We start from the raw sequence: 56770 nt of genomic DNA, 5'->3' as shown, positions 1-56770 counted from the left end.
ATCTCTTCAACATCCGTCTCACGTACATCAAGCGACAAGGCAGTAGCGGGCAGATCACTGTCATCGCTACCCGTCATGCTACGGATGGCATTTTTAGCCTGCTTAAGTTTAAAGAAGAGTTTGCGCTGAGCCTGGGTTGTACCGATTTTAAGCAGACTCCATGAAGAGACGATATAGCTTTGAATCTGCGCCCTGATCCACCAGACCGCATAGGTAATCAACCGAAATCCGCGATAGGGGTTAAATTTTCGTACCGCCAGCATCAGGCCGATGTTGCCTTCCTGAATCAGGTCAAGCATTTTCATACCATAATTACGGTACTCGGCAGCGACCTTCACAACAAAGCGCAGGTTTGATGTGATCAAAGCCTGTGCAGCACTCAGATCATTTTCTTCAAACAGCCGGACTGCAAGGCGATGTTCTTCCTGTTCATCCAGCAGCGGGAATGACCGTATTTCAGACAAATACCGGGAGAAGCTATCTGTTGTAATTGGAATGGTGGTATGCATTGTCAGATTACCTCGCTTCCATATTTTAGCACTCACACCTAACGACTGCTAAAACTATAACAACCCATCTGACAAAAAGCAACCCCCCTGAACAACTTATCCCTTCAGCCTCCGCCAGCCAGATTCGGCAAGCTCCCGCATCCCCTGCAAGGTACGCTGGTATAAACGCCGCACCGGCAAACGGTTCAGCGTAATGCCGGTTGTCTGACGTTCAAGCGACAACTCATCTCCGGCCGACAGACCGGTCAGGTGAGCAGCAGAGCTACCATCAAGACCGAACAGAAAGCGATAGGTTGTTCCATGGAACCGGCAGGCGACAACAACCAGCATCACCTCAGGCAGCCCAGTTTTGTGGTGGTATCGAGTAGTTGAGCAGACAAACTGCCCGGTACAGCTTCCCGTCTCACCCAACAGTGCATCAATGGTCACCTGCTTGGGCTTTGGACGTCCTAATGACGGTAGCCCCCAGGGGCGGTACGGTTCATGGGGGCGCTGATGATAATGTTCACTGCGCTCCAACAGAATCACCACGTTATTATTAATGGGGCCACCAATGGAGTGGGAAAGACCGGCCTCAAAGCCGGCTTCCTGGATCAGTCGATGGTTTTCAACCACCTGGATCATGCCGGTCGCCCCCAGAGGATGGCCACGCCCCTTCAGCCCTCCTGTTAGGTTAGTGGGGAAAAGCCCCTCTGGACCGGTCAGCTGATCATCAAGCAAGGCATCGAAAAGCCGGTTACGGCTCACTATTCCCAGATCAACCAGGTTAATCGGGCCAAAGCCGTTAAAGGGATCATGCATATTGACATGCAGTACGCCTTCCAACGTCCTGACATCCCGCAGACCAGCCATACCATAGGCATATCCGGCAGCCGTTACCGTAGCAGGAAAGGAATGAAAATAATGGCGGTCTGCAATGGTAGGAATATCTGTTGCGCTGCCAAGTCCTGCCACCAGCACATCCTGCGGACGGGAGGTAAGGATCACAGCTGCCATACCGTCAGACATGGGGCAGTAGTCATGATAACGCAGCGGAGACCAGTAACGGTAGTTCTCTCCAGAATCCACCTGCCTGAAGTACTCCTCAACCGGTAATGGCTGGCGCAAATGAGCATCCGGATTCTGGCTCAAAAAGCGATGGCTGCGCTGGGAGAGAAGAGCTGAATAGGCCGACCATTCCAGATCAGACAGCCCGAGCCGCAGCTGAAGTGAACGAGCCACCAGCGCACCACAGGCCGGCATGGTTAAGCCGTATTCAGCCTCGTTACGATCAATCACACCGGCAATAATACGGGTTGCCTCCAGAGTTGAGGCGTCACTCATTTTCTGGATACCGATGGCCAACACGTGATCATGGCGACCTGAGGCAACCTCAAGATAGGCATTTTCAAAGGCTGAGGCGCCGGAAGAGGAAGCCGTATCGATCAGCACCGATTTGACACCGGAGATCCCCAGAATACCGGCGATTTTTGCAGCAGTATTATCTACCCCGGAAAACGCCGCAGGGTTCTGACTACCGACCACAACAGCATCAATATGCCGACGCCGCACCGGGCTTCCCGTAAAAACCTGCCCGCACTGTTCAGCCATCTCAAGAAACGTCAGTTCTTCACGGTCTTTACCGGTATAGCGTCCAACCGGCCCCATCCATGAAGCGGCCAGATACACAGGACGCGCTCTAAAATCCACTCCCATGACACAACCTCCTCTCCACCACGTACAAAAGGCGCTCCGAAGAACGCCTTTTGTGTAAGTCTTAATCAGCTACAAATGGAATTTACTTTCGCAGGACTTTAATGACCGCCGAGAAGTCCTCTTCACCGTAACCCGCCTCAACCCCTTTTTCATACATCTTGCTGGCCGCCTCGGCAGCAGGCAGATGCAATCCAACCAAACGAGCGGCATTCAGCACCAGATGCATACCATCATTCACATATTTCATTGCCAGACTGCGGGCGAATTCATTGCGGGACATGGCACGCCCCTTCAGGTGGAAGATCGGTGAGGCAACCCCACGGGTATCCAGCACCTCCAGGATCTTGTCGGCACTGAAGCCCATCTTTTCCCCAAACACCAGGCCTTCGGCAAGCACCTGAACCAAGGTACCCTGCACCATGTTCACAATAAACTTCATCTTGGTGGCATCACCAACTTCGCCGACCGTAATAGTATTAAGGCCAAAAATACTGAATGGCTCACGACACTTGCCAATGATTGCCGGATCTCCACCAACGATAATGGTCAGCAGACCGTTTGCAGCATGGTCTTTGTTACCCCATACCGGGGCATCAAGATAGAAGCAACGCTTTTTCGATGTTTCTTCAGCCATTTTAAGCGTTGTTTCAAGGGAGGTGGTTCCCATATCAGCAAAAATAGTCCCCGGCTCAATACCGGCCATAATGCCGGTTTCACCACAAAACAACGGACCTTGTTCATCCCCTTCAGACACAATAGAGATAACCAGTTCACGACCACGGGCAGCTTCTGCTGCTGTTGCCGCGCCTGTTGCTCCAATAGCAACCAACTCATTTATTTTTTCACTATCCGTATCAAAGACAGTAAGCTCATACCCCCCCTTGACCAAGTTGGCTGCCATATGCCGTCCTACGGTCCCTAAACCGATAAAACCGATCTTATGTAGCATCTTACATTCCTCCTATTTATAAAATAAAATAATGTTATCAAAAAGCAGCTTTGCATTTATTACACCGAAAGTGGTACTGTGGCAACCATGATTTTCACCTACAACTGCGGTTTAAAATATTGCCCCCCTAGCGACTGCGTTGCACCCCAACCTGATCACAACAATCAGTCAGCCTACATCGGCTACAGGCTGGCGAGACGGGGTAACACAAATTCTGGCCATAGCAGACCAAAAGATCATTAATTTTTATCCAATATTCATCTGGCAATTTTCCACGTAGGAGTTGCTCGGTCTGGTCTGGCGTTTTAGCAGCAACATACCCCCACCGATTGGTTATGCGATGTACATGGATATCAACACAGATCCCTTGCCGACCGTGCCCAAGCGTCATAACGAGATTTGCCGTTTTACGCCCTACCCCCTTAAAGCGGAGCAGTTCCTCAATGCTATCCGGCACAATCCCGTTATACTCGGCCAGCAGCTTCTTGCAGATCTCATAGATCTGTTCGGCTTTTGTACGATAAAAACCTGCAGGGTAGATCAGATCGGCAATTTCAGAGGTTTTCAGACGAACCATTTCCTGAGGAGAACCTGCCCGATCAAACAATCGGGCTGATGCCGCAGCAGTAACAGCATCCTTGGTACGCAATGAAATGATACAGGAGACCAGAACATGGAAGGCTGAACGATGCTGTTCCGAGATAACCGTCACTGAAGGAGTTTCCCACTGTTGACATTCTTGCTCAAGAACAGCCATAACATGGTGTATTTGACTATCGTGCATAGTAGCTATAGTAACCGATGCATCTGCAGCTGACAACCTGTAGCTCAGTTTGTTACGCAACTGTTTCCTGTTGATTGAAAGGATTTCCCCATGATTGACCTTCATATGCATTCCAGCTGCTCCGATGGCATCCTGCCACCCGCACAACTCATTACTGCAGCTCAACTCGCCGGACTCAGCACCATTGCCCTGTGCGACCATGATACCGTTTCTGGGGTTGAGGCCGCCATCCTGGCCGGGGAAAAGCTGGGGATAGAAGTCATTCCAGGTGTTGAGCTTTCTGTCTGTTTTAAAGGATATACCGATGTTCATCTGCTGGGCTACTGGATAGACATTCATGCCGTCAAACTGACCGAACGGCTGGATACGTTTGCCTTTCGCAGAAGCAACAGAAATCGTGAAATTATCATGGCAGTTAATCAGGTGCTGCAGCAGGAACAAAAAGAACCATTGACCATAGAAGAAGTTGAGGCACTTGCAGATGGTGTTATGGGACGCCCGCATATCGCTCGTGCCCTTTTGCAACGTGGCTATGTGACTGGTATGGAGGATGCCTTTAGCCGTTATCTGGTGCCGTGCGATGTTCCCAAGACTTACTGGCCCATGGAGGATGCCCTGACAACGATTCAGCGCGTTGGCGGTGTAGCAGTATTAGCCCACCCCACCAGCATCACCCGCGACCAACGCATACTGACAGAACTGGTTACCGAACTGAAGGAACTTGGATTGGACGGTCTTGAGGTTTACAACACCCTGGCAGCGGAACATGAAATTATGTTTCTTCAAACTCTTGCCAACCGTTTAAACCTGCTGCCTACCGGAGGATCTGATTTCCACGGCATTGAAGAACATGATCTGATAGGAAAAGGGCGGGGAGGCACCCGCTTTTCCGATGCCCTACTCCCGCCCCTGCGCAAACGAGCTACTGAACGATCAACAATAGCTGCCTGATCAGCATTTTTCCTTATACTCTCGGTAGTTAACAACATGCAGGTTATCATTAACACCAGTAACGCCAGTAATGCCTGCAGCCACCTTCAGAGCAGCTTTTTTCTCCTGCCCCGAGCCGATATAGCCGGATAACGTTACCTGTCCATCCTCCACTTCAATCCGGAAAGGACGATACTCCAGTTCTTCAGAACGTAACAGGGCAGTTTCAATCTTTTTAACCAGGATGGTATTTTCTATTTCTGCTGTAGACCAGGAGTCCGCCTCTTTCAGCTGCGGATCCTTCACGGCTGCCACAATGATATCAATGATGGCGCTGGGAGAGAGCCGGGAGGTGTTAAAGGTCAGATCATAGCCAAGAGGGTCATTCCAGTCACGATCAAAATAGAAGTGAATAAATCCACCCCGTTGATGATCACTGCGCCGGATTAACTCCTGTGCAAGGTCCGGGTCGATCCACTCCCGCTCGGCAAAACGTTCTACCCGCTCCTCAAAATCAGCGACAAAACGCAAGCGAAGAACATTGCCACACCCTTGCACGAGGTCCTGCCCACCACGACCATACAGGATAACATTACCTTTCTTGGCCAGATCCAGCAGAATCAGTTCAATCGAGTTTAATGAAGCAGCTCGCGCTCGATCTTCAACCGTATTATATGACGGCGGTTTCTCATCCACAGCCTGCAGCATTTCAAGAGGAAGCCCGTATTCTGCCGCACAGCTGGCAAGTTTGGGCCCATCAACCAGGGTGTACTTCAATTTTTTTGCCAGTTCCTTGGCTACACCATAGGCACCGGTTCCCATTTCACGGGAAATTGTAATGATCGGCATCTGAACGTACTCCTCCAGTTCAAACTTAGTGTATACAACTAAAACCTAACACGTTCCGCTTGTCTGCACAAGTCGGCAATGCTAGGGTAACTGCTCTGACACAGGGGGTAACCATGCCGGACAGCCTGGACTTCATACTACGACTTACCGTTTTTTGTATCATCCACTCACTGCTTGCGGCACCACGCATCAAGAGCCGCATACAGCTATTTATCGGACGTCCCCTGCCTGGATATCGACTTATCTACAATCTGCTTTCAATGCTGCTCTTCGGCTGGGTCATGTTGGCCTGGCAATCAACCAGTGTCCTCTACGTCCCCCCGGGCATCTGGAGTCTTGTACTCCACGGACTACAGTTTATCATTCTATGGATAAGCCTCGTCTGCCTTCGCCAAACCGGCCTGGCAGACTTCCTGGGTACAAACCTGGCTCTTGAGGATGAGCGGCCTAACCTGATTACCACCGGCTGTTACGCTGTTGTCAGACATCCGCTGTATCTGCTTGGTAGCCTGTTTCTACTGCTAAACCCGGTTATCACAACCCGCTGGATTGCCTTGACCCTGTTTAGTATCCCGTATTTTATCTTTGGCGCACTGCTTGAAGAACGCCGCATGATCCGCCTGTTTGGCGAAACCTATCGGCAGTATCAGCGGGACGTTCCCTTTCTGATCCCCCGCTTAAACCGCCAGATCAGTGCAGACTAACCCGCTTCCCCCCTTCAACTCCAGACAGGAGATCAACCAGCGTGCAGGTTACAATCCCGCTGATTACCCTGACGCGAGCGTGCGAAAAGCGTTATGGCAGTTCTTCTTTAAGTTGCACAGAAAAACAGAGATTGCATCGCTTAACGGTTTCTCCACTCTGAATAACTAAAGGAATCGTGACAGAGGTACTACGGGTCAGAGAAACCTTCAGCTCTGGCAAGGTAACTGATTTAACAGATTCTCCATCATTTTCCGGCCTGCCATCCTCAAGCGGCTCATCAGATAAAGCAGCCTGTAAGACCGGATCGGTGACTGTTGCATCTGCAGGTTCATACTCATCCCGAAGCTCTTGCAACACCTCTTGGGAAAGCAGTGCCAAAGACTGCAATATCCCTTCACCGGTACCTGCAGAGCATGTCACAGTTCGGCTTGCATCGAAACAGGCTACAAACTCAGCTGCAGTATCCTGATTATCAACAGAATCAGATGGAAGCCAGACCCTGGGCAGCCTGTGCAGTTCTCTGCCGTAACTGGTTAACATTGACCTTAAAACCCGAAGGCTGTCTGTCGCCTCATCACCACCGGATGCCCCGCCATTTGTCACAAGGGCAATCCCGTCAACCCCCTTCAAGGTCATCTTCCAGGTCCCGGGATTGGTAACCGGTCCGGTCATGGTATAGAGGTGAAAACGGATACGATAGCCGTCCAGGCTGGATGTTTCAAAGGGGATATAGTCAAAAAAAAGCAAAGAATCCTGCCCAGCCGGCATGGTCTTGAGTGGGCCGCAGAGGCTTGGCTTAATTCTCTGATGGATAAAGCGAAACAGCTCTCCCTTGCCGCAGCCGGGGGGACCAAAATAAACAATTTTTGCATTGATTTCACGCTTAGCGTGATTAATGACCGCCATGAAGAAAGAACCTTAGTATGATGTTTAGTGCTTTTTGTTCATTATCATCCGCTTGGCCTGCGTCGAAACCACGGATGAGATATTTCGGCTTTTGGCATAGCTGGCAACATCTTTTTCATTCATGGTTCCCAGATAACGCAGCGCATTAGCCAGAGGGGTCTTCGGATTTTCAATCAACGCCTTACGGATCTGGTAATTTTTCACCCATTCCTTATTGGCACAGATCAGGCGCATAATTTCATCATTCTGCACCCCTGACTTCAGGAGCGTTAACACTTCTGGCTCGGACATTCGCGGATTTTTTATAACACCGGCACTCACCAGTTTATTGGCATCCTTGATCAGGATTTTACGCCACTCTTTATCACCGGTCAGCGCCATCTTGATTTTTTCGCTAATACCCATCTCCATAGCCAGCTGATATTTGCTCAGGTATTCTTCATCCTCATCAGTAGCCTCAACCTCATAATCGGATTCTGATGTTTCAGCCTCTGGGTCTAATTCCTCAGCACCAAGATCGGATGTACCCTCTTCAGCTACCTGAGCAGGCAGATCAGCAGCCTTTTTAAGATCTGTATCAACAGAAGAATGTGTCAACAACAGGTCTCGGGTTACCTGTGCCAGTTCCACAGTAGCAAGCAAGACAGCCCTGACAGCCGGATCAGAACCGCAGCTGCCTGCGATAAAATGCAGTACAGCAGGATGGAACCCGCCACCCTCCAACGCGCTAACCACCAGATTTTGATCCAGTGCAGCCAACGTGCCTGCAGCCAGGCTACGCACTTCCGGCTGGCTATCCTTGCTCAAACAAAAAAGTAACAGCAACTGCTCACGGGGGGAGAGGTCTACAGCGCCCCCTGCCCCCCGCAGCCGTTCTTCCAACGGTGTACCAGGCCGAACAAAGGCTGCCACCGATGCAGGTATGCTCAGCTTAACTGTTTCTGCCACCCAAAAACTCCGCTACTCAAGTACCGGTGCAGCTATACCGGCAGCCTTCAGTTTTTTCACGGCATCATCAGCAGCCTTGCGGTCTGTGAAGGTGCCGGCAGTCAGCTTGCGGGAGGCAAGCGGTACCTGGGCCTTCTTAATCGACACCTTTATACCGGCAGCAGACAGGCGTTGCTGTTCAGCCTGAGCGCCACTCTGCACAGCATAGGAACCGGCATACACCTCATGTTTGGTACCGCGCTGGGTTGAAAAACCGCTGCCTGCAGCTCGCTGCAACTTTTCCACTGCCTGCTGGGCCTCTTCCTTATTGGTGTATTCAGCATAAAACAAGCGATTCATAGCAACCGGACGTTTAGGGCCACTGGTCATCAGCGGTGTAAAACCGGCCTTTTTCACCTTTGACAGGTCTTCTGCCAGGACTTCTTCCACAACATACAGTCCAGCCACAACCGTCCAGGGGCCATTCTTTTTGGGGGCTGCAACGGCTTTACGGACTGGTTCGACCTGTTTGGCTTGAGCTGGCTTTGCCTCTGCCACACCCTTTTCAGGTTGCTTGGCCGGTGCAGCTGGTTTTGCCAATTCCGGCTTCTTTACTGCCGGAGCTGCCGCCGCCTTTACCGGCCCAGGTTTCACAGCTGGCTTGACAGGAGCTGGTTTCTTCTCCTCCGGTTTTGCTGTAGGAACAGCAGCAACTTTGGCATCAGCTGGTTTTTGCACCGGTTTTACTGCTGCTGCAACTGGAGCTGCCGGAGCTGCTGGAGGAGGTGTTACCTGGGCCTTTTGTTCAGCAGGTTTTGCAGCGTCAACCGGGGCCGCATCACGAGCTGGCAACGGCTGTTTAACCACCTGTGGCGGCGGCTGGGGAGCCGGTGGCTGTTCCTGGGGTCTGATCAGGCCGGTAAAGAAATAGAGATACCCAAACCCACCCAGCAGTAACAATAACAGCACTACCATACCGGTCTGACGACCTTTTTCCTGGGGCTGAGCCTGTGCCCCGCCTTCAGTCGTCTCGTTATTAAACTTTGAATCCATACTCTACACCTCCGTAAATGCTGGATCTGTGGGACTGCAAGCCAAGAGCGGAAACCACCGCCATTCGACCTCTACCCCCTCTTAATCAGCTAATCTTTCTTTACTGCCTGCGCTTCAGCGATAACCTTTTGTGCCATATGGGTCGGCACCTCTTCGTAGTGTGAAAATTCAGTACTGAACAGGCCACGGTCACTGGTCATTGATTTCAGGTCATTGGAGTAGGCCAACACCTCTGACATCGGGACCACCGCTTTGATGGTCTGGGAGTTTGCCTTGGGTTCCACCCCGACCACCTTGCCACGCCGGGAGTTAAGGTCACCAATCACATCCCCCATATTTTCATCCGGCACCGTTACGGCAAGGTTAACAATCGGCTCAAGTAGTACCGGCTTGCACTGTTCCATTGCCTTTTTAAAGGCCAGTGAACCGGCAACCTTAAAGGCCATCTCGGAAGAATCAACCGTATGGAATGAACCATCGTACAACGCGACCTTGAAGTCAACCACCGGGTAGCCTGCCAGGAACCCTTCAATTGCAGCTTCCTGAATCCCTTTATCAACCGCCGGAATATACTGACGGGGCACCACGCCACCCACAACCTTATCTTCAAAAATATAGCCTTCACCACGTCCGGTGGGCCCCATCTCGATCCAGCAATCACCGTACTGGCCACGACCGCCGGACTGTTTTTTATACTTGCCCTGCACCTTGGCAGTTCCACGAATGGTTTCAAAGTACGGCACCTTGGGAGTCTTCAGTACCACATCCACGTTAAACTTACGCTTCATTTTTTCAACAATCACATCCAGATGCACCTGCCCCAGGCCGGAAATAATAAACTCCTTGGTCTGGGGATCGCGGTGCGACTCCAGTGTTGGCTCTTCCTCAATCAAACGATGCAGGGCGTTGTGGATCTTATCTTCATCTGCCTTGGTCTTTGGCTCAATGGCGTATGAAATCACCGGCAGCAGCTGCTTGGCCGGTTCGTAGATAACCTGATTGGTTGGATCACAAAGCGTATCACCGGTGACGGTTTCCTTGAGCTTGGCAACAGCTACAATATCGCCGGCAAAGGCCTGCTTAAGCGGCTTCTGCTTCTTGCCTTCCAGCTCATAGATCTGACCGATCCGTTCCTCCACCCCTTTACTGGCATTATAGATGGTGGAGTCAGAGTTAAGGGTGCCGGAGTAGATTCTGAAAATAGTAATTTTTCCGGTATAGGGGTCTGAAGTGGTCTTGAACACCAGTGCGGAGAACGGCTCCTTTTCATCCGGCCCACGTTCCACCAGATCATTGTTTTTAGGGTTGATACCAACCGCCTTGGTCCGATCCAGCGGAGACGGCAGGAAGTCACAAACAGCACCCAACAGTTGGCGTACTCCCACGTTCAGGGTGGCAGAGCCGCACAGCACCGGAGTAAAGGTATTACGCATGGTACCGACCCGCAAACCATCCAGAATTTCCTCTTCGGTAAGTTCACCGGTTTCCAGGTATTTTTCCGTCAAGGCATCGTAGGCCTCAGCCACGATCTCAATCATATGCTCCCGCAGACGCTGGGCTTCATCAAGATAGTCTGCCGGAATATCAATTTCCTGACAGCCGCCGGAGCCGTCCTTGGCATACTTGCAGGCCTTCATCCTGATCAGGTCAACCACGCCTTCAAATGACTCTTCGGCACCGATCGGCATCTGAATTGCCACACCACGGGCCTTGAGACTCTTCTCCATATCGTCGATGGCCCGCAGGAAGTTGGCCCGCTCCTTGTCCATTTTGTTCACAAAGGCGATGCGGGGGATCTCAAACTCATTCGCCCACTCCCAGACTTCTTCAGTCTGGACTTTAACCCCTGAAATCGCGGAGAGAATCACCACGGCACAATCCAGCGCACGCATACAGGCACGGGTATCACCAATAAAATCGCCGTAACCGGGGGTATCAACAAAATGAATCGAATGTCCATTCCACTCACAGTGGTCAAAGGCTGATGAGATAGAAATCTTACGCTTAATCTCTTCAGGCTCAAAGTCCATGGTTGAGGTACCGTCATCAACCCTGCCCAGACGATCAATCATGCCGGTATTGAACAGGATCGCCTCAGCCAACGATGTCTTGCCGGCCCCACCGTGTGCCACAATTCCCAGATTACGAATCTTTTCCGTTGGATACGTCCCCATGCGCTGCCTCCTTGTCTACGTTGATAGGTGCATGACAACTTTCAGGAATTACCGGTTCCGCTCGTACAAAATCCTCAATCCCTCCAGAGTAAGAAATTCATCGACCTCGTCGATAGTCTTTGATTCAGGCGCAATCAGGGCTGCCAGGCCACCGGTGGCCAGCACCCGAGGCTGATCACGACTCTCTTGCTTGATCCGCTCCACAATACCATCCACCAGCCCCACATACCCGTAAAAAATGCCAGATTGCATCGAGTTAACGGTATTTTTGGCTATGGCCTGGGGGGGGCGACAGATATCGACCCGGGGCAGCTTGCTGGCACGCTGAAACAGGGCCTCAAGCGAAATAGCCAGCCCCGGCGCAATGGCGCCACCACAATAGTCACCCTTGGCATTCACATAATCAAAAGTAGTGGCAGTACCAAAGTCAACAATGATCAGAGGGCAGCGGTGCTTTTCATAGCCGGCAACGGCATTCACAATCCGGTCTGCCCCCACTTCACGGGGATTGTCATACTGGATCTGCATACCGGTCTTGATACCGGGACCAACCACATAGGGAGGCAACCCAAAGAAGTCACGGCAGAGTGATTCAAGTACACCGGTTAAAGGGGGAACCACAGAGGAGATGATAATCGCCTTGACCTGTGTAAAAACCAATGATGCCAAGGAGAAAAGACTATCCAGCATCACCCCGTATTCATCCGAGGTACGGGATTTATCGGTTGCAATACGCCAGTGGCGCACCAGCGCTTCACCATCGTAGATACCAAGCACAATATTACTGTTGCCAACATCGATTACGAGCAGCAAACGGTTCTCCTTCCCGGCACTAACTTAGATGACAGTAACATCACCACTCAGTATCCGCTCAACCCGTCCATCAGAGAGCTTCATCAACAAAGCGCCATCATGGTCAACCCCCATAAAAGGCCCTTGTAGTGAGTTAGGGCCGACATCAACCTGCACCTCACGCCCAAAGGCATTACAGTAACGTGCCCATTCTTCCCGTACCGGGCCAAAGCCTTCCTGCTGAAAACGAAGGTATTCACGATCAAGCTCACGTAACAGGTGGACCGCAAACAGTTGGCGAGATACCGGTGCGCCAGACTCAAGCAGCAGAGAAGTAGCTGGTGTACGTAAATCCGCAGGAAACTGATCAGCCCGCATATTCAGGTTGACCCCGATGCCTAAAATTACAAAGCCGACCCGATCCGTCTCTGCATTCATCTCATTCAACAACCCGGCGACCTTACGACCGTTCATGAGCAGGTCATTGGGCCATTTGATGGCTGGCTGCAGGCCGGTGGTTATCTGAATGGCACGGGCAACGGCTACAGCAGAAAGAAAGGTCAATTGCGGTGCTTCATAGGGGGGAAGCTCGGGGCGCAATATCACAGAACAGTAGAGATTTACTCCGGTTGGTGACTCCCAGCGCCGCCCCAGACGTCCCTTGCCAGCCAACTGACGTTCAGCCAACAACACCGTACCCTCTTCTGCCCCCTGCTCAGCCAATAAAAAAGCATCCGTATTGGTAGATCCGGTTTCCCCGCAACAGACAATCCGTCGCCCTATCAGACACCCGTTTCCAAGGGAAGTGCGTAACACAGCTTCATCCAGCAGATCAGGCTCTGTGGCCAGACAGTACCCCTGAGACGGAACCGCATCAATCCGGTACCCGGCTGCACGAAGACTTGAAATCTGCTTCCAGATGGCGGTGCGTGAAACACCAAGTTCGCGGCTCAGCAACTCTCCGGAAACCATACCTTCGGCGTCTCTCAAAAGCTTTAGCAGATCCGCTGCTGCCGTACGCCGGGGCATAGACATTAATCCAGCAACATGGAGATATCCATTGCCCGTGGTGAATGGGTCAAGGCTCCGACAGAAATGATATCAACACCGGTCTCGGCAATGGCTCGAACCGTAGCAAGGTTAACGCCGCCTGATGCCTCCACCAGCGCCTTACCACTGATCAACCCGACACACTGGCGCATGGTGTCGCAATCCATATTGTCCAGCATAATAATGTCCGCACCAGCTGTCAGGGCTTCCTGCACCTGTTCAACCGTCTCCGTCTCAATCTCAATCTTAAGGGTGTGGGGAATATAGGCACGTGCCCGGCGAATCGCCTCGGTAATCCCACCGGCTGCTGCGATATGGTTTTCTTTGATCAGGATGCCATCATAGAGACCGGTGCGATGGTTGATACCGCCACCAACCCGCACGGCATATTTTTCAAGCACCCGTAAACCGGGGGTTGTCTTACGGGTATCAACAATACGAGCTTTAGTCCCTTTAACAGCCTGCACATAGCAAGAGGTAAGCGTCGCAATACCGGACATCCGCTGCAGAAGATTCAAGGCAACCCGCTCCCCCTGCAATAGTTGAGCAGCATCACCAGACATACGGGCCATAACAGCCCCTTTTTCCAGAACCTGACCATCATGGCAGCAAGCTTCAAAGACAATGGCAGGATCAAGCAGGCTAAAGACCCGTGCAGCCACGCTAATGCCGGCAACCGTCAAGGCCTCTTTGGCCACCAGCCTGGCGGTAGCAGCGCGAGGTTCCGGTACCACTGCCTGGGTGGTCAGATCACCGGTATGGATATCCTCCCGCAGGGCGTTTTGAATGATATCATCAAGAGTCAGCATCACACCTCATCCCGTCGCGTAAAATGTAAGTTTGTATAGCATACCTCTCCCACCCCCGCAACCGCATTCAAGCTGGTTTTTAATGAGTGATCGGGGTGTATAGTAACTGTATACAATTATCAATTGACAATCGACACTGTGGCCCTTAAAGTAAGGCGCTTTAAATTTAATCAGCTTCAAGGGGGATTTCGATGAACGGGCGCATTATCACCTTCTTTGCAGCGGTTATTGTCATGCTAATGACAGTTCCCGTGCAGGCCAAGGACATCAGGTTCAGTTTCAAGAACGCCTCAGCCGTTGTCTTCAGCCACGACACACACCTTGCAAAGAACAAAGACTGCAAGACCTGCCACAGCGCAATTTTCAATCTTTCCAAGAAGCGTTCCTATTCCATGGCTGAAATGGAAAAGGGCCTTTCCTGCGGTGCCTGCCACAACGGCAAAAAGGCCTTCAGTGTTGCCACTGAAAAAGATTGCAGCAAGTGTCACCGCGGCACCCCCAGCGCTATTACCTATCGCATCCCCGCTGGTAACGCCATGTTCAGCCACGACTCCCACGTTAACGGTAAGGGGCTTGGCTGTAAGAGCTGCCACAAAGGTGGTCCAATCCGCCGGGGTGTCAGCATGGCCGAAATGGAAAAAGGCAAATCCTGTGGTGCCTGTCACAATGGGAAAACAGCCTTTACTGCCGCAGCAAACTGCGGTTCCTGCCACCGTGGCCTGGCTACCAAGACCCTTAAGTACAAGTCAAAGCCGGTTAACGACGCCGTATTCAGCCATGACTTCCACGTTCAGGCCTACAAGTGCGGCGACTGCCACACCAAGAAGTATGACTATCGCCAGGGATCCCGCAAGGCCACCATGGCCGATATGGCAAAAGGCAAGTCATGCGGTAGCTGTCACGATGGCAAGACCGCCTTTGCCTCAACCGGTGATTGTAACAAGTGTCACGTTGGCTACAAGCCAGCTAACCTGACCTTTAAAAACAGCCGTGGCACCGTGGTTGGTTACTTCAGCCATGATTTCCACACTGCAGCCTACAAATGCTCTGATTGCCACACCAAGACCTTCCCCTATGGTGGCGGTAAGCGGATGACCATGGCCGATATGGGCAAAGGGAAATCCTGTGGCGCCTGCCATGATGGCAAGACCGCCTTCGCGGTTTCTGGAAGCTGCGCCAAGTGCCATAAGAAGTCCTAAGCTTCGTCAAGACAAGCTGTAAAGCAAAAGGCGCTGCCCGTTATGGGTAGCGCCTTTTGTGTAACTATCAACTTTGCTTAGTCAAACTGTCGCCAAGCCAGTAACCTGCTACTCACTTATCCCCGACCGCCTGTCCACCACAAAACTACTGCCATGGTTAGCTTTAGCCAGTTTCTTCAGCTCAGCCGCGACCTCAGCTACCCTGGCAGCGTGGCTGATACTGGGAGAGTCCATCGGCACAATGGCAATGGAAATCCCTAAAATTGGCATCTGATCTTTTTCACCCTTGCGGTTTAAGGCATGATAATAACCCCGCTGTTTGGTATCTTCATCAAACAGGGTTTGCACGATTTGATCAAAATGACTGATAACCGTGGAGCAGACCTGCTCTGACCGCTCACGCGGGACGATAAAAACAAAATCATCACCCCCCACATGCCCACAAAAACCACCGCCTGACTCGCGCACGGCATTGGACATGATTCTGGCCAACATCCTGATCACTTCGTCCCCGTGGGAAAAGCCAAATACATCATTGTACGGTTTAAAGTGATTAATATCGACGTAGCAGACTGCCAAAGGCAACCCCAATGAATCCTCAATAGCCCGGTGGATTGAGGTATTACCCGGCAGCCGGGTCAAGGGGTTATTGTCGAAGATACGCTTGATACGTGAAAGAGAAAGAGTGATTCTACTGACCAGTTCCGTAAAATTCAATGGAGTTACCACAAAATCATCAAGGGGAAAGTCATCCCAGGATTCCTGCTCCGTACCTGGCGGGAAAAGGCCGATAATCGGGATGGGGCTAAAGAAACTGTCGCTACGAACCATGCAGAGCATGTCGTGGCACCCGACGCAGGGGGAGGAAAAATCAACAATGATCAGATCAGGTGGGTCAGAGTAAAAGGCCCCCAAGGCAGCAGCGGTCTTTTCCACCACCATGACCTGATAGCCTTTACTCTGCAAACGCAACTGGAGTAGCGAAGAAAGTTTTTCCTGGCTTGATATGAGGGCGATCCTAGGCAACTGCGGCACTGGCCAGCTCAAGACTGAAATTCTTTACTTCCACCAGCTTATCCTCCAGTTCCACCACGATTTCCTGCAGTAAAGACTCATCCAGCTTTAACAGATCCCAGGCAAGCTGCTGAATCGGCGGTACATAGGAGTCGCCACTATCACCAAAACCACTGGCCTTGATCAGCACATCAGCCAGGTGGACCACCGAAGTTTTGATCCGATGATCCTCGGAACCAGCAACATTATGATGGTAGGCAATCGGCTCAGAGAGTTTATCCGGTAGAAACCAGCTTTTAGAAAGCCACCCGCCTACCTCTGCATGATCGGTATCCAGCACTGCCCTTTCAGCATCGCTGATGTAAAGCTCATCCAGCTTGATTCTGCTACGGATTTCAGGCATCTGCTCAGCGCATTTAAGGCCGATAATTACCTTGCCGATATCATGTAGCAAACCAGCAGTGGTAATCTCCTCCACCTCAGGCAAAGCCAGCTTGCGTGCGATAATTCCAGCTGCAGTGGCGGTGCCGAGGGAGTGCTCCCACAAACCGACACTATTCTTCTCCATAATCTCAAAAATTGACGATGACAGAGCCAGGGACTTGACCACATTAACACCCAGCAAAATCATGGCATTTGATATGGTGGAGACCCGATAGAATCCATAGGAAGGTGAGTTGGCCAGCCGCAAGATCCGGGCTGAGAGCACCTGGTCGGCAGAGACAATCCGCGCCATCTCCTGAACCGACGATTTGTCATCATTGGAAAGGGAATTGAGCTTATTAATGACACCAGGCAGCGTTGGTAGCGTCTTGGTGTCCATGATGATCTTCTTAAGATCACTCCTCCGTTCGTCCACCGTCATCTCCCATTGCCGCAGTAAAATGAGTACGATACACCTCAAGCAGGGTAGTATTGTAACGATTATCCATGGTCTTTGAGAACCGCTTTTCCAGATCAGCAAGCTGCTCCGTCAGGCCACGATCACCTTCCTGCCAGACCGGATGTCCCTCCACATACAGTGACTGCACCCCCATCTGTTGCAGGCGGCTGATAAGTGAATCTGACAGCTCAGTCCCCTTGCCGCAAATTGGCATACCGGTTGGACTGTCATTTTTAAAGATGTCCCGGGCCAGCACCATTTCGGCTGCTGCCAGGTTAAGCGGTATCTTCTGCATAATCGTTACCAGACTCCCTTTACGATCTGTACAGTAAAGTAGGCACAATACTAGGAAATGTGCAGATGAATGTCAAACGCCATATTAGTAACAAGCTCTATTTTTGTGGCCTGCCCCGCCCCAAAAGCACCACTCCGGTCATCGTATTCATTATAACCTTACGTCCGACATGTCCTCCCAGGTCAGAGGCCGCCACCGTTATCCGCCACTCCTCAAGTTGCGTCATGGCTAATTCAATATTCCGGGCGCCTATCGGGCAAGCAGCACTACTGGTGGCCAGCAGGTTGGCACCACCAAAAACCTTTGCCACCAAATGTTGCTTACGGGCACCAATGGCAAGCACATGTTCCAATAAACGCTCCATGGCTATGTTGCCATATTTGGGTGTTGCCAATCCCTCACCGTTCCAGAGTGGCAGCATAAAGTGATTCATACCCCCGCCGCCATGCACCTGATCCCATAAACAAACAGCCACACAGGAACCCAATACGGTGGTAATTTCACATTCATCGGCATCAACATGGGTTGCACCGGGAAACAGGAAATGTTTACGTATGTTCGTTCCAGCAGGTTCGGCCATCTTATTTCTCGTCCATCTGGTCAAACAGGAACAGATTCCCCCCTTCAGCAAAGGTAATCCCGTCAGCTTCGTAAGAGGCTTTTGGAAGCATGACCGTAAAGAGTGACCCAACACCAGGAGTACTACTAACCTGTATCTCTCCCTGTAACAGATCTATCAGCGACCTAACCACACTTAACCCTAATCCATGCCCCAGGTGGGCCCGGGTGGGACCACTATCCAACTGTACAAAACGGTCAAAGATACGTTTTAAATCCGCCTCAGCAATACCGATCCCCTGATCCTGTACCTGTATCATCAGACCACCTTTAACCTGATCAAGTACGACAAACACTTCGCTGCCAGGCCTGCTGAATTCAATGGCATTGGCCACCAAATTTGCAACAACAACCTGAAGCTTCTGGGCATCAGTAGGAAAGTAGAGCGGATTCTCCGACACAGCTCCGGCCAGTGACAAACGAACTGAAACCTGCTTATCAGCGGCATGTGCACTGAAGTTTTCCAGCACCCCCCGCACAACAGAGGTGACGTCAACATGTTCTATGCTTGGCATCGCCTCGCCAGCCTCAAGTTCTGCAGCGACAAATATATTACGCAACTGAAAGTCCAGATGAAATGCCTCTGAAAAAATCATGGTAACCAGTTCACTCACGTCCGGTTTTTTCACAATACTGGCCAACTGAGAAGCCAAGCCGATGATGGCATTAAGGGGATTGTTGATTTCATTACGAATATTGGAGAGAAAATTACTTTTCAGCGCCTCTGACTCTTCCAGTTTACGGTTCATCTCAACAAGTTTACGATTAACCACTGACAGGTCATTCAGAGACTTACGACTTTGATCCAGCCTGAATTTCAGCTCCTCAACCAACTGCTCATCAGTTAAGTTCTGCATGATTTCTCCCTATTCGCAAAGTCAAGCATCGCACTCTCGACTATAGCACCCTTTCAACCGATAACAACTACAGCAGAAACAGTATACCCGTCATCGCTGCAGGTAACGTACGACCAGACGACGTTCGATCACAAAGCGGACCCCGAGCGGAATCAACACCGCCAGAAAGATCAGACCACAACCATACCATTCACGGGGCGCCAACCGTTCTCCCAACACAACAAAGCCGGCCAGCAGACTCCAGACCGGATCAAGCGTATAGATCAGACCGGCCTGGGTTGGGGTGACATAACGCTGATACCTGTTTTGCAAAGTAAAACAAACCACCGTAGGGAAAATGGCACAGTAGATGATTGTGCCAAGGGAGGTAAGCCCCAGAGAGAATGAAGGAGTCGGGACCAGCAAAACGGTAACTGCGCCCATTAATGCCACAACACAAAATTGCACCAGCGAAACCAGCCAGACATCTTCATCCTTCAACACCTTTGAAACAGTAATGATATGGATTGCGATAAAAAAGGCGCAGAGGGTAGAAATCATATCTCCACGATTGAACCCCTCACCGCCACCGCTTGCCAGCAGAGCGATTCCCAGTGAGGCAAGTCCGATTCCGGCGATATTGATCCGCCCGATCCGGTCCTTCCAGACCGTACGGGCAATCAGCGGAATAAACAGTACAAACAGATTATTGATCACGCCAGCACGGGAGATGCTGGTCCCCTGCACCCCCACCACAAAGGTCAGGTTGGTCACGCCCAAGGCCAGTCCAACAATAGTTCCCCGCCTAACCGTCTGCCGGTCCAGTCGCGCAAGTCGCGGCAGGCAGAGCAGGCCCATCAAAACCGCTGCCAACGAAAAACGCAGCAGCACAAAAAAGGGAGGCGGAACCTCCCTGACACCAATCTTGGTAAAGAGAAAACTACCTCCCCAGAAAAATGTGGTTAAGATCAGATAAAACAGCACCTTACCTGATGATGGAGAGCTTACCGCAGATACGCCATTACTCACTCAAACCACCTGTCGCCTGCTTTTGTTCAAGCCGCCACTGTTCAGTAATATCATTCATGCTCACGATCATACCGGTAAACTTTTTACTAATATCCTGCATCCAGCGCAAAGAAACCCGGTAACGGTGTTCTCCACCATCAACGGTAAGTGTGGCAAAAAAGTTTCTCTCATGCTCATCTGCAGCAAGAAATTCCCCTACTTCATGTCCAAACCAGGGGAACGGCGCATCAGCAGCCCTGCCCGAATAGTAGTAACTTCCAGCTCTGCCTTTGCTGAGCAACAGCTTTGAAGCGGCCTGATTCATTTGATTTACCCGCAAACGGTCATTTAACAGAAAAACCGGAATGGGCAGACTTTCAAAGATGGTCAAAAACTGATTCTTTTCATTGGTAATCCTGCGATTTGCCTCCTGCAACTCATGGGCAGCCGTATTCGTGAAGTTACTACGACTCCATTCGGCACAGAAAGCGATCTCAATACGATCAAATACCCGTTCAATAAAACGGATGTACTTCCTGATGATCGTTGACTCGAGCTCCTGATCTGCCAGCAAATCCAGATAACTCTGACGGTAATACTTCATAAGCCCTAGAAACATCTCCAGGGTAATGCCTCGTGTACGGTGTTTCTGAGCCTCCAACACACCAAAAGCAGCAACGGGATCATGCACAAAATCATCGTCCGGCCCCAGCTCCCAAGGTTCAGCTGACAACTCTAATGCTGCACAGATTGAATCGGTAAGCCCCACAATAGATACTCGCCACGCCTCCTCAAGCGTTGAAGTATAGCGGGTATAGTCACGCTCAATGGCATAATCACGAACCCGACGCATTAGCCATCCTTCATGGTCCCTTAACAGCAACGCTAATGGATGCATTGTACGTCTCCTCTAAGCAGACAGCTTTCTGTAAGAATAGCAGGGAACAAGTCGTTGGCAAGCGAGATCAGACCTCAATCATCAGATTAGGAATGTCTTGGACTGACAAGCACAGCTGGCGTTACCCCATTGACATTAAAGAATTTCTCCACAGCTTTCCAAAAACCGGGCACGCCAAGCAGATCATTATGATCTGCAGAAAGGGGAACCAACTGCCCATGAACAGCTGCGGCCGCAACCTTTTGGCCATGGGGAAAAGGCATAACCGAATCATGTTGTCCATGGAGCACAAGCGTTGGTCCACTATATTTCTTAACCAATTCTGCATTATCAAACGTGTCATGCAGCAAAAAGGAAGGAAGCAGTCGTTTATGGGCAAAGGGCCGCAATGAAGCCGGAGGTGCTGCCACGACCAGGGCACGCACCGGTCGCTGGACTGCCAGGGCAATCGCCGGACCAGAGCCCAGCGAAACACCAAAGGACACGACCCGCTTTGGATCAACCTCTGGACGCTGAACCACCATATCAAAGGCAGCCAGCGCAGTCTCAGCCAAACTGCGCTGATACGGTCGGCCTGAGGATCGGCCATAACCGGGATATTCCACCAGCAGAATCCCACAGCCAAGTTGATGGAGTTGATCAAGCTCAGGACTCAAATCATCTACCAGCTCACCGTTGCCATGAAAAAAAATGACCACGGGTTGACGCCCGGCAGCCTTTGCTGCAACAAAGCGCCCCTCCACTTTTCCAAAACTGGTGATAACCCAGAATGGTTCAGCACCTGCAGCAACACCAGAAGGAATAGTTGGTGGCACCAGATTGCGCCCTGGATAAATCAGATACCGCTGAAATGTTGCCAGCAACAGGGCATAGATAGCGTAGGCAACTATAATGAGCACAGCTAAACGAGCAAAGGTAGGCATAGCGATTAACCCAACCGGTAATGCTTGCGTACAGGCTTCTCAACCTCCCACTGGCAGCTCATACCAGCAGGAAAGACAACCAGATCGCCTGCAGACAACTCAACCGGGGCACCGTCTTCCGGGGTCACCACCACCTTCCCCTCAAGCAGATAGCAGGCCTCACGCTGCTCATAGCTCCAGGGAAAATCAGACACCTCGCAGTTCCAAATCGGCCAGTCAAAGACCCCCAGTGCTTCAAGTCGTTCTTTGGACGGATTTTGTTCAACCATAATAGGCAACATCACCTGCCTCCTTCTTCATTGCGGTTATGTTCAGGCCAGTGCAAGGCCAGCCAGATCGTGTTCTGCCCAGGAAGCGTCCACTCCACTCGATGACGGCAATGGGCTGGCAATAGCATCCACTGGCCAGGCAACAGTCGATGCGGCTCCAGTTCGCCTTCAATCATCAACAATGCCTCTCCCTTCACCAGCAGCACCCATTCATGCCAGGCTTGATCATACCACTCACCCGCTGCAGTGGCCTGTCCCTGTGTAATAATCCTCTCAACCCGTACCCCGCCACTAGCAGAGAGTGTCTCAAACAATTCGCCTCCTGATGCATCAGGAATACCGGCCAACAGATCGCCAACGTTCACCATACTCCACATCCTTTGCCTATCAAGACAGTAAACAGATGACTTGTCATTGAATTATTCAGGAATAACGCTACAATGTTTTAGTATAGTGTTTTTCACTCAGAGCATCAAAGGAGTTTCACCGTATGGCTACAGACCGTGATCTTATCGACAGCCTTGAAGCGCTTGAGTCAGATCGATTTCAACAACTTATGGCCGATAATCGTTTTAAGGACAATCCCCTTTTGCCTGAGTTCCAGCAACTGCATGAGTTGTATCGCACCCTGGCCCAACGCTCGGAACGAATGATCAAAGAGAAAGCGTATCTGCAGACCCAGCTGGCAAACATGAACCGCTCTCTGGATCTTGCAACTCGAATTGACCCGATGACCGGACTTGCCAACCGTCGAGCGATCATGGAAATGATCGAACAGGAATTCAGCAGAGCAAGCAGGCACCAGCGTTTTGCCTCAATCATCATGGCTGACCTTGATTACTTTAAAAAAGTTAACGACACCCATGGATTCAACACGGGTGATGATGTACTGGTGGAAGTTTCCAGGGTACTGCGCGGCTGTCTGCGCAATGAAGATATCTGTTCCCGCTGGGGAGGTGAAGAATTCCTGGTGCTGTTGCCTGAGACCCAGCTTGATGGCGCCCTGGCCGTTGCCAACAAGATCCGTGAATCAGTAGCCATGACTGAATTCAAGGTCAATCGTCCCGGCATTCAGCTTACCATCAGCCTGGGGGTATGTGAGTACAAGCCAGAGCAAAATATTTTCGAGGCGATCTCACGGGCAGACCAAGCCTTGTTCCAGGCAAAACTGGGGGGCAGAAATCGGGCCATTGTTGCTGCCTGATTACAAGCTGCAGACATGATCAACGTTCTGAAGCCCTGCTCTACTCTCTGAGCAGGGCTTCAGTTATTTCAGCTGACTATTCCTGAGATTCGCTTACGCATCCCTCACCCAGACCGATACAGAGCCCCCCTTGCAACGAAATTCACCCCAGCCATGCTCATTGGTGGTTACGACCTCAGTTTGATGACCGGTGATATCATGGTAGACTGTGTCTGGCTGCCCCACCTCCATCCATTTGAAGCCATCACCACCGTTACTCATCAATACCGCCATGCCGCCGGGGTGTTCATCATCTCCCAGCCTGGTCCAACCGATCACCGCAGGATGGTCAAAATAATCGTACTGTGGCCCGTAGGCATACCTTTTACGGGCATCCAGAAAACAATCCAGTAAAAAGCGATGGGACGGCATCACACAATGATACCGGTTGCCATCCTTGCCTTTGTCATCATATTCTGCACCATAATAGTCAGCATAAAACAGACAAGGATATCCTTCGCTGCGCAATAGGATCAAAGCATAGGCCAGTGGCTTGAACCAAGGTTCCACCACCGATTCCAAGGCCTGAAGCGGCTGGGAGTCATGATTTTCAACAAAGGTGACAGCATGGGTCGGGCGGGCCTGCATCACACTGCCATCAAGGATCCGGCGCAGGTCATACTCGCCACCGGCCAGACCTGCCCGGTGAAAGTTGTAATGCAACGGCACATCAAATACCGCCATCCTTCCGCCCACATCATCGATATACCAAAGCAGGGTTGAGAGGCTGTTAACCCAGTATTCTCCCACCACAAACAGATCTTTACCGGCATGTTTTTCCAGTGCATCAAGCCATTCCGGAAAGAACCAGGCGGCAATATGCTTGATCGCGTCCAGCCTGAAACCATCCACGCCGGTGTTGTCCAGATACCAGCGGCCCCAACGAGCCAGTTCCTCACGTACTTCAGGATGCTGACAGTCCAGGTCACACCCCATCAGATAGGCAAAATTGCCAAACTCCTGCGAGACCTCATCATCAAAGCTCTTGCCTTCCAGCAGATAGACCGTGTCCCACTCACCGGGATTTGAATGATCATAATCAACGGCATCAAAATGCTGCCAGTGCCATTGGAATGATGAATGTACGCCAGCCCGTCCGGGAAAACTGAACCCGGTATAGGCCAGTATCTCCCGCAAGTCGCCTTTGGGATGCAGTCGATCACCCCGCCGATAGGGGGTAGCCCGACAGGACTCGGCCTGATCAGCCCCCATACGATGATTCAGTACCGTATCTGCATAGACTTGGACACCTGCCTTACGGAGTTGTTGCACAGCCTGCAGATACTGTTCTTTGGTGCCGTATTTGGTAGGTACCGACCCTTTCTGGTCAAACTCACCCAGGTCGTACATATCATACACACCATAGCCGACATCAGCAGCGCCACCGATCCCCTTGTAGGCTGGCGGCAGCCAGAGGGCGGTAATCCCTGCTTGTGCCAACTCTTCTGATGTATCCGCCAATTGCGTCCAGAGGCTACCGTCAGCAGGAATGTACCAGTGGAAATACTGCATCATGACACCGTTCAGATCTGACATAGGATTCTCCCAACTGCTGAGGTTATGCAACGAACATCCTCCTGTTGCTATACCACAGATCCCGGCACCTGCAATCAGCCCTACCAAAACAGTACGGGGATGCCCATTTGGTGAGCATCCCCGTTTGCTTACAACGCTGATTTCTGTACCTATTCCCTGCCCGGAGGTGGCGGTGCATAGCCACCATTATCCCACAGCCGGTTGTTATTTCTGGGGTACGGGTGACCACAGCTGACAATCCGCATTTTACAGAGTGTTCTGCGCCATTCGTACTTGATGTACATATTTTCCACAGAGCGGCGCTCAGGTTCAAAGGCTACGATCTGGGATGGTGAGTACTCGCTTCTGCCATAACCGGTACCGGCAGACCGGTCCATCGCCTCAGATTTTGCTGACGGAGCTGCAGCAGATCTTTTACGCTCAGATGCTGCTGAAGGAGCCGGTGCTTCTGCTGCCGGTGCAGGTGCTGAGCCGGAAAGCTGGTTGCGATACTGTACTGGTGGTTCATAACGCTGCACTTCAGGATAGACCGCCACCGCAATTACCCCCATGGCACTCTGGTCACCAAAGGATGCGGCATAGGAATCCGGCACCTCGGTAAAGTAAAAACGGTTAATCCGGTCCTGTCCGCTACGCCAGCCAGCATATTCATAACGCTCATACGGTTCAAGGATGTACATACGCTCACTGTTTTTGAGCCATGACTTCTGGCCTGAGACAATATTGCGGCCATCAACCGCAATCACCACCCCTACCCGACGGTTCAATTTATTGCGGACCACAATCTTATAATGATCCCCCTTGATCGCCTCGGCATACACCTTTTTTGATGGATAGCGTGCAGAGACCGGATAAAACGGCAGTTCTGAACCTGATTCTGACAGGACCCTGACTTCGACACTGTCGCCGATGCTGCCAGCCCATACCTGAGCTGCGCTGATCATGATGCCCAAAATAACTGTTACGATAGTTTTCATGACTTCCTCCCGTTGTGGGTGATTGGCTTTTGGATTAAGCCTTTGCACTGTTAGACAGGAGGAGTGGGGGAAAAGTTCCCCAAAAAATCATTTATTTTTTAAACCTACCAGATTATCAACAATTCCGTCACTTTATCACCTGCATTATCCACGACAGGGCGTTCTGTTATCCGCCCCAACCGTGCAAGCTGATCCACCAGATCTGGCAGACGGTCCGCCTGCATCCGTACCTTGGCACTGCCAGTACGGCTCTCCAGAATCGTCCCACCCAGACGCTTCACAATAATTTCAAGAGCATCTGAAACCGTGGCGCGGTCCTCAACCACCAGACGTAGACGCTGGGTTTGCATGCCTGTTACACCAAGACCACTGTTGCTGCTTTCTGCCTTACGTTTAGTAGCCATGACATGATCTGCCATGGGTGACGGACTACCGGCACGTTGTTCACGACCGGCAGCTGAAGGGGCAGGTACGGACTCGGAAGCTGACTTGGACCGTTCCATTTGCTCGATATGTTCTGGCACTTTCTGTGATGGCGGTGCAAAGGCCGGAGCAGCTTGTGCCCTCTGAGCCTCCGGCCTTAGCGGAGCAGCAGATGGTGGGGATTCCGCCTTTGGGGCTACCGTTACGGAAGGAGGAGTAACCGGAACAGTTACACGGGGGGCCTGGGCATCAGACACCCTGTCAGCCTCTCTGGCAGGGGCAGCAGCAGGTGCCTCGGCTGCCGGTGGAACCGAAGGCCGCTGTTGAGAACGATTCACATCCTGCATGACATACCAGGTCGTGGCACAGATCATCACCAGAGCCAAGGCTTCAAGAGGCAGCTTGATCTGCAGCGGCCGGAACAGACGGGCAAACCAGCTCCTGCGGGATTCCTGCTCTTCCTTAACTCGTGCCATAATGCGGGTTGCCAGCCAGGGAGGTGGCTCCAGCTCAGGCGTACTGCGCACCGCAGCCACCACTGCATGAAATTGTGACAGTTCGCTGCGGCAGGCCGGGCATTCAGCCAGATGCTGTTCAAGCAGTGTCTGGTCTGTTTTTGACAGATCGCCTCCAGCCATGGCTGGAAGCATACTGCGTATCTCTTGATGACTCTTCATGGTTGTGCCATACCTTTGGTTACACAGTCCCTGACCGACTCACGGGCCCGAAACAGACGGGACTTCACGGTTCCCTCCCGCAATCCCAGCGCCTGCCCCACTTCGTCATAGGGCATCTCCCGCATATCACGTAACACCAGCACTTCTCGAAACCCCTGATCCAGAGCCTTGATACAACGTTCCAGTAGCTCTCTCAACTGAGAGCGTTCCAATTGTTCCATAGCAGACGGCTGATCAGAAGCGACCTGCAGCGGCCTCCCCTGCCCCGTTTCATCAGAAGAGTCAAGCGACTCCTCACGGCCCTGCTTCTGCCGGTTCTGCTGCCAACGGGTCCGGGCCTGATTAACGGCAATGCTGGTTAACCAGGTGGAAAGTTTGGCTTCTCCACGGAACTCTTTGATCTTACGCCAGGCAGCCAGAAAGGTTTCCTGAACAATATCTGCTGCATCAGCCTCATTACTGCTGATCCTGAAAGCGACATTATACAGGCCACGCTGATAGCGCAGCACCAGCTGTTCAAAGGCAGCGGTATCACCTTTGCGGCAGGCAGCCAGTAGGCCTAACTCATCGGCAGTGTCCAGCACAGATGCACTCACAGGATATGACATCTCCCCTTGTAAAAAAGTTCCCTACAAAAAAGCCCCGCAACATTCTGTTACGGGGCTTTAGTTCACATGCTTGGGAAAACAGCCTGTTACTTCAGCACAAAGGCAACCCGCGCATCAGCCATAAAGCCGTTATTCTGGTTGGCGCTGAAGATCTGCAGGGCAACATCACCTGAAACCTGCAGGTCAGAAGGGCTGACCGTACCGGAGGCTGCCACCACCAGAGGATTATTGACGCCGCGCTTGCGCAGGGCAGCACGGGCCTTGTCAACACTGTTGGTGTACTCGCCGCAGCCTTGCTCAACCAGCACCTTCTGGCTGATCTTGGCCGGGTCATACAGCACCTCACCCTTGGGGTTAAAGATCCGGTTAATAAGGGCCGGACGGAAGGTGTAGGCGGTGGCATCAATGATCAGACCATCATAGGGCCGGGCAACCGGAGGCGGTGTAAACTGTTCAGTAGGAGGTACATAGGCAGGCTGCTCAATCTGCTGCTTGATCTTTGGCTCGGTCAGGATCTTCTCATACATCATGGCGCCAAAGCTGCGTGGGCCGTTCATCCCCACCTTCAAAATAACCAGAGCGGTCTCTTCTTCTGCGTTCCAATCCTTAACCACCGGCTGGAAGCCTTTGATAAAGGCATTGACTGATGACTTGATCACATCTGACTCAAGTTCTGCATCCCGCACGGTGGTTTGACCGGTAATGGAGACACCTTTCAGCAGCTCTGCCAAGGCACGCTGGGCAGATACCTCTGCAGCCCGGAGGGCAGTCAACCGCTTTTGACCACCGGTGGTCCCTTTTTTGGGAACGCCTTCCCCTACCACCAGAATGGCATCCTGCTTGAACGCCTGTTCAACGGTAACGGTTACGGTAACCTTTTCTTTTTTGATGTACTCACGGGCGATCTTGTAATGCCTCAGATCCACCTCATCTGCCTGGGCCAGTCCTGCACATCCCATCAGGGCTACTGCTGCCAGTATGATACTTTTTTTCATTGAACCTTCCTCCTTGTCTCAGATTAGTGCCATGTAAAGGCGGTAAACTTAATAGATGTTGATTTTTTGTTGCAACATACGAATGGCAAGGATCGCCTCAGCTCCATCCACCGGTTCATTGAAGCGGAACTCACCAGACAGCTCACCTTCCATAATCCCGCGACTGGTCATGTTCATGACGGCATTATAGTAAGGAGAGGTGGTCTTGACATCCGGGAAAGGAGACCGTTCCTGACCGAAGTAGGCAGTGGCAATCTTTTCGTCACCGGTCAGCTTGATCAGGACATCTTCCAGAATAAACGCCATTTCCCCCCGCTGTACCTTGTCTTCAGGTTTAAAGAGATAGGCCTTGGTGGTCTGGTCAAATTTAGGCTCAAGACCGCGCACTTTCCACTTCATAATAACATCAACCTCTTCCCGGAATTGATGCGAAAGCAGATCGGCAGGCACAAACTCTGCTTTCATGGCAGCCAGCTGCGATTTAACAGGAATCCGGCCAGCAAACAGCTTATCAATCATCATCTCATCAACCAGCAGGGCTGCCAGATCACCCCGTGACACTGTGTCTTTTACCGCAATCTTTTTGCCCACATCGCCTACCGTGATGCCGCCCATGGCACGTACAATTTTGGAAGTCTTCTTCCAGGCCTTGTCAGCTGGTTCATTCCACTTGCCCATTTTGCGGCTGTCCAGAGTTTCACGGAACTTGTCCTCAGCCTTGCGAAACTGATAGCCTTCAAGATAGGCCAGTCCCATGAAGTAAGCAGCAGCCTCTTTGCCCTGATAGTAGTCAAGACGTCGTTCATCAACCCTCTCCAGCGACTGGGCAGCACGGTAGGCGGATTCTGCACGATCCAACCAGTCTTTCCCTTTTATTGCAGGGGCAACCCGTAAAACAGCCAGCTGGTATTCAAAACGGTCATTATCGGTTTCAACCAGTTTTTTTGCTTTCTCCAGATACTCTTCTGCGCGAGCTATTTCAATGCCGCGATACCCGGCATCAGCCATTCCTTTTGCTTTTAAGGCAGCAACAATCGCCTTACCACCGTAGGCAGCTGAAAAATTCTCTTCACAGTAGAGCGCACGATCAAATTTATCCTGAGCCAGATCAATCTTGCCAGACTCAAGCGCCTCCATGCCACGCAGGTAATGATGAGCAGGATTATCCTCCGGTGCAGTGCAGCGGGCGACCTGCTTGGCACATCCTCCTGCCAGTACAGCCACAATCAGCAACAAAAACAACCAGATCCGATTCATAGACAACCTCCGAGTTGACCAATAATTTTCAGCTACGGACGAAACACCGTGTTTATCAGAATACCATCATTTAGCTGAAAGTAAACTCCCCATCCAAAAAATCGATTATCCAATCTTTTTACCGGCAGCAAGCAATGCTCCGCCGACCAGGCCGGCATCATCCCCCAACGCTGCCTGACAGACGAGCACCTGCTCCGCTATCTGAGAAAAAGCTCGTTGCTGAATCGTTTTACGCAACATTGGCGCAAACAGATCAAAGCCACCTGAAACCCCACCACCAATAATAACACCTTCAATATTCAAGACATTTAGCAGCCCGGCTAGCGCTGTTCCCAACCAGTAACCGATTGCATCAAAGGCAGCACATGCAACCGGTTCTCCAGCCTGGGCCAACAGAGCCAGCTCTTTAGGTGTGCGTCCGCCACCGTACCGGGAAAGGGCAGCTGCCGAGACATACTGTTCCAGACAACCCCGATTACCACAGGGACAGGGAAGCCCTTCCGGCTCAACGGTCAGGTGGCCAAATTCCGCTGCAAAACCACCAGCACCGGTCCACAGTTTCCCATCAAGGACCAGTCCGCTACCCAGGCCGGTGCCTATGGTTATCACAGCCACAGATTGCATCCCCTGGCCGGCACCTGCCCAGACCTCGCCCAGCGCAATCAGGTTTGCATCGTTTGCAGAAACCACCGGTATCTGAAAACGGTTTGAAAACAGTCTGGACAGATTCATCCCCTCAAGCGGACGCAAATTAACTGACGAATGAATGGTGCCATCATTCCCGATCAGGCCAGGTATGCCAAGCCCCACACCCTGCACCTGCAGACCGTAAGCAGCCGCATCTTCCGTAAGCTTGACAACTTCTTCTGTCAGACGTTCCAGAAAAGAGTCAGCTCCGTTTGAGATAGCACTCTTCAGACGAAAACGGGAAAGGATCTCGCCATTTGCTCGTACCAGCGCCCCCCGAAGGTTTGTTCCGCCGATATCAATTCCAATATAGCCAGGCACATGGTTTAGCACGGACATCTCCTGATCACTGTTAATAACCAAAGACAGATTGATTGTCTACAATACGGTACTCCATCCGGCATCTTCAACCCTTACCATGCATAAATAGAATATTTTTTTATTCGAGATTGATAGCTCTTGACAGCCCCAGACAAGGGGCATATATGTCTTTAGTCATAATAAACACAAACTAGTGTAATCAGGACCAAATCAACCATTTTTTTACTGTAACTAAATTTACGTGGAGGAACGTCGACCATGGCAAAGATCAAGGATGCTCTTGAGTATCATTCAATGGGTCGTAAAGGCAAAATTGAGGTTATCTCAACAAAACCGTGCCAAACCGCAGCAGACCTGTCGCTGGCCTATTCACCCGGTGTGGCAGAGCCCTGCCTGGCTATTGAGAAGAACCCGGATGATGCCTACAAGTACACAGCCAAAGGAAATCTGGTGGCCGTTGTCTCAAACGGCACGGCGGTGTTGGGCCTGGGCAACCTGGGCGCCCTTGCCGGCAAACCGGTTATGGAAGGCAAAGGAGTTCTTTTCAAGCGTTTTGCCGATATTGATGTCTTTGACATCGAACTTGATACTGAAAATCCTGACGAGATCATCAAGGCCTGCCAACTGTTGGAACCGACTTTTGGTGGCATCAACCTGGAAGATATCAAGGCACCTGAGTGTTTTTACATCGAGGAAGAATTAAAAAAGACCATGAAGATTCCGGTCTTTCACGATGACCAGCATGGTACTGCCATCATCTCATCAGCCGCTCTGATCAACGCCCTTGAACTGGTTGGCAAGAAGATTGAGGATATCAGAATCGTGGTCAACGGTGCCGGCGCCTCAGCCAACTCCTGTGCCAAGCTGGCGATTGCCCTGGGGGTCAAACCCAACAACATGATCATGTGCGACACCAAGGGGGTCATCTACAAAGGCCGCACCATCGGCATGAACCCTTACAAAGAACTCTTTGCCGCTGACACCTCTTTCCGTACCCTTGAAGAAGCCGCCAAAGGCGCTGACGTGCTGTTTGGCCTTTCCGCCAAAGGTGCCTTTACTGCTGATATGGTACGCAGCATGGCCCCCAACCCGATCATCTTTGCCATGGCCAACCCTGACCCGGAGATCACCCCTGATGAGGCCCGGGCTGCCAGAGGCGATGTGATTATTGCCACCGGGCGCTCAGACTATCCCAACCAGGTCAACAACGTGCTGGGTTTCCCCTTCATCTTCCGCGGCGCTCTGGATGTACGGGCCAGCTGTATCAATGAAGATATGAAACTGGCAGCGGTTAAAGCTTTAGCGAGCCTGGCCCGTGAAGAAGTTCCTGATTCAGTCAGTAAGGCCTATGGCAATGTCAAATTCTCGTTCGGCAGGGAGTATATCATCCCTAAACCGTTTGACCCAAGGGTGCTGCTGCACGTTGCTCCGGCAATTGCCCAGGCAGCCATGGACAGCGGCGTTGCCCGTCAGCCGATCGAGGATATGGAAAAATATATTGAACACCTCGAGTCAACCCAGGGCAAATCAAAAGAGATCATGCGTTACATCATCAATAAGGCCAAGACTGACCCGAAACGGGTGGCCTTCCCTGAGGGTGACAACGAAAAAATGCTGCGGGCAGCCCAAATCCTGGTGGATGAAGGGATTGCCAAGCCGATCCTGATCGGTAACAGCATCAAAATCCGTGATAAAATAGATGAGCTGGGACTTAACCTGGACGACGTGCAAATTGTGGATACTGAAAATTCAAAATATACAGAGCCGTATGCACAAGAGCTGTACCGCCTGCGCCAGCGCAAGGGGATCACGGAAAGCGAAGCACGTCGGATCATGCGCCGCAAATCCCGCAACCATTTCGGTGCTATGATGGTCAGGATGGGTGATGCAGATGCCATGCTGTCCGGTATTGATGCCCACTACCCGGAGACCATTCGTCCGGCGCTGGAAGTCGTTGGAAAGCAGCCAAACCTGACTTCAGTCCATGGCATGTACATGATGGTCTTCAAAAAGGGTGTCTACTTCATGGCCGACACCACTGTTGAAATTGACCCGACAGCTGAGGAACTGGCCGAGACCGCTATATTAGCTGCCCAGAACGTGAAAGTGTTCGACATTGACCCACGGGTTGCCATGCTTTCCTTCTCTAACTTCGGCTCAGTACGTCATCCACTTTCTGACAAGGTGCGCCGTGCAGTGCAGATTGTGAAGGAGCGGGAGCCGGACCTGATCATTGATGGTGAGATGCAGGCCGATACGGCAGTGGTACAGGAACTGCTGGATCACTTCTCGTTTTCAAAACTGCAGCAAACGGCCAATGTGTTGATTTTTCCTGATCTTAACTCTGGCAACATCGCCTATAAACTGTTGGCCCGTCTTGGCGGTGCCGAGGCGATCGGACCGATCCTGATGGGGATGCAGAAGCCTGTACATGTCCTCCAGCGTGGTGATGATGTCAGTGACATTGTCAACATGGCAGCGATTGCAGTCGTCGATGCACAGGGACGGCACAACAGCTAAATTTATTCACTACCCGTATGGCAGCATAAGACTGCCATACGGGTAGCCTTTTCCCACCACGATTTCCCATTTCCTTTCAAACAATCTTTTGACATTCAGCAATGTGTATCGTACGTTTAGCACTCACATGCACCATCTGTTATGTTGATTTGCCAGGAGGATTAATTCATGCTTCGTCTCCCGAAAGGCACCCCCCTTTTTGAAAACCTTGATGCCTCAGAACTGCAGCTTGATGCGGTTGTCACCAAGCTTGCCCACGGCTGCTTTACCGGGTATGCCAGCCTGACCTTTTCTGACGCAGTCGGCATTCTGGTATTTGAGTCAGGCAAACTGATCAGTGTTATTTTTGAAAATGACAAAGGTTGTCACCTGATTGACTTTGAAGGAATGAGCGCACTGGCAGAGAAAATGCTGGGTAGCACCGGCAGTACACTGAACGTCTACCGCCTCTCCAGTGACCTGACCATGTGTATTCATGCCCTGTTACATGGAGAGGCACGCTATCGCGCCCAAGACCTTACACTGATTGATATCAAGGCACTGCTTGAACGGGTCAAAAATGAGCAGATGAACTGCTGTCTGCGTATTTATACCCAGGAACGCTCTGCCATGATCTTTTACAAGGAAGGGGACCCACTGGGCTTTTTCCATGATGGCTCTCAGGAAATCGAGATGTCACCGGGAGACTCTCAACAACTTACCCAAGACCCTGCGGCTAAACTTGATATGTACTCCACCGTCAGTGCAGATGAACTGATGACACACGATCTACTGGACATTATTAATATTGGCAGCGTCTGGAAAACAGCGGTCAACCGCTACCAAAACAACCTTGGAAACGCCTGATAAAACAGTATCCAGCAGACTATAAATGCAAAAGCCCTGACACGACATGTGAAAGGGCTTTTGAAATCAGATATCTTTAAAATTTTGGACTATTTCAACTCAAAATCCAGCAGCTCATCCTCGCTAAAATCAAGCCCACCTACCGTTTTACCTTCTGAAGCATCATGCAAACGGGCAGAGACATCACGGTAGGCAGGATCAAGTTGTTCTACCTCCCCTAACAACATCCAGGCCTCATCACTTTTGCCTAAAGCAGTACAGGTCAATGCCAGTTCATATTTGAGCGCACAACTATCCTTAACGGTCAACGCTGGCGAAGCAAGCAGCGCACGCAAAGCATTCTCGGCCAGCTGCAGCTCGCCCTTATCACGCAGGCATGCCCCCTGCAAAATCAGGCAACTTACCCGGCGTTCAGGATCCTCTGCCGCCTGACGCAAAGAATTAATCGCCTCATCATACAGACCCATTTCATGAAACGCCAACCCAAGATCATACTGAGACTGGGCATCTCCGTTATCCATCCCTTCACCAAAACGGACCTTACCGGTTTGAGTCTGGATATTATCAAAGATATCATTAACGGTTTCAAACCAGGTATCAGCAGGTGCCGGCGCAGGACCGCCGAGATCATCATCAAGCTCAACCTCAATCTCGTAAAAATCAGCATCCTGTGACACACTGGTATCAATAAAATCGCTGATATCCAGTTCACGTGGTCCGGCTTCAGAAACTGATTCATCGACAACCTCTTCAGAAAGGCCGGGGACCAGTGGTTCAAGCTCTATGTCAAGCTGCGGTTCAGCAGAGAGCGGTTCAGGTGCGACACTTTGGGCAGCAGCAGCCTGGCCTCCCAGTCCGGCAAGTGAACCGATCTTGGCAGCATAGGATGCGGCCTCTTCACTGTTGCCGGCTGCTTCACAAATTCGGGCACATCCCTTCAAAATACGGATATTAATCGGCACCAGATCATTCAGCGTCAGGTAAAACTCTCGCATGACTCCGGCAGCACCTGCTGCAAGAAAAAGCTGTTCAGACTCGTCCAACATGGTTAAGGCAGCTGCAGAGTCCTGCTCTTCAAGCAAACACCGAATCAACTGCTCACGTGGAAACAATTCTGAAGGGAACAACTTACTACAATGCTGACAGATAGTCTTAAGACGACTGCTATTACCAAGCGCTCGGTAGGCCATAACAAGCAGGCGCCAGGCAGGCAAACGCTTGGGATCAACCTTGATCAGGGACTGCAATACGGCAGCAGCCTGTTCTGCGCTGCCATCATTGATCTTTTGCTCAATAACGGAACAGGCAAAGTCTTGCTTATCAGGAAAGAGCTGGGAAATTCGTTCAGCAAGGCGGCCAAAGGCAGCATCGTCCCGACGTTCTACCAGTAGCAATCCCAGCGACCTGAATGCATCCTGAGACTCCTCCAGCTTACCCTGCTGAAACAGCACCTCAGCGTATTTTAATTTTATGTTTGGATTATGGGCATCTATCCGCTGCATCGCCTCAAGCGCTTTCAACGCCTCAGCATGATTTTGCAGCAGTTCATAATGGTCGTAGGCACGCTTGTATTCAGCCAGTGCATTAGCGGAAAGACCATGTTTCTCATTCAGTGACGCCAGGGTAAGAGCGACACCGATATCTTCCGGAAACAGCTTTTCAATCTGTTTATAGACAGCAATTGCCTTTAGATAAAAACCGTTTGCCGTCAGATTCCTACCAATGATTTCCAGTTCTTTACGAGCATCATCAACACGTCTTGATTTTGCAAGAAGTTCTGCAAAGCGTTGTCGCACCCGCAGATCGCCGGGGTCCACCGCCAAGGCATCCTGATAGCAGGAAATGGCCTTGTCAGTTTGCCCTTTCTGCAGTAATTTTTGGGCATCAGTAAGTAGCTTGTCTTTTTTACTCAACGAAAATCCCTCTTACTTTAAACCAGCTTCAAGATAACCATAATTTTGTAAACATAATGTATAGCCTACCCCCTGTCAAGGCGTATATGACTAATTTCACGTATAGTTCAGCGCAACACAGCCTTCTGATAATCCTTTGACAGCGACCGTCAAATACAGTACCTATTAGAAACGCTTTACGACATTCCATTATCCAATTGAAGCGAGAGAGTACCATGTTGATCTTGCCACGTTCCAACCCGCTCTACGAAAACCTCCCTGTTCAAAAAGTCAATCTGCCTGATGCCATGAAAAAAATGGGCGCAGGCGGCTTTACAGGGTATCTCGGCTACGGTTCAAACAGTTCTGAAGGATACTTTATATTTATTAAAGGCTCCCTGATCAGTGCCCTCATGCTTGAAGGAACCAGCCGAAAAAGCGGTTTTGAGGCGTTTACCAGCCTTTTCAGCCACACGCTCCTTGAGGGGGGAGTCATAAACGTCTACCGAATGACCGCTGATCTTGCGGTCTGCACCCAGGCCCTGCTACATGGCACAGTGATATTCAAACCGGAGCAGGTCAGTAATCTGGATCTTAAGACCGTTTTGAATCAGATGAAGTTTCAAGCATTAAACGGAACGGTTCTTTTCTCAACGCCTGAACGCAGTGCCATGATATTTTATAAGGAAGGGTCACCAATCGGCTTTTACCACGACGCGGCCAAGGAGGTCGAAACATCTCCGACTGAATCAGAACGGGTCGCAGCACTGCCTGACGCCAGCATTGAAATACGCAGCACACCACCTGCCGAAGAGCTGATACACCATAATTTTCTGGAAACCCTGAATATTGATCGGCTCTGGCAGGCCTCACTCAGTCGTCACACGGTCAGCCAGCCCCCTGCAATTTCACCGACTCCTGCAGCTTCACCGACTCCTGCAGCTTCACCGACTCCTGCAGCTTCACCGACACCTGCAGTTCCGCCGACACCTACAGCTCCACCAGCGCCTGAAACGCCTGAAACATCACTACAGACCGAAGTGGGTGCAGACCATGACGCCCAGCTGACAGAAATAATTGATGACCTGCAGGAGATTGCCAAGGCCTATCTGGGTCGTCTGGGCGCTGATCTGGTTGATGCCCTGATTGACCTGATTGGGGGCAAATCAGCACTACTTGACAGTCAGAAGGTCATCGCCTTTCTGGCCGCCATGGCAGCACAGGCTCCTGACATCGATCCCGAAGCCAAAATTGAAGAAATGGTTGACCTGATGCGCTCTGAAATTGCCGGACGCCTGTCCGTCTAGCCGAGACACAATAACTTCTATGCAGCGTTCTCTACATGCAGTCAGCGTCATTCTGGTGGGACCACAATCACCGGGCAACATTGGTATGGTCTGTCGCGCCATGAAAAACATGGGGCTTTCACGTCTGCGTCTAGTCGCAGGCTGTGAACACCTTCATCCTGAAGCATTCAAATTCGCTGTCTCAGCCAAAGATCTGCTGGAACAGGCCGAACTGTTTGATTCCCTGTCTGACGCCCTGGCAGATATCAGCGTGTCGGTAGCGACCACACGGCGTAGCGGCAAATACCGCCAGGAACTGCTCAGTCCCCCGCAAGCTGCACAAGCGTTATTACAAGCGCCAGGCCAGGCAGCTCTGGTACTGGGCCGTGAAGACCACGGACTTTCCACGGCCGAGCTCTCCCTCTGCACCCTGCAGGCGACCATCCCCTCAAGCTCCGAGTATGGCTCACTTAATCTCGCCCAGGCCACTCTAATTTTTTGCTATGAGCTGTTTAATGCGGCGGCGGCGGAGACAGACGCGGCACAGCGCACGCTGGCTCCATCCGGTGAACTTGAACCACTTTTTTCCCATATGGAAAGCACCTTGCTACGGATTGGACACCTGAACCCCCAAAACCCTGACCACATTATGCGCTCTCTGCGCCGGGTGTTCTTCAGAGCCGGGCTTGACAGCCGTGAAGTTGCCATCCTGCGTGGCATGTTATCCCAGATCGACTGGGCGGCAGGTGACTTTAGCGACCGGAAAAAATCCACATGACCCCCACCCTGATCGGCCTGATTGCCGGGCTGCTGACCAGTATTGCCTCATTACCACAGGTTTTTAAAACCTGGAAAAGCCGCCATGCCCGCGATCTATCCATCTGGCAACCTGTTCTTTTATCTGCCGGTGTTGCATTGTGGCTGATCTACGGTATTCTGATTGGTGATATGCCCTTGATTCTGGCCAATATCACCCCTCTGGTCTGCAACCTGCTGTTAACAATTATGAAGTTGAAGTTTTCTGACAACGGTACTGAACACAACGAGGAGGCACCAGCATGAAACGGATTTCAATCTATCTGCTTGGACTGTTACTTATCTCCACACTTTCGGGCTGCGGTTACAACACCATGCAGGCCAATGAAGAAGCGGTAATCGCTGCCTGGGGTAATGTTGAATCCTCCTACCAGCGCCGGAACGACCTGATTCCCAATCTGGTGGAAGTTGTCAAAGGTTACGCAAAACATGAGGCAGATACTCTCAAAGCCGTGACAGAAGCCCGGGCAAAAGTGGGCAGCATGCAGTTGAGTAAAGAGGTCATCAATGACCCTGCAGCCCTGACTAAATTTCAACAGAATCAAGGTGAACTTTCCTCTGCCCTCTCCCGTCTGATGGTGGTGGCAGAGAAATACCCGGACCTGAAGGCAAATCAGAACTTTCTTGACCTCCAAAAACAGCTGGAAGGAACTGAAAACCGGATCAATGTAGCCCGTGAGCGCTACAACAAAACCGTTCAACTGTTCAACACCAGCATTAGAACCTTTCCCAACAGCATGACCAACTCAATGCTTTTACACCTGAAGCGCAAAGAACCCTTTAAAGCTGAAGAAGGTGCCAAGGTAGCGCCCAAAGTAAAATTTTAACCGGACAGATACGAGGTCTGTATGCGTTTTAACATATTCAAACCACTACTACTGCTTGTCGTCATGCTGACATGCCTGACGCAGACCGTTTTTGCCCTTGATGCGCCGCATCTTAAAGGTAGAATCAATGACTATGCCGGGATGTTGTCGCCTGCAGCCGTCCAGGCCCTGGAACAAAAGCTGGCCGCCTTTGAACGGGAAACCACCAATCAGGTCGTGCTACTGACGGTTCCCTCACTGGAGGGCGATGTTATTGAAAGTTTTGCGATACGGGTAGCCGAGGCCTGGAAGATCGGTCAAAAAGATAAAAGCAACGGCGTCATTTTGATTCTGGCCAAGAAGGAGCGCAAGATCAGAATTGAGGTGGGTACCGGACTACAGGGTGTCCTACCTGACATAACTGCCGGTCAGATTATCCGCAATGTGATCGCTCCTGGCCTTCGCGCCGGAAACCCGGATCAGGCTGTCAGCGCAGGACTAGGGGCAATTATTGATGCTACCAAGGGTGAGTTTAAAGCGACTGCAGCTGACAAAAAAGTAGCCAAAAAGAAAAAAGGCAGTGGCTCTGGTCTCTTTATCATTCTGTTACTAGCTGGCTTGGTTATCACCGCTGTTGCAGGATCATCGTCCCGCACTGCCGGTGTCCTGGCAGGCGGTGTGAGTCTGCCAGTTGCTGCCGGTATTGGACTGGGTGCAGTACTCTGGAAACTTGGCATTCTGGCACTCCTCGGTGGAGCAGCCGGACTCCTGATCAGCCTGCTCATGCGCCTCTTCAATGCCAGTGGGGGCAGTGGAGGCGGACACGGCGGGGGCTGGGGTGGACCAACCATTTTCTACGGTGGCGGCGGTGGCGGTTCATCATCAAGTGACGACAGCTTCTCAGGTGGTGGCGGGGACTTTGATGGCGGTGGTTCCTCTGATGATTGGTAATTTGCACTGCCGAAATTTTCTGGTATGCTGACCGCTATTCCAAGCAAAGGACCAAAATTGTGCGTTTGATCTTGTTAACCCTTTTCTGCTTTTCTTTAATGCTTACTGCAGTAATTGCGGCAACCGGACCTAAGCCTGCCGACGGTGAGCGTTTGCTGCTGATTCGAGCCGTAGGTGGCGCCACCTCAGAAAAAGAACTGGCTGCACAGGCTGGAATCTACGACAGCATGGTGGAATATCTGACTGACCGCGGCTACCGGGTCGTTGATCGGGCAGCAGCAGAAAAGGCTGCCATACAGATTGCGGCAACCCATGAGATTGACCCGGTCCTGAACAAGGCCGCCTCCTATGGCCTTACCTTTTTGGCTGAATACACTATCCATTTTAAAACCTCCACCATTGTAAAGGACCCGGAAAAAGGGATCGGCGCTCTGGTAAGGGTCAGCGCCAAGATTGTTGACAATACCGGTGCTCGCATTATTGCCGCCAAGCTGGCTGAGGCATCATCAGGTGGGCACACAACCGAGGACGCCATTGACAAGGCAGCCAGAAGCGCCGGCAAAAAACTGACTGAACTTCTATGCAAAGGTTTGGAACAACACGTTATCCAGAGTGGCAACGAAGGACGCACGGTCACCATGGTGTTTGAGGGGCGCGAAGCACTGACTGAACGCCTTGTCCTGCTGCTGGAAAAAAGTGCACTTGTCGCTGCAGTAAAAGAAGTTGAGGCAGGAGGCGGCAAGGCTACGTTAGAAATTATATGCAAATCAAGACGTGACCAGATTGAACGGGAGCTACTCAAACTTGCCTCCCAACAGAAAATACAGCTTCAGAAAATCAGATCAGAAGGTAACCGCAGCACTTGGAAAATCAAATAGGAGGAACTCACGTATGAAACGAATTCTGGTATTGGCACTTGGATTGATGCTTATCAGCGTAAGCGCGGCATTTGCTGCAACAGTAACCGCCACTGGAGAAGGCCCGGCCAAGGATGTGGCATTGGCAACAGCCATGCGTCGTGCAGTTGAGCAAGGGGTCGGCACCTTTGTTAAATCAGAGAGTACGGTAGTTGACTCAGCCCTGATTGATGACAAGATCCTTTCCCACAGTAAAGGCTATGTCACCAGCTACAAGATCATCAAAGAAGAGAAAAATGCTGATGGTGTTGTTATCACCATCACCGCCAATGTTGATAACAAGCTGATCAAAGGCGACATTGATGCCCTGACCATCCTGCGCAAAAACGCCGTGGTGGGTAACCCACGTATCCTGGTGGCCTTCAGCAACAAATCCAAGGACAAGATCTTCAAGGACAAGGAGTTTACCGAAGAGATCTATAACGGCATTGTTGAATCCCTGACTGACAAGCAGTTCCGGGTGGTTGACAAGGCTTCTGCCGAGCGTTTTTCCATGCAGCAGGCAGAAACCCACGAGATTGATGTGGATCTCAACAAGGCAGCCGCCTATGGTCTCAAATTCCATGCCGAATACACCCTCTTTTACAATGTCAGTGGTGTTGTCCGCGAAGGCGCAATCGGCAAGAGTGTACTGGTAAATGTTAAAACCCAACTGATTGACAACACCCGTTCACAGGTTATCACCAGCAAAAAGGTTGAGCAGGCCGGCATGGGGCAGACCGTAGAGCAGGCCCTTGAAAAGGCAGCCCGCGAAGGTGGCAAGAAGATTGTCAATCCGATGATTGACGTACTGCAAAAACACTGGATGGATCAGCAGCAGAACGGTGCCATGTACACCATTATTATTGATGGCGTTGATGACCCTGAGCAGATCGCCAAATTCACCGAGATGTTTGAGAAGTTCCCCCTGGCAACCGGTGCCAAAGAGGTTGAGTCCGGTGGTGGCAAGACCACCTTTGAAGCCACCTACAAAGGCAAGCGCGACCAGCTTGACCGCGACGTGATCCGTGTTGCTAAAGAACTGGGCTGGACCATGAAAAAGATCCGTGCCGAAGGCGCCAGAAGCACCTGGAAAAAGCAGTAGGGGGAGATCATGAAAAGGATCATTATACTTGCACTGACCGCCCTTCTGGCACTGAGCAGCCTTGCTGGTGCAGATCAATTTACCGCAACCGGACGGGGTATGTCTGAAGAGGCTGCAGTAGTAAACGGCCTGAACAGTGCCATTGACATGGCAGTAAAACAGATTCTGGACGAGGATACCGTCAAGAAGAACAAGCAAAAAATCGCTGGCGCCCTGAAAGGCAAGACCAGAAAACTGGCCCGGCTGGTGCAAAAAGGGGAGCCTGAATTCACCGGCGCAGGATACGAACTGCAACTGACCGCAGACGTAAACCTGAAGGCGCTTGAGAATGAGATTAACGCTTTGGGACTGATGCAGGATGCCATGGGTAACCCCCGCATCATGGTACTCTACAACCCCAATCTGCCCCAAGGGGCCACACTGGGCAGTACCCGCGCCGACCTGGAAGCTTTTTTTGATAATTCCTACGGGGCGATTGTTGAAGTACTGGCCGACAAAGGCTTTGATGTGATTGACAAGGCCTCTGCCCAGAAGTTCTCTGTGCAAGTAGCCGAGACCCACGAGATGGACCTCGACACCAACAAAGCAGCCCTGTACGGCCTGAAATACCATGCCGATCTGGTGCTCTATTACCAGACAGTAGGTGTTGGTCGCCAAGGGTACTGGAACTACACCGGCGGGGCCGCCAAGATCTTCCTGCGGGCCCAACTGATCAATCCCAGCACCTCACGGGTGGTTGCCAGCAAAGATGTTGAATCGTCCTCCCATGCCGGTACCCTGCAGGAAGCACTGTACCGCTCTGCAAAAGATGTGGGACACAAGATATCAAACGTTATGATCGATTCCATCAAGAAGAGCTGGAAGCGTGAAAAATCAGGAGCAGGCACCTTTATTATCGTTCTGGATGGTGTTGCTGAAGTTGACGACGTGGCCAGCTTCAAAGATGCCCTTAAGGTAGTCCCCGGTATGGAAAACATTCGTGAGCGGGAGTCAGGTGGTGGTAAAACCACCTTGGAAATCAAGTCCGGCAGCAGCTCAGAGGCAGTCAAGAGCGCCATCAACAAAACCGGCAAACAACTGGGCTGGACGCTGAAGCTAATCCGTTCTGAAGGCGCCCGCAGCACCTGGAAACGCCAGTAACGCTATCTAATTTCCCATAGGAGGATTTATCCATGAAACGTATTTTGTTGATTATGATTACCCTGGGGCTGGTATTGCTGCCGCTTCTGGCTGCTGCCGAAGTGCGCACCTACACAGAAATAGTCACCGTTAAGGTGGATGATGATGAGTACACTGCCCGCAAAAAAGCAGAACAGCGTGGCCGTGAGCAGGCCTTGGAACATTACCTGCGTGATGTCTACCCGGATCGGGCTTCAACCCTGAACCTGACCGGTGACGAAAAGTACATCAAAGACCTTGAAATCCTTGACAGCAGCGTCAGCGGCATGTTTGGCAAGGAGCTGAAGGCCAAGATCAGAATCACTATTAACGAAGAAGCGGTACGGGCCTACCTGAAACGCCAGGGTGCCGTCACCGGTAAAAATGAAGAGCGTCGGATCGTAGTCATGATCATCCCCGGCAAGATGGATACCGGTGATGCGCCGATGATCCTGGACAACGTCCGTGCTGAAGTACGCCGCAGCCTGACCGCTGCCGAGTACACCGTAATCGACTCTGACGATGAAGCAGTGCACCAAGCCCTGACTGAAGAAGCTGACTACAATAAGATGGTCAAGCATATGAACAAGATTGCTGACCAGTTGGCAGACAAAGGCGAATGGCTGGTTCTGGGCAAGGTGGATGTCAGCGTTGCCCCCAGTGGTTCTGCCTATGTTTACCGCGCCATGATGACCGGCAAGACCGTCAGCCTGACCAGCCGTGACCTGATGTGGGAAGGCAACCCTGACGGCGCAGCACGTGCCTCTAAAGACGAAGCAAAAGCAGCCATCCGGTTGGCTGCCATTGCGGGCGGTAAAAAATTCGCCAGTGAAGTGGTTAATGCCCTTAACACCAAAACCCTGACCCAGGAACGCCGTGGTGCCCGTTTTGAAGTGGTTATGCCCACTTCAGGTAACTACAAGTTGGAACGCAAACTGCTTAAGATGCTGGGTGAGGATATCAAGGGCCTGAAAAACGTCAGCCAGAAAAACCGTGGCAAAGGCGATATGGTTGTAGACCTCTACTATGCTGGTAAGATCAGTGATCTGGTTGACCTGCTAATCGATAATTTTGAAAAAGATGCTCAATTGAAGCGCTGGAACCCTGAAATTCAGGGCAACAAGGTCGTATTCAAGTAAACACCCCACACAAACCTATTTTGGAGACTTTTATATGAGGCATCTGCAACAGATAAAATTATTGGTGTTGACTGCTCTACTGGCACTGGCAACCAGCAGTCTATCCGGTTGTGCCACCGGCATGTCCGCCCTAGAGTGTGGGGCAGAGTCCATGAACCCGACCGTTATGGCGGCGCTTGACTCATTTGAGTCCGCAGCAATTGCAATCAAGCTATCAAACCGAGTATTACTTAACTCACCTTTATCTGAACAGGACAGCTGGCCTAATGACCTGTACGGTGCCCCCTCAGGTGGAGCCCTTTTTAAGATGGGCATTTCAGCTTTTGCCTCGTCCCAAGGAATTACCCTGGCCACCGAGATCGACCCGGCTACCGGCTGGCCACGCCCCACCAGTGCGCTCTACATCTTCCTGAAGGAACGTGAAAAGCTGTTGAATAAACATGTCAGCAGACAAGACACTGCCTTTTTCAAGTCTCAGCCACGTGATGTCTATTATCGAGAACTGGGGCCAAGGAAAAAACCGGACACGACCCACGAGTATGTCTATCGTAACCCGCTTATGGCCTATGGTGTCGTGGCAAACAATAAAAAAGAGATGCTGCAGCTGGAAGAAGAGATTAACCTGACTGCCAATGGCTACACCCAGTGTGATGCATTCCTGCGCACGGCCAGCTCAAACAGCACAGAAGAAGTTAAAAAGGCAGCCTGCAAGGATCCTGCTTTGAAGGATGAAACCATTACTACCGCCCTCAAAGAAAAGACCGAGGATATGGCCACCATGGAGAAAACCTATGGCAAACTGGCCAACAAGGTCTATTCTGCCTCTGTTGCTGGGGCAGACTTCACCATGGCCTCTATGGTGAAGATCGGCTGCGCCGTTGTCAACGGCATCAGGGCATACCCCAATATCCAGAATGAGTTCCGTAGAATGCGTGGTGTGTATAATGCAGCCATGCTGTTCCCGCGCATTAAAATGGTTCTAAACTCGCTAGGAATCTACAAAGACAACCTGGGGCTACAGTACACGGTCTACAAAACCATGTACCAACAGATAAAAGGCAAGTATCAGATCAAGGATGAAAATCCAGCAGCAGAGCAAAGGACTAAAGAGGCCCTGGTTAGAATCGAGCTGGCTGAGGCAGCATTACAGCAACTTGAACCAAAGCTGTTGCTGGCCTTTGCTGGCGAACCGGTCGAGTTCAGTGATCAGGAAGCGAAGCAGATGGAACTGATCGCAGCCATGTTCCCGGCCACCGACGCCATGCCCCAACTGGCTGCACTTGAACAACTGAAGTAATATCAACGCAGTTTTTTATAAGGAGCATGTCATGAATCGCTATCTCCGTTACGCAGGGTTTTGCTTGGTGGCCCTGTTGCCCTTTGGCTGCGCGACCGCCCCACAGACGGTCTATGTCACCGAGGCGCAGCAGGTAACAACCATGGCATTGGAACCGGTCAACCTTGATTCAATCGGCCTGAAACAGGATCTTGGTTCAAAGTTCAGCCGCCAGTTGCCATCAGAGATGACTGATGAGCTGATGAATGATGTCCAGGCCCAGCTTGCCAACACCAAACGGTTTACCAAGGTATTGATGAACGCCTCGGACCAGGAAACCTATATCATTGAACCGCGGATTGAGAGTCTTAATGCATTTGAATCCCCCATGAACATGGACCCGACCCGCAAGCAGGTCACCTTCAAGGCGAGGGTCAGGCTTGACGTTAAGTTCATGAACACCAAGGGCCAGATTGAACTGGTAAAATCCTACAGCGATGATCGCAAGCTGGAAACCAAGATTCCTAAACGTGAGGTCATGGTGGCCGAGAAGAAGCAGGAGTTCTTCAAACGGGCCGTTACGGTAGGTTTCCGGGCTGCAGCCGACCGCCTGGGCATGGGCTTTAACCCAAGTTACGAGATGGGAAGTATTAGCAGGGTTAACGGCAGAATCGCCTATGTCCAGATCAACACGACAAAGCTGCGTAAAGTGCCTAAGAAGCAGCAGGCCATTGAAGTGGTGGATGAAAACAATCAGGTTCTCGCCAGTATGGGAGAGTTACAGATTGAGGATGGAAGCATCTCGGGGCGTTATTTTGAAAAAGGTGGCGCTTCGGTAAAGGAAGGGATGAAAGTCAGGGCCCGGGTCAACGCAATGCTGTTGGATTAGCAATCGGGTTCAGCTTACTGACAACAGTTGGGGAGGCAGCAATGCCTCCCCAACTTATTTCATCAAGATCTTCAAGGCCTGTTTCAACACCTCTTCGACAGCAGCCCCGCCAGCACAATCCAGTTCAGCCAGCACTTTTCTCACCTGTATATCCTTATACCCAAGATTCAATAGTGCCGAAGAGACGTCATCTAAAACAGAACTTTCAGGCAAAGAACGGCCTACTGCATCAGCAGCCGAAACACTGCCGGTATCCAGCTTACCTGCCTTATCCTTTAACTCCAGCACCAGTCGTTCAGCAGTCTTCTTGCCGATGCCAGGTATGGCAGACAGCTTGTGCAGATCGCCCTGCAGCAAGGCAGCAGCCAACTGGGGTGGCTGGATATTGGAGAGGATATCCCGCGCCAGCTTGGGGCCGATACCGGACACCGAGATCAGCAGCTGAAAAAAGGATTTCTCTGTGCGGGTACGGAAACCATAGAGCAAAATTGCATCCTCACGCACACTGGTATGAATATGCAGGGTGGCGGTTCCCTCTTCGGGAAGCTCATAGTAGGTTGAAAACGGGATCATGACCCGATAGCCAACCCCATGGACATCAAGGATGACATGGTCCGGTGATTTATGGGCAATCAGACCGGTTAACAGTGCAATCATGGTTTATAGTTCCTCCAGGAACTGGCACGACGGGAAATTGCCACCGCAGGACCAGCCTGCAGCCGCAACTGATACGAATTGATATGGCAGATAGCCACCGCGACAGCATCCGAGGCATCAGCCTGGGCAATCTCAGGCAGGCCTAAAAGCGCTTTGACCATTTTCTGCACCTGGTCTTTACCTGCCCTGCCCTGCCCCACCACTGCCTGCTTCACCTGTGAAGCCGTGTACTCAAAAACCGGCAGCCCGGCATGGACAGCTGCCGCTATGGCTACCCCCCGAGCCTGCCCTAACTTAAGTGCTGCACGGACGTTCTCGGAAACGTAGACATCCTCAACCGCCACCACATCAGGCGAAAACTCGCTGATTACCCGGCTGAGTCCTTCGAAAATCAACTTCAGACGATCAGGAAAACCGTTGGCCTTATCAGTAAAGATGGCACCATTATCAAGATGAACCAGGCGGCTGCCATGCTGCTCCACCAGACCATACCCGGTGATGCGTGAACCTGGGTCAATGCCAAGAACCCGCACTAAAACCCGCAGCCTCCGCCATTTTTCTTGTGGTATTTTTGGTGGTACTCCTCTGCCTGCCAGAAGGTAGCTGCCGGGGCAACCTCAGTCACCACTGAACGTTGATAGCGGCCTGAAAGATCAAGCGCTTCACGGGATGCCTCAGCCAGAACTCTTTGCTCATCAGTGTGGTAGAAAATGGCTGAACGATACTGACTACCAACATCCGGCCCCTGACGGTCCAGCTGGGTTGGATCATGGGATTGCCAGAAGATCTTTAACAGCTGTTCATAGCTGATTCTGGCAGGCTCAAAGGTTACCTCCACCGCCTCAGCATGGCCGGTGGTACCACTGCAAACCTGTTGATAGGTCGGATTTTCAAGCGTGCCACCGGTATAGCCTACCCTGGTAGCAATAACACCCGGCTCATCGTAAAACGCCTCTTCCACGCCCCAGAAACAGCCTGCTGCAAAGGTTGCCTTTTCCATGCCCGCCTCCATGCAAAAAAGGGGGCTTAAAGCCCCCTTCCGGTTACATCATCTTTTCCATTTCATCCGCTGATATATCAAAATTCGCATACACGTTCTGGACATCATCACAATCTTCAAGCCGGTCCATCATCTTCAGCATACTTTCTGCCTGCTTACCCTCAAGCGCTACCAGGGTTTGCGGAATCATGGTAACCTCCGCATTCTGAAACTTGAAACCTTTTGTCTCAAGCGCATCCCGCACTTCTATAAAACTGGACGGCTCCGTGTACACCTCAATCTGTTCATCTTCTTCAACCACATCATCGGCGCCTGCTTCAAGGGCGGCCTCAAACAACTGATCAAAATCAACCGACTTGTCATAGCTGATCAACCCTTTTTTATCAAACATCCAGGCAACACAGCCGGCCTCACCCATATTGCCATTGCACTTGGTAAAGATACTGCGCACTTCAGAGACGGTACGGTTACGGTTATCGGTCATCACCTCAACCAGTACCGCAACACCGGCTGGGCCGTAGCCCTCATAGATGATCTCTTCGTAGACAACCCCCTCCATACCACCGGTACCTTTTTTTATGGCCCGTTCAATATTATCCTTGGGCATGTTTTCGCCCTTGGCTTTATCAATAGCTGTTCTCAGGCGGGGATTAGCTGCCGGATCACCGCCACCCAGCTTCGCTGCAACCGAGATTTCCTTGATAATCTTGGTAAAAATCTTACCACGCTTGGCATCTGCGGCACCTTTTTTGTGCTTGATGGTACTCCATTTATTATGGCCCGACATATTCCTACTCCTTCACCATGAAATCTATATCTGCTCCATGACAGAATCTGTTTTTTTAACATGGTGAATACTAGCTGTCCAGAGTGAAAATACTGCTGCTGTAAGCTGGACAGTTAACAAGCATCCTGCTAGTGTCAAATTACAAACAAAGACAATGGAGGAACCCGGTAATGGCAACTGTCAGCTTTCTGCGAACCTGTGTTATGACACTCCTGCTGGCGCTATTGACCGGTTGCTCCGCCATACCAACGACCAAACCGTACAACAAAGACCTGCCGCCTGTTCTGGCCCAAGACGAGCTTTTGCGCCCTTACGAGAAGCTTGGCAGAATCCAGATCACCAGAGAGGTCTACTTCACTGATTATGATTTGAAGTTCGATCCCAAACTGCAGGAATGGGGCATAAAGTCACTCCGTGAAGAGGCCCAGAAAATGGGAGCTGATGCCCTTATCTTCCCTGAAGTCACCAGTCGCCAGATCACTATTGTCATGTTTCCCGCTTTTCCCGCCACAGAATATCGTGCTGCCGGTGTTGCCATTAAATTCAAATAATCTTGACAGACACCTAAAAAGTTAGATATAAAGACAATTCTTCAAAGTTCATCGGCGACGTAGCCAAGTGGTAAGGCAGAGGTCTGCAAAACCTTTATTCAGCGGTTCAAATCCGCTCGTCGCCTCCAAAGAAAACAAGGGGTTAGGCAACAAAGCCTAGCCCCTCTTTTTATCCATGGAACCTCTCATGGAACCTCCTGCAACCATCTCAACTCAGCGAATCACACACAAAGTGTTTATAACCGCTTACGAGTTGCCAGCCACTCATCTACTTCTGTTCGAATCCAGCCTACACGCTTGCCAGAAAGACTACGGCGTGAGGGAAAACTTTTTTCTTTTTCAAGCCGCCATATTGTTGACCGTGAAAGCCCCGTGAGTTTAAGTAGTTCGTTTGTGCTGACCACTTTGGATTTTGGCTTCAAGTTTTTAACATCCTCCAAAGGAAGCGTCTTATTTCCAAGGTGCTCCTTCGCAGCTATTTGTCTTAGCTCGTCAAACTTGTTAGTAAGTTTACCCACGACCATGCTTGCAATGGCTTCAATATCAGAAGACTCGAGTTCAAACCGCATGATCCTCCCTCCATTGCAACACCGCTTCCCAGGCACCATTTTCAGCTTCTTGCCGTGAGCACCCGCCGTCAATCATCATGATTTGCAAGCGTTCAAAGTAAATCTCAGTTTCTTCAGGGCAGCTGAATTTGCGGCGAGAACCGTCATATCCTGACTTCCCTCTACCTTCCTCTACATCTTCAATAACAAGCTGTTTTTCCACTTCTTTTTCAGGTAGAGGGACGATAGAGGGAGCTTTTCCTTCCCCGTTACCCCTACCAGTGAATCCATACTGTTCAAGGAGTCGTTCATATTCTTCAGCAGTAAAAACCATTTCAGATCGGCCGTTGACGTTTCGCTGCTTGATGCTCATGCTTGCCAGCTTCTTACCAAACCAGCTAACCGGGAACCGTTTGTCATCCGGTCTATGCTCGTAATACTTGTTGCTGATTTCAAAGGTTCTGATGGTCCACCGCAGATAGTCTTCACAGCCTTTTTCTTCGGTCAGCTCCTTGATCGCCGCCACCAGACGGCCCTCGGTGGTGTCCTGTTTTGATTCAGTTCGCTTTTCAGATATTTCCAAAATGGCTGTAATCAGCAAATCACGGGCTTGTGGGTTTACCAGGGCATTCATTTGCAGCATCGGCTTGGTGATATCCCACAGACGGCCTGATATGCCGCTTACCTGGGGGAACTGCGGGAGGTTAATGTTCAGGTTTCTTGCCCGCCATGCGGTCAGCCGTTCTTTCAGTTCCAGGCCAAGTTCAGGCCGGGGGTTCTGATAGTCTCCCGGCAGGTTGGGCATATCGATAGGCAGACAGCGCGTGTTCAGAATCTTGTGAACCTGTTCATTGCTGGCAATGATGGTTGGCCCGTAGATATCGAAATAGGTGGTGTCGTGAAACGGCCCACGTTCAGCATGGAGCACACGGGCGCTTTTTGCTCCTTTCTCAGCACGATAGAGCAGCAGATCAGAGCAGCCGCCCTGTTCAGCCTTTTTGGAGATGTCCATAATGTCGAAGAACAGGGTTCCCCGGATGTTGTCGCTGTAGCGGAATATGAGAGCTTCCCGCAGTTCAACAATGTGCATACCCCGGAAAGCAACACAGGCAACTGATTTGCCGGTTCTGCTCTTGCCTCGTTCCGGCACCGCATAAAAAAGCAGGTACGGGCAATAATCAATATCGTGATGGTCATGCAGGTAGGTCAGAAACACAAAGTGAGCCACAACGGACCATTGCAGGTCATCCAGGGCAGAGAAACGCTTTAAATAGGCAAGTAGATCATCGTAGAGGTGCATGTCGTCTTGCTCATAGTATTTCAGCACCTCGACAAGCCGGGGGATGGTAAATGGCAGTTTGCTGGGCGGTGGTGGAACCAGCACCACGCCGTTGACCTTGATGCTTTCTTCCACAACAAGTTGACCATCACGCAGAAGCAGAAAGACCAGTTGCCCGTCCTCTCCTTCACAGACATCTATCATTCCTTCAAGGTAGGCACAGGGAAATTCAGTGTTACTCATTGCTGCCTCCCTGTGCTTCAGAGGCGGCAAGTATCCGCTCATGTTTGGCTGTCATCCGTTCAGAGCCGTCTGTAAGCACTTCCTGCACAAAGGAGTTGAAGTCAGACCGGCCCAGGTGTTTGTTGATCATTGCCAGGGATGGAGCGTACTGTTTTCTGATGAATTCCATGGTGTCGGAGACAAGCTTGATTGCCTGTTCCGTGGAGAGCTTGATCTTTTCAGCTGACTGCAGCCAGTCAGCCCACCAGGATTGCAGGGAACAGCGGCTTTTGTTTGAGTCATCATCGTTGATGATTGCGAAATAGTTGTTGATAATACCGACTGCCAGAGAACCAACATCTATATCAGTGACAAAGAGTTTGGCAGCTTCTTGCGCCCGTTCATCCCGCAGCTGGATTTCAACACGGAGATAGATACCGTCAAGGCCGAGTTCCAGAGCTTTGTTGTATATTCTGATCATCAAGCGTGATTTGGCTGAACCGAGATAGATGGTGTCACCTATGATCGCCTGCCCTGTTTTGAATGAGACTTTCTGAATCCGACGAGCCTCACCAAAGAGGGTTCTGATTTGGGAGTCATGGTCAAGTATGGCGGCCATGATCCGGTCCATGTTGAGAGCGCCATCTACATTGTCGATTGCAAGATCAAGGCGGGTGAATTTACCGCTATTGGCAAGAACGGTTTCAAAGAGGGCTTTCCAGGGGGAATCAATAAAGAGTGCTTCATACTGACGGCAGCCCTGACCGGACATTTCAACATGACAGCCCATTCCTTCGCGGCCGTTATAGTAGATGCTGACATTTCCGTATTTGAGGGAATTTCGATAGCCAGAAAAGCCAAAGGTGCAGTCAGTCATAAGGGCAGGATCAATGCCGATAAGCTCTGAAACCTTTGCAGGGTCTTCAATCTGTTTGAAGGTAAAAGCGCACCAATCAAGAAGTGATCGGTTTTCAGGTGGGATTGAATATTCTGCCCCCCTGTTAGTTAAGGGGGGCTTGGGGTTTGCCTCAGCCTGCGGCTGTCTCGCCGATCCGGCCAGGGTCCCGGCCAACAGGCCGGCAACTCCGTCCGGTCGGCCGGGGTTATTGCTTGCTTGAGTTAGTGCATCGGATTCGATGCAGACATCACCTGTAGATACAAAATTAGCCATACAACAACGTCCTTTCTGCGCGTTCTAGCGCGTGGAAGTTGCCCATGGCTTGGCTTACTACGTTTGGTGACGATTGGCTGGCTTACGGGGCAGTAAATTAAATTGTGTGCGACCGGTGGCATTCCCAAGGAATACCACCGGTCATGTCGTGTTAATTTTGTTCAAGCAGCTGAAGCATAAGCTTATCAGGCTTGATGAGTTGTATGCCGTTTCTCGTTGCTTTGAGAATGTAATCAACATACTGGCCTCCTTTTCCTTTGGCTTTCACCAGAATCGGCAGTTTATTACTGTCAATCTCAATCATTTATTTTCCACCTCCCTTCCCGCCCGAAATGCGTTTTTTCCGACTTCCAGGGCGTTTTTGAACAAATCATGTATATCCCTTATGGCAAGTGCAACGTTTGTTAATTTCACTTTTCTAGCGGATTCCAACTCTTCCAAACCAACCGTTAAAATGTTCCGTGCCATACGCTGGCGTTTCAAATCTACCTTGACAGACAAGCGGTCAAGACGGTCAACAATTGCTTTGTTGATACGCAAGGGAACCGGCATCTCAGACGGCTTCATGTCGTCTGATTTCCGAGATTCAGCCTTCTCTTTTGATTCGGTCGCATTGCGAATAATCAGAGCTACCTGGAAAATACCGACGTATTCCAACGATTCGATTTCCTCAACACCGGTCGTCAGAAGGTTAACCATTAATTTGTGCCGTGACAGTCCGGCATGCTCAGCCATAACTTTCAGACGTTCAAGCAGTTCGGTGTCCAGGTTGAGCGTGAACTGTATTTCGTTTTGTTTGGCGGTCATGGCGGCCCCATGTCTTAGAAATAAGTTGTCTTAAAAAGAAGTATCTTTTTTTCAAGACACAGTCAAGAAGAAAAATGGACAAGTCTTGATGGTCACTTGTCAGGCAAGCCACATTTTCTTCACCAGACAGCTTATTAACAAAACCAAATTCACCGACTTAAAAGCAGCCATTTATGTCTTTTATATTGACTTTGTGCAAAATAAGCACATATATAAACGCAAAAATAACACAACGTCATCTTTAAGGGGCTTTTATGCTACTACGATACGGGATTTCAAACTATCGATCCATTAGTGAATATCAGGAAGTATCACTAATCGCATCATCACTAAAAGACAGAATAAGCTTTATGTACGAAATCGAGGGGTTTAAGAACAAAGTTCTCCCCGTTGCATCAATTTATGGTGCAAATGCTTCAGGAAAGACAAATATTTTAAAAGCATTGCACTTTTTCGTTAGCGGTATTTTGTCTTCACATATGCGAGGATCAATTGAAGGGGGTATAAGTAGAAATGCTTTTAAGCTCGACTCCAAATACTCAAAAGAACCATCGCGGTTCGATTGTGATTTTATCCACAAATCAGTTAGATATCATTTTGGATATATAATTGACGATGAAAAGATTATAGAAGAATGGTTATATGCATATCCACATGGCACTAAACAAGTATGGTATTATAGAAAGCACGGCGAAGCTATGTATTTTGGCAAGTTTTTAAAGGGAAAAAATAGAGTAATAGAATCTATGACCAGAATAAATAGCTTATTTATATCAGTTGCAGCACAGAACAATAATGAGAAATTATTAGATTTATATAAATATTTTAAAAATAACTTCATATTTAGTTTTAATCAGTTCAAAGACAATGAGATGTCATACGATTTATTAGCTAATGATAAAACTAAGGATATCATGATAGAGTTTTTGAAAGACGCTGATATTGGCATTGTAAATTCGAAATTTGAAGAGGTAAAGCCACCAGATGAAGTTTATGAATTAGACAAGAAAATAAGAGAATTAGTTAGTAATCACTCTAATTTCAACATGAAGTCAAACGTTGAAAAAAAACAAGTAAAGTTCGCACACAGGGGAGCAGAAGGAGAAGAAATATATTTCGATATTCGAGATGAAAGCAGAGGAACCCAAGCTTTGGTTAAAATGATTGGGCCTATTTTAACCTGTCTAGCCGCGGGAGCAACGCTGGTAATAGATGAAATAGATACTAGTATGCATCCACATCTTTGCATTAAACTGATAGAACTATTTAACAATCCAGAAATCAATAGAAAGTATGCTCAATTATTATTTACCACTCATGATACCAATTTGCTCTCAAACAAATATTTAAGAAGGGATGAAATTTGGTTTACTGAAAAGAACCTTACTGGAGCCACCGAATTAATATCTCTAGCTGAAATAAAGTCACGCCAAAATGATAATTTTGAAGAGGGGTACCTACAAGGCAGATACGGAGGCATACCATATTTAGGTAGTTTTAAGGATCAAACCCTCTATAAGGAAAATTATGATGAGTAAGCCGCCTAAAGCACCAAGTCTAAAAAGAAAGCAAAATATAATTTTGCCTAAAATTGAAATTTATGTTCTGTGTGAAGGAAAGGTTACTGAGCCTGATTACATAGAAAAGTTTTCAAAAAAACACATTAATAAACTTGTTAAGGTATTCCCCATTAAAGGTGTAGGAGTCCCGCTGACTGTTGTAGAAGAGGCTGTTGCACTAAAAAGAAAATTACTTATTAAAGCAAGGAAAAAAGGAGATAGTTATAGAAGAGCATTCTGCGTATGGTCAGTTATGGATATAGATGACCACCCTAATATACCAGCCGCTATCAACCTTGCTTTAAATAACAAAATACATATTTGCATATCCAATCCATGCTTTGAGATTTGGCCATTTTTACATCTTAAAGACCATGATGCATATATCCATCGAGATGATCTACATAGACGACTCAACAAAGAAATGCCTCAATACCACCATGAAGACAATCCTACTGTAGATTATGATTTAATTGCTGACAACTATGAAATTGCCAAGTGCAGAGCCATTAGAATAAATAAACGTCGTCACGAAGAAGATAATGATAGAGGTAATCCAACCACTGATGTTTATAACTTATTAGACTGCATTATAAATATGACGTTACCCCATTGACTGAACCAGTTTTAGCTTAGTGTTTTCGGCCTTTTGGTTCTGATTATGTTTTGCAACAAATTCTTCTGGCGTCATTTTGTTTAACGACTTGTGTGGTCTTTCAGAATTGTAGTCCAGCCGCCAGTTCTCGATTATCTGTCGTGCGCTGTTCAGGCTGACGAAAACATTGTCATTGAGGCATTCGTCCCTGAACTTTCCATTGAAGCTTTCGATGTATGCGTTTTGAACCGGTTTCCCCGGTTGAATAAATCTGAGCCTGACGTTGTTTTCAAAGGCCCACAAATCCAGTGCCTTGCTGATGAACTCCGGCCCATTATCAACGGTGATGACTTCCGGCAGACCTCTGGTCAAGGCCATGCGTTCAAGGATTCTGGAAACCCGCTGGCCGGTCAGCGAGTGGTCTGCTTCAAGCACAGGACATTCACGGCTGAAGTTGTCTACCACGGTCAGAACCCGGAAACGTCTGCCGTTGTAGAGGCTGTCAGATACAAAGTCCATGGACCAATGCTGGTTGATCCGTTCTGGTTTGTCCAAGACCACACGGAGATGGCTGATACGCTTCCTGCGCTTCTTTAGTCTGAGTGAGAGGCCTTCCTCGCGATAGAGCCGTTCTGTGCGCTTGTGGTTAATCAGGTGCCCTTCCCGACGCAGCAGGGTATGCAGACGGGGAGCGCCAAACTTGCGACGTTGTTCAGCAAGCTCACGCAGGCGTGATCTGATGGCCTCATCGTTCTTTGGCTTCGCCTGGTACCGATGACTGCTCCGGCACAGCCCGACTATTACACAGGCCCGTCGTTCACTGAGCTGGTGGATCTCCATGAGAAAGACCACCACCTTTCGCCGGGCGGCAGGCGTTACCACTTTTTTGAAAGAACGTCCTTGATGGCTTTATTCTCAAGCATGCTGTCAGCAAGCATCTGCTTGAGTTTCCGGTTCTCGTCTTCAAGCTGTTTCAGGCGTTTGGCGTCAGAGACTTCCATGCCACCAAATTTGCTGCGCCAGTTGTAGAAGGTTACATCACTGATACCGTGCATCCGGCAAAGGTCAGCCACCTTCATACCGGCCTGGGCCTGTTTCAGGATGCCGATAATTTGCTCTTCTGTAAAACGCTTCGTTTTCATGTCTAGTCTCCTCTGGGAGTTCTAGACCGAAATCGCTAAGCTGGCAATGGATCAGTTACAGGGGGTAACGTCA

Annotated in this window: 60 protein-coding genes and 1 tRNA gene (1 of these 61 cut by a window edge); 21 read left to right on the top strand and 40 right to left on the bottom strand. The window is 50.5% G+C overall.

Annotated elements, in window-relative coordinates:
* The 4 genes from rpoH to B5D39_RS13890 form a co-directional block, all read right to left on the bottom strand.
* Positions 1 to 509 carry the 5' portion of an RNA polymerase sigma factor RpoH gene (gene rpoH / locus B5D39_RS13905; protein ID WP_078791059.1) on the bottom strand. It extends 349 nt beyond the left edge of the window, so only the first 509 of its 858 coding nucleotides appear in the window; it begins with the start codon at positions 507 to 509; the stop codon falls past the left edge of the window.
* A gap of 96 nt (positions 510 to 605) precedes the next feature.
* Entirely contained in the window at positions 606 to 2204 is a 1599-nt protein-coding gene (locus B5D39_RS13900) for a thiolase family protein (RefSeq protein ID WP_078791058.1), read from the bottom strand.
* An 82-nt stretch (positions 2205 to 2286) separates the two neighbouring features.
* Positions 2287 to 3153: an NAD(P)-dependent oxidoreductase gene (locus B5D39_RS13895; RefSeq protein ID WP_078791057.1), complete on the bottom strand. Its 867-nt coding sequence runs from the start codon at positions 3151 to 3153 to the stop codon at positions 2287 to 2289.
* Between the two features lie 127 nt (positions 3154 to 3280).
* Positions 3281 to 3937 carry an endonuclease III domain-containing protein gene (locus B5D39_RS13890; RefSeq protein WP_078791056.1) on the bottom strand — a complete coding sequence of 219 codons (657 nt, stop codon included), beginning with the start codon at positions 3935 to 3937 and terminating at the stop codon, positions 3281 to 3283.
* 90 nt (positions 3938 to 4027) lie between these two features.
* On the opposite strand from B5D39_RS13890, the gene B5D39_RS13885 reads away from it, so the two are divergent.
* Positions 4028 to 4888, top strand: a complete 861-nt coding sequence (locus tag B5D39_RS13885; RefSeq protein ID WP_078791055.1) for a PHP domain-containing protein — start codon at positions 4028 to 4030, stop codon at positions 4886 to 4888.
* Here the strand turns inward: B5D39_RS13885 and B5D39_RS13880 are convergent, their stop codons facing one another.
* A complete protein-coding gene (locus tag B5D39_RS13880) occupies positions 4889 to 5716 on the bottom strand; it encodes a cytidylate kinase family protein (RefSeq protein ID WP_078791054.1) in 828 nt (275 codons plus the stop codon).
* 113 nt (positions 5717 to 5829) lie between these two features.
* On the opposite strand from B5D39_RS13880, the gene B5D39_RS13875 reads away from it, so the two are divergent.
* Positions 5830 to 6420, top strand: coding sequence for a methyltransferase family protein (locus B5D39_RS13875; protein WP_078791053.1), 591 nt, complete (start codon positions 5830 to 5832; stop codon positions 6418 to 6420).
* 91 nt (positions 6421 to 6511) lie between these two features.
* Here the strand turns inward: B5D39_RS13875 and B5D39_RS13870 are convergent, their stop codons facing one another.
* The 7 genes from B5D39_RS13870 to nadC all read right to left on the bottom strand — a co-directional run bounded on the left by B5D39_RS13870 (position 6512) and on the right by nadC (position 14132).
* Positions 6512 to 7327: a hypothetical protein gene (locus B5D39_RS13870; protein WP_078791052.1), complete on the bottom strand. Its 816-nt coding sequence runs from the start codon at positions 7325 to 7327 to the stop codon at positions 6512 to 6514.
* A gap of 24 nt (positions 7328 to 7351) precedes the next feature.
* The gene (locus B5D39_RS13865; RefSeq protein ID WP_078791051.1) at positions 7352 to 8275 is read right to left on the bottom strand and encodes a hypothetical protein; all 924 of its coding nucleotides are present in this window, start codon (positions 8273 to 8275) and stop codon (positions 7352 to 7354) included.
* A 12-nt stretch (positions 8276 to 8287) separates the two neighbouring features.
* Positions 8288 to 9307, bottom strand: coding sequence for an SPOR domain-containing protein (locus tag B5D39_RS13860; protein ID WP_078791050.1), 1020 nt, complete (start codon positions 9305 to 9307; stop codon positions 8288 to 8290).
* Between the two features lie 89 nt (positions 9308 to 9396).
* Entirely contained in the window at positions 9397 to 11481 is a 2085-nt protein-coding gene (fusA, locus tag B5D39_RS13855) for an elongation factor G (RefSeq protein ID WP_078791049.1), read from the bottom strand.
* 48 nt (positions 11482 to 11529) lie between these two features.
* Complete coding sequence (locus B5D39_RS13850; RefSeq protein WP_078791048.1) at positions 11530 to 12294, bottom strand: type III pantothenate kinase; 765 nt, start codon at positions 12292 to 12294, stop codon at positions 11530 to 11532.
* A gap of 24 nt (positions 12295 to 12318) precedes the next feature.
* A complete protein-coding gene (locus tag B5D39_RS13845; protein ID WP_078791047.1) occupies positions 12319 to 13302 on the bottom strand; it encodes a biotin--[acetyl-CoA-carboxylase] ligase in 984 nt (327 codons plus the stop codon).
* A 5-nt stretch (positions 13303 to 13307) separates the two neighbouring features.
* On the bottom strand, positions 13308 to 14132 hold the full coding sequence (gene nadC / locus B5D39_RS13840; RefSeq protein ID WP_078791046.1) for a carboxylating nicotinate-nucleotide diphosphorylase: 825 nt from the start codon (positions 14130 to 14132) through the stop codon (positions 13308 to 13310).
* Between the two features lie 191 nt (positions 14133 to 14323).
* Here nadC and B5D39_RS13835 point away from each other — a divergent pair, with 191 nt between their 5' ends.
* Positions 14324 to 15331, top strand: a complete 1008-nt coding sequence (locus B5D39_RS13835; RefSeq protein WP_078791045.1) for a cytochrome c3 family protein — start codon at positions 14324 to 14326, stop codon at positions 15329 to 15331.
* A gap of 108 nt (positions 15332 to 15439) precedes the next feature.
* Here the strand turns inward: B5D39_RS13835 and B5D39_RS13830 are convergent, their stop codons facing one another.
* The 10 genes from B5D39_RS13830 to B5D39_RS13785 all read right to left on the bottom strand — a co-directional run bounded on the left by B5D39_RS13830 (position 15440) and on the right by B5D39_RS13785 (position 22443).
* Positions 15440 to 16366, bottom strand: coding sequence for a diguanylate cyclase (locus B5D39_RS13830; protein ID WP_078791044.1), 927 nt, complete (start codon positions 16364 to 16366; stop codon positions 15440 to 15442).
* Positions 16350 to 17204 carry an HDOD domain-containing protein gene (locus B5D39_RS13825; protein ID WP_078791063.1) on the bottom strand — a complete coding sequence of 285 codons (855 nt, stop codon included), beginning with the start codon at positions 17202 to 17204 and terminating at the stop codon, positions 16350 to 16352. Before B5D39_RS13825 ends, B5D39_RS13830 begins: the two co-directional genes overlap by 17 nt.
* Entirely contained in the window at positions 17185 to 17523 is a 339-nt protein-coding gene (locus tag B5D39_RS13820) for a hypothetical protein (RefSeq protein ID WP_078791043.1), read from the bottom strand. The genes B5D39_RS13825 and B5D39_RS13820 overlap by 20 nt, the downstream gene beginning before the upstream one ends.
* Before the next feature lie 97 nt (positions 17524 to 17620).
* Positions 17621 to 18103: a chemotaxis protein CheD gene (locus B5D39_RS13815; RefSeq protein ID WP_078791042.1), complete on the bottom strand. Its 483-nt coding sequence runs from the start codon at positions 18101 to 18103 to the stop codon at positions 17621 to 17623.
* Between the two features lies 1 nt (position 18104).
* Complete coding sequence (locus B5D39_RS13810) at positions 18105 to 18998, bottom strand: sensor histidine kinase (protein WP_078791041.1); 894 nt, start codon at positions 18996 to 18998, stop codon at positions 18105 to 18107.
* A gap of 90 nt (positions 18999 to 19088) precedes the next feature.
* A complete protein-coding gene (locus B5D39_RS13805; protein ID WP_078791040.1) occupies positions 19089 to 20006 on the bottom strand; it encodes a DMT family transporter in 918 nt (305 codons plus the stop codon).
* Positions 19999 to 20883, bottom strand: a complete 885-nt coding sequence (locus tag B5D39_RS13800) for a PAS domain-containing protein (RefSeq protein ID WP_139366777.1) — start codon at positions 20881 to 20883, stop codon at positions 19999 to 20001. The genes B5D39_RS13805 and B5D39_RS13800 overlap by 8 nt, the downstream gene beginning before the upstream one ends.
* An 86-nt stretch (positions 20884 to 20969) precedes the next feature.
* Positions 20970 to 21806, bottom strand: a complete 837-nt coding sequence (locus tag B5D39_RS13795) for an alpha/beta hydrolase (RefSeq protein WP_078791038.1) — start codon at positions 21804 to 21806, stop codon at positions 20970 to 20972.
* 5 nt (positions 21807 to 21811) lie between these two features.
* Complete coding sequence (locus B5D39_RS13790; RefSeq protein ID WP_078791037.1) at positions 21812 to 22087, bottom strand: cupin domain-containing protein; 276 nt, start codon at positions 22085 to 22087, stop codon at positions 21812 to 21814.
* The gene (locus B5D39_RS13785; RefSeq protein WP_078791036.1) at positions 22087 to 22443 is read right to left on the bottom strand and encodes a cupin domain-containing protein; all 357 of its coding nucleotides are present in this window, start codon (positions 22441 to 22443) and stop codon (positions 22087 to 22089) included. The genes B5D39_RS13790 and B5D39_RS13785 overlap by 1 nt, the downstream gene beginning before the upstream one ends.
* A gap of 122 nt (positions 22444 to 22565) precedes the next feature.
* On the opposite strand from B5D39_RS13785, the gene B5D39_RS13780 reads away from it, so the two are divergent.
* Positions 22566 to 23279, top strand: coding sequence for a diguanylate cyclase (locus B5D39_RS13780; RefSeq protein WP_078791035.1), 714 nt, complete (start codon positions 22566 to 22568; stop codon positions 23277 to 23279).
* Between the two features lie 93 nt (positions 23280 to 23372).
* On the opposite strand, the gene B5D39_RS13775 is transcribed toward B5D39_RS13780, so the two are convergent.
* From B5D39_RS13775 to B5D39_RS13745, 7 genes are all read right to left on the bottom strand, one after another.
* Positions 23373 to 24854 (bottom strand): alpha-amylase, encoded by a 1482-nt coding sequence (locus B5D39_RS13775; protein ID WP_078791034.1) that lies wholly within the window; start codon positions 24852 to 24854, stop codon positions 23373 to 23375.
* Between the two features lie 149 nt (positions 24855 to 25003).
* Complete coding sequence (locus B5D39_RS13770) at positions 25004 to 25831, bottom strand: hypothetical protein (protein ID WP_078791033.1); 828 nt, start codon at positions 25829 to 25831, stop codon at positions 25004 to 25006.
* 104 nt (positions 25832 to 25935) lie between these two features.
* Positions 25936 to 26931: a DUF2275 domain-containing protein gene (locus B5D39_RS13765; RefSeq protein WP_078791062.1), complete on the bottom strand. Its 996-nt coding sequence runs from the start codon at positions 26929 to 26931 to the stop codon at positions 25936 to 25938.
* Positions 26928 to 27527 carry an RNA polymerase sigma factor gene (locus tag B5D39_RS13760; RefSeq protein ID WP_161947511.1) on the bottom strand — a complete coding sequence of 200 codons (600 nt, stop codon included), beginning with the start codon at positions 27525 to 27527 and terminating at the stop codon, positions 26928 to 26930. The genes B5D39_RS13765 and B5D39_RS13760 overlap by 4 nt, the downstream gene beginning before the upstream one ends.
* Before the next feature lie 98 nt (positions 27528 to 27625).
* Entirely contained in the window at positions 27626 to 28534 is a 909-nt protein-coding gene (locus B5D39_RS13755; RefSeq protein ID WP_078791031.1) for a hypothetical protein, read from the bottom strand.
* 48 nt (positions 28535 to 28582) lie between these two features.
* The gene (locus tag B5D39_RS13750) at positions 28583 to 29791 is read right to left on the bottom strand and encodes an S-layer homology domain-containing protein (protein WP_078791030.1); all 1209 of its coding nucleotides are present in this window, start codon (positions 29789 to 29791) and stop codon (positions 28583 to 28585) included.
* 105 nt (positions 29792 to 29896) lie between these two features.
* Positions 29897 to 30811 carry an ROK family protein gene (locus B5D39_RS13745; RefSeq protein ID WP_078791029.1) on the bottom strand — a complete coding sequence of 305 codons (915 nt, stop codon included), beginning with the start codon at positions 30809 to 30811 and terminating at the stop codon, positions 29897 to 29899.
* Positions 30812 to 31057: 246 nt separating this feature from the next.
* On the opposite strand from B5D39_RS13745, the gene B5D39_RS13740 reads away from it, so the two are divergent.
* Both B5D39_RS13740 and B5D39_RS13735 read left to right on the top strand, forming a co-directional pair.
* Positions 31058 to 33319 carry an NADP-dependent malic enzyme gene (locus B5D39_RS13740; protein ID WP_078791028.1) on the top strand — a complete coding sequence of 754 codons (2262 nt, stop codon included), beginning with the start codon at positions 31058 to 31060 and terminating at the stop codon, positions 33317 to 33319.
* Positions 33320 to 33487: 168 nt separating this feature from the next.
* Positions 33488 to 34165 carry a hypothetical protein gene (locus B5D39_RS13735; protein ID WP_078791027.1) on the top strand — a complete coding sequence of 226 codons (678 nt, stop codon included), beginning with the start codon at positions 33488 to 33490 and terminating at the stop codon, positions 34163 to 34165.
* Positions 34166 to 34254: 89 nt separating this feature from the next.
* Here the strand turns inward: B5D39_RS13735 and B5D39_RS13730 are convergent, their stop codons facing one another.
* Positions 34255 to 36078 carry a tetratricopeptide repeat protein gene (locus B5D39_RS13730; RefSeq protein ID WP_078791026.1) on the bottom strand — a complete coding sequence of 608 codons (1824 nt, stop codon included), beginning with the start codon at positions 36076 to 36078 and terminating at the stop codon, positions 34255 to 34257.
* A 215-nt stretch (positions 36079 to 36293) separates the two neighbouring features.
* On the opposite strand from B5D39_RS13730, the gene B5D39_RS13725 reads away from it, so the two are divergent.
* The 11 genes from B5D39_RS13725 to B5D39_RS13675 all read left to right on the top strand — a co-directional run bounded on the left by B5D39_RS13725 (position 36294) and on the right by B5D39_RS13675 (position 46379).
* A complete protein-coding gene (locus B5D39_RS13725; protein ID WP_078791025.1) occupies positions 36294 to 37364 on the top strand; it encodes a hypothetical protein in 1071 nt (356 codons plus the stop codon).
* Between the two features lie 19 nt (positions 37365 to 37383).
* On the top strand, positions 37384 to 38121 hold the full coding sequence (locus tag B5D39_RS13720; protein ID WP_078791024.1) for an RNA methyltransferase: 738 nt from the start codon (positions 37384 to 37386) through the stop codon (positions 38119 to 38121).
* Positions 38118 to 38405, top strand: coding sequence for a SemiSWEET family sugar transporter (locus B5D39_RS13715; RefSeq protein ID WP_078791023.1), 288 nt, complete (start codon positions 38118 to 38120; stop codon positions 38403 to 38405). Before B5D39_RS13720 ends, B5D39_RS13715 begins: the two co-directional genes overlap by 4 nt.
* Positions 38402 to 38986, top strand: a complete 585-nt coding sequence (locus B5D39_RS13710) for a LemA family protein (RefSeq protein WP_078791022.1) — start codon at positions 38402 to 38404, stop codon at positions 38984 to 38986. Before B5D39_RS13715 ends, B5D39_RS13710 begins: the two co-directional genes overlap by 4 nt.
* Before the next feature lie 21 nt (positions 38987 to 39007).
* On the top strand, positions 39008 to 39916 hold the full coding sequence (locus B5D39_RS13705; protein WP_244161421.1) for a TPM domain-containing protein: 909 nt from the start codon (positions 39008 to 39010) through the stop codon (positions 39914 to 39916).
* A 98-nt stretch (positions 39917 to 40014) separates the two neighbouring features.
* Complete coding sequence (locus B5D39_RS13700) at positions 40015 to 40794, top strand: hypothetical protein (protein ID WP_139366776.1); 780 nt, start codon at positions 40015 to 40017, stop codon at positions 40792 to 40794.
* Between the two features lie 13 nt (positions 40795 to 40807).
* Entirely contained in the window at positions 40808 to 41917 is a 1110-nt protein-coding gene (locus B5D39_RS13695; protein ID WP_078791020.1) for a hypothetical protein, read from the top strand.
* A 9-nt stretch (positions 41918 to 41926) separates the two neighbouring features.
* The gene (locus B5D39_RS13690; protein ID WP_078791019.1) at positions 41927 to 43057 is read left to right on the top strand and encodes a hypothetical protein; all 1131 of its coding nucleotides are present in this window, start codon (positions 41927 to 41929) and stop codon (positions 43055 to 43057) included.
* Between the two features lie 32 nt (positions 43058 to 43089).
* Positions 43090 to 44214, top strand: coding sequence for a hypothetical protein (locus B5D39_RS13685; RefSeq protein ID WP_078791018.1), 1125 nt, complete (start codon positions 43090 to 43092; stop codon positions 44212 to 44214).
* A gap of 34 nt (positions 44215 to 44248) precedes the next feature.
* Positions 44249 to 45511, top strand: coding sequence for a hypothetical protein (locus B5D39_RS13680; RefSeq protein WP_078791017.1), 1263 nt, complete (start codon positions 44249 to 44251; stop codon positions 45509 to 45511).
* Between the two features lie 31 nt (positions 45512 to 45542).
* Entirely contained in the window at positions 45543 to 46379 is an 837-nt protein-coding gene (locus B5D39_RS13675) for a hypothetical protein (protein WP_078791016.1), read from the top strand.
* 54 nt (positions 46380 to 46433) lie between these two features.
* Here B5D39_RS13675 and ruvA read toward each other — a convergent pair whose 3' ends face one another.
* From ruvA to B5D39_RS13655, 4 genes are read right to left on the bottom strand one after another with little or no spacing between them, the layout of a single operon-like run.
* Positions 46434 to 47036, bottom strand: coding sequence for a Holliday junction branch migration protein RuvA (gene ruvA / locus B5D39_RS13670; protein ID WP_078791015.1), 603 nt, complete (start codon positions 47034 to 47036; stop codon positions 46434 to 46436).
* On the bottom strand, positions 47033 to 47569 hold the full coding sequence (gene ruvC, locus B5D39_RS13665) for a crossover junction endodeoxyribonuclease RuvC (RefSeq protein WP_078791014.1): 537 nt from the start codon (positions 47567 to 47569) through the stop codon (positions 47033 to 47035). The genes ruvA and ruvC overlap by 4 nt, the downstream gene beginning before the upstream one ends.
* On the bottom strand, positions 47569 to 48036 hold the full coding sequence (gene msrA, locus B5D39_RS13660; protein ID WP_078791013.1) for a peptide-methionine (S)-S-oxide reductase MsrA: 468 nt from the start codon (positions 48034 to 48036) through the stop codon (positions 47569 to 47571). Before msrA ends, ruvC begins: the two co-directional genes overlap by 1 nt.
* Positions 48037 to 48079: 43 nt before the next feature.
* Positions 48080 to 48823, bottom strand: coding sequence for a YebC/PmpR family DNA-binding transcriptional regulator (locus tag B5D39_RS13655; protein ID WP_078791012.1), 744 nt, complete (start codon positions 48821 to 48823; stop codon positions 48080 to 48082).
* A 170-nt stretch (positions 48824 to 48993) separates the two neighbouring features.
* On the opposite strand from B5D39_RS13655, the gene B5D39_RS13650 reads away from it, so the two are divergent.
* Both B5D39_RS13650 and B5D39_RS13645 read left to right on the top strand, forming a co-directional pair.
* On the top strand, positions 48994 to 49374 hold the full coding sequence (locus tag B5D39_RS13650; protein ID WP_078791011.1) for a hypothetical protein: 381 nt from the start codon (positions 48994 to 48996) through the stop codon (positions 49372 to 49374).
* Positions 49375 to 49427: 53 nt separating this feature from the next.
* Positions 49428 to 49502: transfer RNA gene (locus tag B5D39_RS13645), tRNA-Cys, on the top strand.
* Between the two features lie 108 nt (positions 49503 to 49610).
* Here the strand turns inward: B5D39_RS13645 and B5D39_RS13640 are convergent.
* The 5 genes from B5D39_RS13640 to B5D39_RS13625 all read right to left on the bottom strand — a co-directional run bounded on the left by B5D39_RS13640 (position 49611) and on the right by B5D39_RS13625 (position 53401).
* A complete protein-coding gene (locus tag B5D39_RS13640) occupies positions 49611 to 49943 on the bottom strand; it encodes a helix-turn-helix transcriptional regulator (protein WP_208610594.1) in 333 nt (110 codons plus the stop codon).
* Entirely contained in the window at positions 49933 to 51444 is a 1512-nt protein-coding gene (locus B5D39_RS13635; protein WP_078791009.1) for a hypothetical protein, read from the bottom strand. Before B5D39_RS13635 ends, B5D39_RS13640 begins: the two co-directional genes overlap by 11 nt.
* Positions 51437 to 52594: a replication initiation factor domain-containing protein gene (locus B5D39_RS13630; protein WP_078791008.1), complete on the bottom strand. Its 1158-nt coding sequence runs from the start codon at positions 52592 to 52594 to the stop codon at positions 51437 to 51439. The genes B5D39_RS13635 and B5D39_RS13630 overlap by 8 nt, the downstream gene beginning before the upstream one ends.
* A gap of 151 nt (positions 52595 to 52745) precedes the next feature.
* On the bottom strand, positions 52746 to 52898 hold the full coding sequence (locus B5D39_RS16965) for a hypothetical protein (protein WP_153304312.1): 153 nt from the start codon (positions 52896 to 52898) through the stop codon (positions 52746 to 52748).
* Positions 52895 to 53401 (bottom strand): hypothetical protein, encoded by a 507-nt coding sequence (locus tag B5D39_RS13625; protein WP_078791007.1) that lies wholly within the window; start codon positions 53399 to 53401, stop codon positions 52895 to 52897. Before B5D39_RS13625 ends, B5D39_RS16965 begins: the two co-directional genes overlap by 4 nt.
* Before the next feature lie 350 nt (positions 53402 to 53751).
* Between B5D39_RS13625 and B5D39_RS13620 the strand changes: the two genes are divergently transcribed.
* Both B5D39_RS13620 and B5D39_RS13615 read left to right on the top strand, forming a co-directional pair.
* On the top strand, positions 53752 to 54939 hold the full coding sequence (locus B5D39_RS13620; RefSeq protein ID WP_244161420.1) for an AAA family ATPase: 1188 nt from the start codon (positions 53752 to 53754) through the stop codon (positions 54937 to 54939).
* Positions 54932 to 55576 carry an RloB family protein gene (locus B5D39_RS13615; RefSeq protein WP_161947510.1) on the top strand — a complete coding sequence of 215 codons (645 nt, stop codon included), beginning with the start codon at positions 54932 to 54934 and terminating at the stop codon, positions 55574 to 55576. Before B5D39_RS13620 ends, B5D39_RS13615 begins: the two co-directional genes overlap by 8 nt.
* Here B5D39_RS13615 and B5D39_RS13610 read toward each other — a convergent pair.
* Positions 55565 to 56697, bottom strand: a protein-coding gene (locus B5D39_RS13610; protein WP_425274625.1) for an IS3 family transposase whose coding sequence is annotated in 2 segments (ribosomal slippage) — positions 55565 to 56445 and positions 56445 to 56697 — 1134 coding nt in all. Because the reading frame shifts where the segments join, the coding sequence is not laid out codon by codon here. The genes B5D39_RS13615 and B5D39_RS13610 overlap by 12 nt on opposite strands.
* Positions 56698 to 56770 lie beyond the last annotated feature (73 nt).

Origin of the sequence: Trichlorobacter thiogenes (assembly GCF_900167465.1) — a bacterium.
In the GTDB taxonomy this organism is placed as follows: Bacteria; Desulfobacterota; Desulfuromonadia; order Geobacterales; family Pseudopelobacteraceae; genus Trichlorobacter; species Trichlorobacter thiogenes.
Note: the sequence above shows the minus strand (reverse complement) of the source record. Positions and strands in the feature narration are given on the sequence as shown.

What these genes read in the sequence shown, in the direction of transcription:
- B5D39_RS13900 (WP_078791058.1), bottom strand. Translation starts at nt 2,204, where the DNA reads ATGGGAGTGGATTTTAGAGCGCGTCCTGTGTATCTGGCCGCTTCATGG.
- B5D39_RS13835 (WP_078791045.1), top strand. Translation starts at nt 14,324, where the DNA reads ATGAACGGGCGCATTATCACCTTCTTTGCAGCGGTTATTGTCATGCTA.
- B5D39_RS13785 (WP_078791036.1), bottom strand. Translation starts at nt 22,443, where the DNA reads ATGGTGAACGTTGGCGATCTGTTGGCCGGTATTCCTGATGCATCAGGA.
- B5D39_RS13710 (WP_078791022.1), top strand. Translation starts at nt 38,402, where the DNA reads ATGAAACGGATTTCAATCTATCTGCTTGGACTGTTACTTATCTCCACA.
- B5D39_RS13720 (WP_078791024.1), top strand. Translation starts at nt 37,384, where the DNA reads ATGCAGCGTTCTCTACATGCAGTCAGCGTCATTCTGGTGGGACCACAA.
- B5D39_RS13880 (WP_078791054.1), bottom strand. Translation starts at nt 5,716, where the DNA reads ATGCCGATCATTACAATTTCCCGTGAAATGGGAACCGGTGCCTATGGT.
- B5D39_RS13815 (WP_078791042.1), bottom strand. Translation starts at nt 18,103, where the DNA reads ATGGCCGAACCTGCTGGAACGAACATACGTAAACATTTCCTGTTTCCC.
- B5D39_RS13695 (WP_078791020.1), top strand. Translation starts at nt 40,808, where the DNA reads ATGAAACGAATTCTGGTATTGGCACTTGGATTGATGCTTATCAGCGTA.
- B5D39_RS13725 (WP_078791025.1), top strand. Translation starts at nt 36,294, where the DNA reads ATGTTGATCTTGCCACGTTCCAACCCGCTCTACGAAAACCTCCCTGTT.
- B5D39_RS13780 (WP_078791035.1), top strand. Translation starts at nt 22,566, where the DNA reads ATGGCTACAGACCGTGATCTTATCGACAGCCTTGAAGCGCTTGAGTCA.
- B5D39_RS13675 (WP_078791016.1), top strand. Translation starts at nt 45,543, where the DNA reads ATGAATCGCTATCTCCGTTACGCAGGGTTTTGCTTGGTGGCCCTGTTG.
- B5D39_RS13810 (WP_078791041.1), bottom strand. Translation starts at nt 18,998, where the DNA reads ATGCAGAACTTAACTGATGAGCAGTTGGTTGAGGAGCTGAAATTCAGG.
- B5D39_RS13705 (WP_244161421.1), top strand. Translation starts at nt 39,008, where the DNA reads ATGCGTTTTAACATATTCAAACCACTACTACTGCTTGTCGTCATGCTG.
- B5D39_RS13685 (WP_078791018.1), top strand. Translation starts at nt 43,090, where the DNA reads ATGAAACGTATTTTGTTGATTATGATTACCCTGGGGCTGGTATTGCTG.
- B5D39_RS13775 (WP_078791034.1), bottom strand. Translation starts at nt 24,854, where the DNA reads ATGTCAGATCTGAACGGTGTCATGATGCAGTATTTCCACTGGTACATT.
- B5D39_RS13800 (WP_139366777.1), bottom strand. Translation starts at nt 20,883, where the DNA reads ATGCATCCATTAGCGTTGCTGTTAAGGGACCATGAAGGATGGCTAATG.
- B5D39_RS13635 (WP_078791009.1), bottom strand. Translation starts at nt 51,444, where the DNA reads ATGAGTAACACTGAATTTCCCTGTGCCTACCTTGAAGGAATGATAGAT.
- msrA (WP_078791013.1), bottom strand. Translation starts at nt 48,036, where the DNA reads ATGGAAAAGGCAACCTTTGCAGCAGGCTGTTTCTGGGGCGTGGAAGAG.
- B5D39_RS13680 (WP_078791017.1), top strand. Translation starts at nt 44,249, where the DNA reads ATGAGGCATCTGCAACAGATAAAATTATTGGTGTTGACTGCTCTACTG.
- B5D39_RS13615 (WP_161947510.1), top strand. Translation starts at nt 54,932, where the DNA reads ATGAGTAAGCCGCCTAAAGCACCAAGTCTAAAAAGAAAGCAAAATATA.
- B5D39_RS13715 (WP_078791023.1), top strand. Translation starts at nt 38,118, where the DNA reads ATGACCCCCACCCTGATCGGCCTGATTGCCGGGCTGCTGACCAGTATT.
- B5D39_RS13795 (WP_078791038.1), bottom strand. Translation starts at nt 21,806, where the DNA reads ATGCCTACCTTTGCTCGTTTAGCTGTGCTCATTATAGTTGCCTACGCT.
- nadC (WP_078791046.1), bottom strand. Translation starts at nt 14,132, where the DNA reads ATGCTGACTCTTGATGATATCATTCAAAACGCCCTGCGGGAGGATATC.
- B5D39_RS13740 (WP_078791028.1), top strand. Translation starts at nt 31,058, where the DNA reads ATGGCAAAGATCAAGGATGCTCTTGAGTATCATTCAATGGGTCGTAAA.
- B5D39_RS13820 (WP_078791043.1), bottom strand. Translation starts at nt 17,523, where the DNA reads ATGCAGAAGATACCGCTTAACCTGGCAGCAGCCGAAATGGTGCTGGCC.
- B5D39_RS13640 (WP_208610594.1), bottom strand. Translation starts at nt 49,943, where the DNA reads ATGCGGTTTGAACTCGAGTCTTCTGATATTGAAGCCATTGCAAGCATG.
- B5D39_RS13690 (WP_078791019.1), top strand. Translation starts at nt 41,927, where the DNA reads ATGAAAAGGATCATTATACTTGCACTGACCGCCCTTCTGGCACTGAGC.
- B5D39_RS13895 (WP_078791057.1), bottom strand. Translation starts at nt 3,153, where the DNA reads ATGCTACATAAGATCGGTTTTATCGGTTTAGGGACCGTAGGACGGCAT.
- B5D39_RS13655 (WP_078791012.1), bottom strand. Translation starts at nt 48,823, where the DNA reads ATGTCGGGCCATAATAAATGGAGTACCATCAAGCACAAAAAAGGTGCC.
- B5D39_RS13625 (WP_078791007.1), bottom strand. Translation starts at nt 53,401, where the DNA reads ATGACCGCCAAACAAAACGAAATACAGTTCACGCTCAACCTGGACACC.
- B5D39_RS13870 (WP_078791052.1), bottom strand. Translation starts at nt 7,327, where the DNA reads ATGGCGGTCATTAATCACGCTAAGCGTGAAATCAATGCAAAAATTGTT.
- B5D39_RS13630 (WP_078791008.1), bottom strand. Translation starts at nt 52,594, where the DNA reads ATGGCTAATTTTGTATCTACAGGTGATGTCTGCATCGAATCCGATGCA.
- B5D39_RS13790 (WP_078791037.1), bottom strand. Translation starts at nt 22,087, where the DNA reads ATGTTGCCTATTATGGTTGAACAAAATCCGTCCAAAGAACGACTTGAA.
- B5D39_RS13755 (WP_078791031.1), bottom strand. Translation starts at nt 28,534, where the DNA reads ATGAAAAAAAGTATCATACTGGCAGCAGTAGCCCTGATGGGATGTGCA.
- B5D39_RS16965 (WP_153304312.1), bottom strand. Translation starts at nt 52,898, where the DNA reads ATGATTGAGATTGACAGTAATAAACTGCCGATTCTGGTGAAAGCCAAA.
- B5D39_RS13885 (WP_078791055.1), top strand. Translation starts at nt 4,028, where the DNA reads ATGATTGACCTTCATATGCATTCCAGCTGCTCCGATGGCATCCTGCCA.
- B5D39_RS13845 (WP_078791047.1), bottom strand. Translation starts at nt 13,302, where the DNA reads ATGCCCCGGCGTACGGCAGCAGCGGATCTGCTAAAGCTTTTGAGAGAC.
- B5D39_RS13875 (WP_078791053.1), top strand. Translation starts at nt 5,830, where the DNA reads ATGCCGGACAGCCTGGACTTCATACTACGACTTACCGTTTTTTGTATC.
- B5D39_RS13765 (WP_078791062.1), bottom strand. Translation starts at nt 26,931, where the DNA reads ATGAAGAGTCATCAAGAGATACGCAGTATGCTTCCAGCCATGGCTGGA.
- B5D39_RS13700 (WP_139366776.1), top strand. Translation starts at nt 40,015, where the DNA reads ATGCTTACTGCAGTAATTGCGGCAACCGGACCTAAGCCTGCCGACGGT.
- B5D39_RS13890 (WP_078791056.1), bottom strand. Translation starts at nt 3,937, where the DNA reads ATGCACGATAGTCAAATACACCATGTTATGGCTGTTCTTGAGCAAGAA.
- B5D39_RS13750 (WP_078791030.1), bottom strand. Translation starts at nt 29,791, where the DNA reads ATGAATCGGATCTGGTTGTTTTTGTTGCTGATTGTGGCTGTACTGGCA.
- B5D39_RS13860 (WP_078791050.1), bottom strand. Translation starts at nt 9,307, where the DNA reads ATGGATTCAAAGTTTAATAACGAGACGACTGAAGGCGGGGCACAGGCT.
- B5D39_RS13770 (WP_078791033.1), bottom strand. Translation starts at nt 25,831, where the DNA reads ATGAAAACTATCGTAACAGTTATTTTGGGCATCATGATCAGCGCAGCT.
- ruvA (WP_078791015.1), bottom strand. Translation starts at nt 47,036, where the DNA reads ATGATTGCACTGTTAACCGGTCTGATTGCCCATAAATCACCGGACCAT.
- B5D39_RS13735 (WP_078791027.1), top strand. Translation starts at nt 33,488, where the DNA reads ATGCTTCGTCTCCCGAAAGGCACCCCCCTTTTTGAAAACCTTGATGCC.
- B5D39_RS13620 (WP_244161420.1), top strand. Translation starts at nt 53,752, where the DNA reads ATGTACGAAATCGAGGGGTTTAAGAACAAAGTTCTCCCCGTTGCATCA.
- fusA (WP_078791049.1), bottom strand. Translation starts at nt 11,481, where the DNA reads ATGGGGACGTATCCAACGGAAAAGATTCGTAATCTGGGAATTGTGGCA.
- B5D39_RS13650 (WP_078791011.1), top strand. Translation starts at nt 48,994, where the DNA reads ATGGCAACTGTCAGCTTTCTGCGAACCTGTGTTATGACACTCCTGCTG.